This is a genomic window from Pseudarthrobacter raffinosi, from assembly GCF_023913735.1.
Taxonomy (GTDB): domain Bacteria; phylum Actinomycetota; class Actinomycetes; order Actinomycetales; family Micrococcaceae; genus Arthrobacter; species Arthrobacter raffinosi.
Genome location: NZ_JAMXBH010000018.1, coordinates 56575 through 98406, shown reverse-complemented (window position 1 = coordinate 98406; position 41832 = coordinate 56575). Strand labels below are relative to the sequence as shown.

Genomic DNA, 41832 nt, shown 5'->3' with positions numbered 1-41832 from the left:
ACCAGCGCAACGGCATCAGCCTTGAACTCATCGGAATAGGTTGGTCGAGCAGACATGGGCACAATCCTTTCAAACTGTGTCTCACATCAGTAGTACACCTCACAGAAGCCCTGAATAAGTTTGCGTGAAAACAAATTAAGTAGGTGGGCCCGCCATTCTAGAAGACCTGAACGGCGGAACAGGAGGGTGGTGATCGTCGGAACAACCCTGGCCGCGGACTCTAGGCCCGTCGGGCGCTCGTTCTCCGGCAGCCGTTCGCTGCGGGGCGGCCGAACGACAGGGGCCGGACAACTCAGTTCTGTGGCTAGCGCCCGAAGGGCCCTGGTCACGGGAAATGGCCGAAAAGTAAGGCGAGAAGGTGGCTTTTGCGCGCTACGAATGGGACCTGCCCACCGGAACTCCCTACTGACCGAAAAACACATACTTTTGCCGGAGCTCATTGCACCAAATGACGCCTCAGCCTACCCCTTTCTAGGTGCGTGGGTCAGTAGTCGATTTTTCCGATTTTTTGTGGTGAAAACCTACAAGATTTGAAACTGATTTGATGCATTCCGGCGATAAATTTGTAGGATTCATCAACGAGTTACCATTACTGCCCCACGCACCTAGACGTCCTCCACGCCCCCCTGCTAATTCCTGGCGCGCCGATAACGGCCTTTCGTTAACCTAAGAGCGCCGGGGTGCCAGTTCTATTCGCAAGGGTCACCGTCACTGCGAACCAGGTTCAGGGCTTGGGCTTCCATAGGTCCAAGTCTGACCAACGGGCGGGAAAGCCCATACTCACATCTGGTGAGATGAGTTCGGAACCGTCCGGTGCTTGAAGCTTGATGTCGAGTTTTCTGATTTGCGTCTTGAAGGTCAGGTGCCAGTTTGTGCCACTCGTGTGAGATCTGAGCATGAAGGCCAGGACGGCGGCGTAGATATAGAGCCTTTGATGCGCTTTGGGCGTGACCGTGAAGCCGGGTTCGAGCAAGTGCGCCAGGAGCTCGCTGGCAGTGTCGTGTTCGCGGAGTGAGAGTGGCCTTTTGAACGCGCGGTTGAAAAGACGCGAGCCGTGGGCGCACGTGTTTCGAAAATCCACCATCATACGCAACACCGCACCGAAGCGGCTGGGGTGGGCGAATCCGAACATGCGGGCGACCGAGCGCGCGTCCGGGGTCTGCATGAGGTCGTAGAGGAATGGCAAATTTCCGAAGCTCAACACTTCAGTGACGGCGCAGATGGGCACATCTTGTTCCGGGTATTTCAACAGGTGGTGCTTGATGAAGTCCTCGTCTTCTGCACCGGAAGTAACAGCTTCCCGCCAGGTCTTCGTCCATGCGTCAAACTTTGTGTGCTCGCCGGCTGCTTTATCGCAGCTTTGCGCATCCAAAAATTCTTTGGATGCGTGAGCTGCCACGTTCTTCGAGGCGAGCGTATGGGCGATGGCCGCCCTCAAGCGCACCTCGAATTCAAGCAGGCCTTCCTGGCAGATTCGGGCCAACTTGAAGTCGAATGCTTCCAGCTTCACGACGTGCTCGATGCTCGCACTAGGTGCGTGGGTCAGTAGTCGATTTTTCCGATTTTTTGTGGTGAAAACCTACAAGATTTGAAACTGATTTGATGCATTCCGGCGATAAATTTGTAGGATTCATCAACGAGTTACCATTACTGACCCACGCACCTAGGTATGTAGTCGTCTGACCGGTACTGGTGCAGGCGAGCATCGATCTTGTCCGGCGGGAGCAGCCTCCGGAAGACGTATCGGTACGCGCCGGAGCGGAAGTAGCCGACGCGTGTGAGGAAGTTGAGCGCCTCGGCGCGGTCAGGAATCGCGAGGCCACGGTCTTCGAGCTGTTGAAGCAGCTCCTCGCGCTCTTTGAATTCCTTCGTATACTCCACGCTGCATCGATTGTCGCACAATGAAAATCGCCCCCTTGAGCCGAGGCTCAGAGGGGGGCGATGTCTGATAAATAGAATCTAACACATTCATCGCGCTAGGCGGGTGGTATGAGCGTCGTTTGAAAGCAGAGAACATACGCACGGAGTGCTGCCGAAGCAGGAGCGCCAGCACATGTGAATACGTGAGACTTGGGCAGTCAAGCTACAGAATGGCGGGCGACACTGCAGGAGGAGGGCTCCCCGCTTGCTTGGCTTGGCGCAGGTACTGGTAAACGGTCTCCCTGCTAATCCCGTAATCATGAGCAAGAACGACTTTCGGAACCCCGCTGCGTAGCAGTTCGGTGAGTTGTGGCCTGGCTGTGTCCCTGCCGGATGCCTTGTCGGTGAAGACGCGGTCCAGAACCTGGCCTTCGAGCTGGCGTTTCTCGTTTTGGTCCAGAGTGCTTACTCGTACGTACCCGATTCGCTGTCCAGCCACCTATGCCTCCACCCATCGTTCTGTCAGGTTGAGTTCTAGGCTCGCTCGAGAAGAAAGTCAAGGCTTCGGAACCTCGTTCGTCAGGTTGGGGTGTACTTGAGTTGACGTACCAAGGCGCCCGGGGGCGTCGGATTAGAAACTCATCTTTCGTTCTGATCGGTACCGGCCGGTACTGCGAGATGTACTTGGCGCAGATTTGCGAGAATCTGATCGGTGAGTGCTTCGATGCCGCCTTCGGATGTCACGGTCATTCCGGCTTCGGCTGTTTCAAGGGTCTCGAGTGTCTCCAGTTGTGAGGTGAGGAGGGATGGAGGCATGAAGTGTCCTGGGCGCTGGACCAGCCGCTCCTTCAGTATCGAAGGGTCGACCTTTAAGAGGATGAACCTGGTGGAGGGAGCGGCTTCGCGGATGGCGTCGCGGTAGGCGCGTTTGAGGGCCGAGCAGGCAACGACGATCCCGTGCGGGTGCTGGGCGGCGAGTTCTGCGCCGACCAGGCGTAGCCAGGGCCATCTGTCTTCATCTGTGAGCGGTATGCCAGCTGTCATCCTTTCGACGTTCGGCAAGGGGTGCAGGTCGTCAGCGTCCTTGAAGGTTGCCCCGAGCCGGGCTGCCAGTGCGGCGCCGACGGCAGTCTTGCCTGCGCCCGAGACGCCCATGACGACGATGGGGCTATGCACTACAGCGTTCCTTGTTGTGCTGTTCCTGCGGGGATCGGCGCCAGCCGGGTCACTACGACGGGTTTTTCCAGCAGGCCTTCGAGGGAGACGTTCAGGCGTTTGACCGGTTCACCTTGGCCGTGGGCGTCGAGCAGCGCAGCTGATTCCCATTTTTCGATCATGAGGATCTGGTTGTTTGGGGCTTCGTGTATCGCGTAGAGCAGGCAGCCGGGTTCCTGGTGCACTTCGCTGATTGCGGGGGAGAGGGCGGCGACGACCTGGTCGAAGGCGCCTTCCTTGGGGCTGAAAGCAGCGGTGACGACGATGGTCATGGTGAGGTTCTCCTTGCTTTGAGGGTGCCTTTGAGGGCGTGGGAGGGTCCTTGGGGGACGCGGCGCGGACCGGCGGTCGAAGTCCGTCGGTCCGCGACGAACATCCGCAGGGTGTCCTTCAGACTTAGCTGAGTGTGGCCGGGTTTCCCGGGGTCCACGTCTCAAGGGCAAGGGCCTCGGTTTCGCGTCGCAGTTCGAGGGCCTGGGCGAGCGAGTCGTCCATGATGACGTCTTCCCAGCGGACGATCCCGCCCTTGGATACGTCATTGCGCAGTTCCACGTGGTGGGCCAGCGCGACCGGCAGCGCACCGGTAGTGACGGAGTGCTTCGCGGAAACGAGTTGGCCCCACACGGTGTATCCGCCTTCGCCGTCAAGGAATTCACCGGCTTTAAGGTCTTTCTTGGCGGTGGCTACAACGTCGCCGAAGAACCCGATGGGCGATCCCGTGGGGATTCCGCGGAGGACGGCGTTGGCTATGGATACGTTCAGTTCCAGGCCGACGTAGTGGTAGGGGCGGTACGAGGCGGCGTACTGGCCGGTGGGGTCCGGGTGCCAGGGGTATTCGTTGAAGCAGCCGGAGACGTAGGCGTTGGTGGCTTTCACGACGACGAAAACGCCTTCCTGGGTGTTATGGGGGATCCAGGTGCCGTCGCGGTTAACACTGGACATGACGTCGACAGTGCCTTCGTGTGCGAGGGCTCCTCCGACGTCGGCGGGGCGGCAGATTGAGGCGATTTCCTCCACGTCTCCCGGCGTGAACGTCAGCCCGGTGTCAGAGGGGACCAGTCCTGCCCCGTTGGCGACGGCGGCCATCTCGATGGCGGCCTTGGTGCCGTCCCGGAAGGAGGTGTGCATGTTGGGGTTCAGCTGCCCGGAATCAGTGAGCTCCTTGGAGAATTCCCAGTTCTCCCACACGTTATCCGGGTTCATCTCGTGATAGTGCTCAAGGAATTTGGCGCCCTTGCCGGCGCAAACGACGTCGAATCCGCTGGTGCGGGCCCAGTCGACAAGTTCCATAATGAGGGCCGGCTGGTCGCCGTACGCCATCGAGTAGACAACACCGGCTGCTTCTGCCCGCTTGGCAAGAGCGGGCCCTGCCAACGCGTCGGCTTCAACCGTGACCATGATGACGTGCTTTTTCGTTTCAATGGCACGCAGCGCATGCTTGACACCAACGATGGGGTTGCCGGTGGCTTCCACGATGATGTCAATGTCGACGTCGAAAAGCTCGTCAGCGTTGGCCACGATCGCAGTGGACCGATCCCTTAGAGCGGTTGCTATGTCGGACGCGATCTGGTCTTTGGGCCATCCAACGAGATCGAAAGCACCTTCAGCGCGCTTGACGTTGATATCTGCGATGGCGACGACGTGGATGCCCGGAATGTTGTTTGCCTGGGCCAGGTACATCGTCCCGTAGCGCCCGGCGCCGATCAGGCCGACCCGGATGGGCTTTCCGTCGGCCTCACGCTGGGACAGAAGTTTATGCAGATTCATGGGTTGCCTTTCAAGGGATACGGCACTGTTCCGGAAGGGATGCGGGCTGGTCTGGGATTGACCGCAGCTTTTGGGGCTCTACTTTTAACCTTGCGGCTTGCTGCCCTAGGTAATGAGGCTGCAGAACAAGCGGGACTGAACTAAGGTAAAATAAGTGGAACCGGTACACTTTTATTTCACAGGGATAGGCCCAAGGTCAAGCCCTAGGGTAAAAAGGTTCCCAGATGTCCAGGAAGTGCCAGGCAAGGAGTAGGCGTGCAGAAACAACCGACCATCCGCGATGTTGCCCAGGCGGCCGGGGTGTCCGTTGCAGTCGTCTCCCGGGTGCTGAACCCGGGGTCAGGTCCCGTCGCCGCAGCTACCCGCAGCAGAGTTAACGACGTGATGAAGAACCTGGGCTATCACCCCCGCACGGCAGCCAGGGAGCTCAAGTACGGTCCGCCTACTACCCTGGGGCTGCTGCTCGCGGATGTCTCCAACCCCTTTTTCGCCCGCCTTGCCGACCAGGTGGTGCAGGAGGCGCACTCGCGCGGAATCCAGGTGCTGCTGATGACCACGCAGGAGGATGACCAGTTGGAGTCAGAGCGTCTGGGGACCCTGATCGAGCGCAGGGTCAGTGGGATTATCGCGACGCCGACCGGCAACAACGTGGCGATCTGGAAGCAGCTTCAGGACCTGGGGACTGATGTGGTTTTTGTCGACCGTTCAATACCGTCGCTTCCTGAGGTTGACGTTGTGAGCATCGACAACTTTGAATCTGCCCGGTCCGCTACAGCGCTGCTGGCGGCGCATGGCCACCGCCGCATCGGAATCATTTCCGGACCGGCGTCCTCCACCACCGGACGGGACCGAATTGCCGGCTACCGGCAAGCCATGGAAGCAGCCGGCCTCGAACAGGACGAACTCCTCATCCGGCACGCCGCGTTCCGCGGCCCGGCCGGAGGAGATGCGGCATCGGCGCTGCTCAGCATCGAGGACCCGCCCACGGCTCTGGTGGTAGCAAACACCGCACAGGTAACCGAGGTTCTGCGGCGCCTCTCCCACGCCGGAATCGACATCCCCGGGACGCTGTCCGTCATCGTTTTCGACGATTCTCCCTGGACCGAACTCATGACCCCGGCCCTGACAATTGTCAGGCAACCCATAGATCTGCTCGCCCGGCACTCCGTGCAACTGGCCCTGGCCAACACCCAGGGAAAATCGTCGGGAAAACCCACCGTCATACGGGTCGCCGCCGAACTGGTCGAGCGGTCCAGCGTTGCCCGGCTGCAGTTCTCGAAGTAACTTCAGACTTAGATCCGACTCAAAAGGTTTACAGCCGCGCCCGGCCCGTGGTACAAAAGTGTACCGGTTCCACTGGGCACCGCGATCTTCCATCCTGGCGCGGCGAAGTCGAGGACAACGGGCCTACGGGCCAGCAGCTCTAGAAGTCCAATTCGGATCGTATGAGGAGAATGCCATGACCACAGCACGTGAAATTATGACCGGCGGCGTTGAATGCATCGGTGAAAACGAATCGCTGGAAGCGGCCGCTCGGAAGATGAAGGAGCTGAACGTCGGCGCCCTGCCGATTTGCGGGGAGGACAACCGGCTTAAGGGCATGATCACGGACCGCGACATTGTCATCAAATGCTTCGCGGAAGGTGGTGACCCGCGAACGGCAAAGGCCGGGGATTTTGGCCAGGGCAAGCCGGTGACCATCGGTGCGGACGCTTCCATCGAGGAAGCGATCAGGACCATGGGGGAGCACCAGGTGCGTAGGTTGCCGGTCATCGACGGCCACGACCTGGTTGGCATTCTCAGCCAGGCAGACATTGCCCGGAACTACCCCGAGGACAGGGTCGGGGAGCTTGTCGAGCTCATCTCTTTCTACTGAATCGACGCCTGACAAACAGAAAGGGGACGACGGCGGGCGCCTCCCGCCGTCGTCCGACTAGCATGCAGGTACCTTTAGACCGATGGATCTGATTTCCGTTCAGGGACGACCCAGGACAGACGTTCTGCATCTTGGACGCTGTCCTTGGCAGTTCGATCTTCTTCGATGTCCCCCGCACGTTCGGGCGGTTGCCAAACCGGCGCCGGAGCTCCAGCATTGAGTGCATGGGCATCGATCCGGAGGCAGTGGCGCAACGGTGGGTTAGGGCCTTGTCGTTACATGACTTGGAAGCCGCGGTGGATTGCTTCGATAGGGCCTACATTGACCAAGCTCCCGCGCGACGCGGGGAATCCGTCCAAGGCCAAGACGCTGTGCGGCGAAATCTCGAGAAACTGCTCAGGGACCTGCCTGACCTCACGGCGAAGATTGTCCGGACGGTGTCGGACGGCGACGAGGTGTGGATGGAGTGGGGCCTGCAGGGAACCCGCCGGGACGGGACGGTCATGGAGTTCGTGGGGGTCAACATCTTCCAAGTCTTGGACGGCAGGTTCCGCGCCGGCCGGATCTATACGGAAGTTGTGCGCGACGCTGGTGGCATTGAGGCGCAGATTGACCGTATGACCAAGGGGACGTCGTAAGCCCGTCCTCCCGGACGGATTTTCTGCTTCTGCGGACGTCAGCCGACCGCAGCTTGCATATGAGGGGCTATGCCGAGCGAAGCCGGTGCAGAGGTGGTCACCCAAGCCCGCCGCCACGGAGTAGATTTTCACTCCGGTGTCCGACACAGCGCGCGCCAACACGGTTACAGTGCTGACGGAGGCCGCACGAAGGAACAGCACCATACCGGCCCAATGAGGAGCATTTCCGCCGTGACCCTGAATATACCGATCCCGCAACAACCCACGCACGCGATTGTCGCCGAGCTCCGCGCGGTTCTCGAAGGGACCGCGGATGACTCCTCGCTGGCACGGGCGCAATACGCCACCGATGCCTCCAACTACCGGGTGGTTCCCGAAATCGTGGTGCTTCCCAGGACCCGCCGGGACGTCGAGGAGGCAGTGGCAATCGCACGGAAGCACCGCATGCCAGTGACCGTGCGCGGCGGTGGCACCTCCTGCGCCGGGAACGCGATCGGCCCGGGCATGGTCCTGGACGTTTCGCGTTACATGAACCGCATCCTTGCTATCGATCCCGAAGCGGCCACCGCGGTTGTGGAACCCGGGGTGGTGCTCAGTGACCTTCAGAATGCGGCCGCCCCGTTTGGGCTGCGGTTCGGTCCGGACCCTTCGACAGCTATGCGCTGCACTCTCGGGGGCATGATCGGAAACAACGCCTGTGGACCGCACGGACTCTCCTACGGGCGCACCGCGGACAACGTTGTGTCAATGACCTGGCTGACAGGTTCGGGTGACATTGTCACCGCAGGCTCCGGCCCGCACGCCTTGGAGGCCGTGCCGGGGCTGGCAGCCTTCGTGGCGGAAAACATGGCCGTCTTGAGGACCGAATTCGGGCGATTCGGTCGACAGATCTCGGGTTACTCCCTGGAGCACCTGCTCCCCGAGAAGGGCCAAAACCTCGCGGCTGCCCTGACCGGCACAGAAGGAAGCTGCGGGGTGATCCTCGAGGCAGAACTCAGGCTGGTTCCGCAGGCGGTGGCCCCTGCCTTGGCTGTGCTTGGCTACGCGGATATGGCCACCGCGGCCGACGATGTTCCGGCGCTGCTCCCTTTTCGCCCACTGGCACTGGAAGGGCTGGACGCGAAGCTCGTCGACGTCGTGCGGCGGGCTCACGGCCCGGCCAGTGTCCCGGCGCTTCCCGCAGGAGGCGGCTGGCTGATGGCCGAGATTGGCGGCGCCACGGCTGAAGAAGCCATCGCGTCAGCCGAACATCTGGTCTCCGCCTCCAGTGCTGATGCTGCCATCGTGCTGCCGGCCGGCCCTCAAGCCACCCGCCTCTGGCAGATCCGGGCGGACGGGGCCGGACTGGCCGGCCGCACCGCTTCAGGTCAGCAGGCGTGGCCGGGATGGGAAGACTCTGCCGTGCCTCCGGAGAGGCTGGGCAGCTACCTGCGCGGCCTGGAACAACTGATGGATGAGGAAGGGCTTTCCGGCCTGGCTTACGGTCACTTCGGTGACGGGTGCGTGCACGTCCGCCTCGACTTCCCGCTGGACAGCGACGGGGTGCTCATGCGCCGCTTCCTCGAGCGCGCCGCGGCCCTGGCAGTCGCGCACGGGGGATCGCTCTCGGGTGAGCACGGCGACGGCAGGGCGCGTTCCGAACTGCTCCCCACCATGTACAGCCCCGCAGCGCTTCGGGCCATGAGCGATTTCAAGGCTCTTTTTGACCCGGAGGACATGTTCAACCCCGGCGTCGTAGTCCGGCCGTCGCCCCTCGACGCTGACCTGCGCCGACCCCAGGCACTGTCCCTGCGCGCCAGTGACGGATTCGCCTTCGCCCACGACGACGGCGACATCACCAAAGCCGTGCACCGCTGCGTAGGGGTCGGAAAATGCCGCGCGGACCTGGGCCCACAGGGCGGTTTCATGTGTCCGTCCTACACCGCAACCCGCGAGGAGAAAGACTCCACCCGCGGCCGGGCCCGGGTACTCCAAGAGATGCTGAACGGCGGTGTGGTGACTCTAGGCTGGTCCTCACCGGAAGTGCATGACGCGCTCGACCTCTGCCTCAGCTGCAAAGCCTGCGCCAGCGACTGCCCCACCGGCATCGACATGGCCATGTTCAAGTCCGAAACCCTGCACCAGTCCTACAAGGGACGAATACGCCCGCTGAGCCACTACACGCTGGGGCGCCTTCCCCAGTGGCTGCGCCTCTCCGCCCCGGCGGCACCCCTGGTCAACCTCGCCGGACGCCTTCCGGTGCTGCGCAAGACCATCATGGCGCTCATGGGGGCCGACCTCCGCCGGTCCCTTCCGCCGCTGCCCCGTGCTCCGTTCAGACGAACGCAAGAAGGCCGGAACCGCAGCCATGGCCGGAAAGGGGGACACAAAGTCCTGCTTTGGGTCGATTCGTTCTCCGACGCACTGGCGCCCGAGGTGGCGCGCGACGCCGTCGAAGTTCTCGTGGCCGCAGGCTGCGATGTCGAGCTTGCCGGCCCCGGTGCATGCTGCGGACTGACTCTCATCTCCACAGGCCAGCTGACGGCCGCGAAAGCGAAGCTCCGCGCAACGGTAGACCTCCTTCTGCCGCACGTCCGGGACGGCCGGACGGTGGTTGGTCTCGAGCCCAGCTGCACCGCGACGCTGCGCTCGGACCTGGTGGAACTCCTGGCCGACGATCCCCGCGCCGCGGAAGTGTCAGCTGCCGTGAGAACTGTCGCTGAACTCCTGGCCGGGATCGGGTGGACTCCACCGCTCGCCGTGGAAAAGCTCCTCGTTCAGCCGCACTGCCACCACTATTCCGTCATGGGTTACGCGGCCGATGAAGCCCTGCTGACAGCCATGGGATGTGACGTCGAAACGTCAGCCGGCTGCTGCGGACTGGCTGGCAACTTCGGCATGGAAAAAGGGCACTACGACGTGTCCGAGAACATCGCCCGCAGGGGGATTCTCGCCAAGGCGGAGGCCCTTCCCGATCACGGCATCATGGCCGACGGCTTCTCCTGCCGCACCCAGGTCCGCGACCTGGCCGGGCTGGAGAGCCGGCACCTGGTCCAAGTCATCGCCGACGCCCTGCGCGCCGGGCGGCGACAGGCTTCGGACCACAGCGGGGGTGCGACCGGCGGGAACGAGGACGGCGGCGGAAGCCCGCCAGCTAGGATTCAGGTGTGAAAGCAGATGCGTTTGCGGTGACGGGATGAGCGAGGACGCCGCGAAAGAGTTTAGGCGCCCTCCCACCGCTCAAGCTTTCGTCCTTGCCGAGCTGCGGCGCGCAATCATCGCGGGGGACTTCCTGCCCGGTGAGCCGCTCCGTCAAAACACGCTCGCCGAGCGGTTCGGCGTCAGCAGGGTTCCCGTCCGCGAAGCATTCAAGGTCCTCGAAAGCGAGGGCCAGGTGGTCTACGAGCCGCACCGCGGGCACAAAGTCGCCAGCCTGTCGCTCACGGACCTCCTGGAGGTCTACCGGCTCAGGCAGTTGTTGGAAGCGGAGGCCGCGCAGGCTGCTGTCAGAAACCGGAGTGACGGTGTACTCGCAGCGATGAGGGCGTCCGCCCGTGACGTTGAAGCGGCCAGCGCGGCCGGTGATCTGCTGAAGATGACCGAGGCGAACCGGCGGTTTCACTTCGAACTGCTGGCAGCGGCCCAGATGCCGCGCCTGGAGCGGATCGTTCAGGTCCTGTGGGATGCGACCGAGGCCTACCGGTTCGTCTACTACGGGGCGGAACACAATCGGGCCACAGTGGAACGCGAACACGCCGGCATCGTCCAGGCCTATGCGGACGGGGACGTCGGGCTGCTCGTCGCCCTGATGGACGAACACCGCGAGCATGCCGTGGACGCCCTCCGCACGTTCTTGGAAGCCCCGAGCCGCCCATAACGTAACGATTGTGTGACGCCGGTTACAGTTCGGGGTGATATTGGATACATTATCCAAATGGTCTTTCAATTAACCGCAATGGTGCGGATTTCTACCCATGAGTGACGCGACCCTCCACACGGATGTGGCCTCCGTGAACGACTGGCTCGGGTTGAACGGCGCCCGCGTCCTGGTGGCCGGCGCCGGCGGAATCGGGAGTGCCTGCATTGGGGAGTTCGTGGCAGCCGGGGCGAGCGTACTCGCGGTTGACCGCGACGAGTCCCGGCTGGCTGCCCTTGGTCCGGGCGTGGCCACCAAACGGGTTGACCTCACGTCCACGGAGGGCTGTGAGGATGCCGTTGCGTCGGCCCAGGAACGGCTCGGCGGACTGGACATCCTGGTGCACTCCATTGGCGTCAACCACCGGGTGCCGATTCTCGAAACCGCGGATGAGGACTGGAACCGCATCCTCGAGCTCAACCTCACCAGCGCCTTCCGACTCGGCCGCGCAGCCGGCCGCGTCATGGTCGAGGCCGGCTTCGGGCGCCAGATCTACTGCTCGTCGGTCTCCAGCCTCCTGGCGCACCCCGACCACGGCCCCTACGCGGCCAGCAAGGGCGGCATCAACCAGCTGGTCCGGGTCATGGCCCGCGAGTGGGCCGCCCACGGAGTAACGGTGAACGCCATCGCCCCCGGCTACGTGGACACTGAACTTACCAGGATGCATCTGGATCGCCCCGGGGTTCGCGAACACTACACCTCAATGGTCCCCGCCGGCCGGCTCGGGACGGTGGATGACCTCACCGGTCCTGTGCTCTACCTGTCTTCCCGGCAGGCGGCGTTTGTCACCGGTCATGTCCTGTACGTGGACGGGGGCAGGACCCTTGTGTGAATCGAACCACCTTGGAGCCGGATCCAACGCTTCCGGGCTGGGCGGCCGCTTCCCGCTCCTCATGCCGCATGAACTCTCGAACCAGCAGCGCGATCTGTACGGGGTCATCGCCGGCCCACCGAGGGGAAACGGGCCGTTTTCCATTGTCGACGAAAACGGACGCCTCAGCGGCCCCTTCAACGCGCTGCTGTACTCGCCCGCGATCGGAAACGCGGTACAGGCCCTGGGCGCCGTCCTGCGCTTTGACGGGTCGCTGCCGGCCCGCACCCGGGAGCTGGTGATCTGCGCCGTCGCCGCCGAGCTGGAGTCCGCCTACGAGTGGTACGCGCACAGCCTGGTCGCCACGACCGTTGGCATCAACGGCACCGAGCTGAAGCAGCTGCACGACGGCGATGTCCCGGACACCTTGTCTGCGGACGAAAGCGCGGCGCTGAGTTTGACGCGTTCCCTGTTGCGAGGCACCGCCGTTGACGAGGACGTGCATGCTGCCGCCCTTGAACACTTCGGACACGGTGGCATTACGGAGCTTTCGGTGCTGGTGGGCTATTACCGCCTGCTGGCAGGCATCCTCGCCGCCGGAGATGTTCCCGTTCCACCAGCCGCCGCCGGAGAACCCCTGCACCAGGCCACTTGACCGCCAAGCCAATTGACGCCCACCCAGCCAACAGCATGATCAAAAACAGGGAGATACAACCATGATTGCTATGAACATCACTGCCCGGAGGCGCATGCGCCGCCTGTGCGCAGCAGCTGTCCTTGTACCGGCAGTTTTCCTTTCCGCGTGCGGCAGCCCCGCCCCCAGCAGCGGCGGCGTTGGCGGCGGCGGGGGCACAGCCGGCCAGGGAGGCATGTTGTCCATCGCGACGGGCGGCACCGGCGGGGTCTACTATCCGTTGGGCGGCGGCTTTGCAACTGTGATCCGGGACAACATCAAGGGCTATGACGCCACGGTGCAGGAAACCAACGCTTCCGTGGACAACATGTTGCTGCTCGAGAACGGGTCCGCACAGCTCGCCTTCTCAGTGGGCGACGTGGTGTCCGATGCCGTCAAGGGCGAGGGCAAATTCGCGGGAAAGCCCCAGGAGGTCTGCTCCCTTGGCAACATCTACAACAACTTTATGCAGGCCGTCACCGTAAACGACAAGGGAATCCAGAACGTCAAGGACATGGCGGGCAAAGTCATCTCGGTCGGCGCGCCCAGCTCCGCCACCGAGGTAGCGGCGCTGCGCATCCTTGAGGCCGCCGGAATTGACCCGAAGTCGGGCATCCAGCGCCGCCAGCTCGGCGCGGCGGAGACCGTCGCTGCGCTGCGCGACGGAACGATCGACGCCGGATTCTGGTCCGGAGGGCTGCCCACCGGCGCGCTGATCGACCTGGCCGGGGACGGCGACATGAAGCTGCTTTCAATCGGGGAGTACGCCAAACCCCTTGCGGAGAAATACGGCGCCTACTACGTGGAGCAGGACATCCCGGCCAACACCTACGAAGGACAGACCGAGGCGGTCCCGGCGATCGCTTCGCCGAACATCCTGGTCGCCAGCAAGAAAATGGACAAGCAGCTCCAGCAGGACATCACCACCGCACTCTTTGACAACAAAGAGGCCTTGATCAAGGTCCACCCCGCAGCCGGCGAGATGGATAAGGCCACCGCGGGGAAGGTTGAGTTCGTGGACGCCTGCCCAGGTTCGAAGGCGTACTTCGACAAGTCCGGAAGCTAGCACCCCATGCGTAAGCCAGCCGCCGCCGTCGTCGGTCTCGTTTGCCTCGGCATGCTGGGAGCAGGCGGGATTGCCGTGGCCGGCGCGCCGATGGAATCCCACCGTCCCCGCGCCGTCGTGATCAGCAACGACGGCGGCGTGCTGGCCAGCATTCCCCTTGCCGGGGACACGTTCGCAGTGAGCTACCGCAACTCCATCTACGGCACCGTCGCTGAAGAGCGGTACACCGTCCAGGAGGACGGCAGCTACCGCCTGGTGCAGCTGGCCGCCGATCAGCTGGCGGTGCTCGAAGAGTACTACGCCGTCCCCGGGCCGCCGTCCGCGGCCGGGGAAGGCGACCGCAGGGAGTGGGTGGCGGACCCAGATCCGGGGCACCCTGCGGAGTTTGGCCGGCTGTCGCTGGCAGCAACTGATCTGGGCCTCCGCACCGTGTACGTTCCGGGCGCTCCGCCGCTTGAACTATGGAAGTTAGTCGAAGACAGCGACCCGTTCGTTGTGCTATCCCTCAAGGAGACCCCATGACCGAGAAGCCCAACGGCAACGGCGCCGTTCAGGCACGCACGTCGCCTGAGCCCCCGGGGCGCACCGGACGGAGGAACGCGGATGACGGTGTCACCGCCGACCCCAGGGACAAGGAAGCGGTGATCGATGAAGAGGCGCTGATCGCGGAGTTTGAGGCTGAAAAGCCTGCCCGCCACCTGAACGGGAAACCCGGCATCGCGGTGAAGGCCATCGGCGTGGCATTGTCCTTGTTTGCGCTCTATTGGGTCTTCAATCCCATGCCCACCCAGTTCTACCTGCCCGCGTTCCTGATGGTCGGGCTGCCCATGACGTTCCTGGTCTACCGCGGGTGGGGCCGCTCGGCTGCCGCCAAGGCGTCCGGACGTTCTGACAACCCCCACATACTTGACTGGCTGCTTGCCGCAATCGCGGTCGTTCCGTTCGCGTACATCATCTCGGACTGGGACAGCTTCTTCCGCCGCGCGATCACGCCGACCTACCTTGATCTGATCATGGGCGTGATCGCCATCCTGGTCACCCTGGAGGCATCCCGCCGGACGGTGGGCATCCTCGTTCCGCTGGTCGTGGTCGGCTTTTTCGCGTATGCGGCGTTCGGTTCGTTCGTCCCTGCCCCCTTCAACACGTCCTCCTTCAACTGGATCCGACTTGTTGGCCACAACGTCATGGGGACGCAAGGCCTGTTCGGGGTTCCCACCGACGTTGCGGCGTCGTACATCATTCTTTTCACCATCTACGGCGCCGTCCTGGGCGCCTCGGGCGCCACCAAATTCTTCATCGACCTCTCTTTCTCTGCCTTCGGACAGTCAAAGTCGGGTCCCGGCCGGACCGTGACCCTCGCGGGTTTCCTGCTGGGCACCGTGTCGGGTTCCGGCGTCGCTACCACCGTAACCCTGGGCGGCATCTCCTGGCCGCTGCTGCGCAAGGCCGGCTACCCGAAGGAACACGGCGGCGCCATCCTGGCCGCTGCCGGTATCGGCGCCATCATGTCCCCGCCCACGCTCGGCGCCGCAGCCTTCATCATCGCCGCGTTGCTTGGAGTCTCGTACCTGCAGGTGCTCATCTGGGCCACCATTCCCACGGTCCTCTACTACTTCGGCATCATCCTCGCCATCGAAATGGACGCTCGGCGGTTCAAGACCAAGGCGGTGGAGCTGGACGTCAAGCCGGCCGGCAAACTGCTGCTGCGGTTCGGATACCACTTCAGCTCCCTCCTTGCGATCGTGGTGTTCATGGCCATGGGCATGACCCCGTTCCGGGCCGTGGTGTTCGCCACCGCGCTCGCATTCGTGCTCAGTTTCCTGGATCGCCAATCCTGGCTGACGCCCAAGCGGATCTGGGACGCGCTCGCCACGGGCGCCATGGGCGCCCTGTCCGTGATCCCGGTCATGGCGGCCGCCGGCCTCATCGTGGGAATCATGACCCTCACCGGCCTGGGCCTGAAGCTCGCGAACATCATCGTGGACTTTGCCGGCGGCAGCCTGCTCCTGACCGCCATCTTCTCTGCCATCTCCGTCACCCTCCTGGGACTTGCGGTGCCGGTAACGGCAAGCTTCATCATCTCGTGGGTGATTATCGGACCCGCCCTGCAGGATGTCGGCGTTCCCGCTTTCGCGGCTGCGATGTTTATCTTCTACTACTCGGTCCTCAGCGAGGTGTCACCGCCCACCGCGCTGTCCCCGTTCGCGGCGTCGGCCATCACCGGCGGCAGACCGATCAAGACGATGTGGCTGACCTGGCGGTACACACTGTCGGCGTTCCTGGTCCCGTTCATCTTTGTCCTGTCCGACGACGGCGTCGGGCTGCTGCTGCAGGGCAGTCCAGGATCGATTGCACTGGCATTCACCGTCTCACTGCTGGCGGTGGCCTCCCTTGCCGTGGCAACCGGGGCCTGGCTCTTCGGCCCGGCCCGCTGGCCCGAACGGGTCCTGCTGGGCGTCGGGTCACTGCCGATGCTGGTCATGGAGCCGCTCTACATCGGCATCGGGGCAGCCATCATTGCCGTGGGCGTCCTGGTACACATCATTGGGCTTCGCAGACACCGCACAGACATGGCCCTTGACCGAAAGGACGACGCATCACTATGACGACACCGATTCCGCACCTTGCCCCCGGCCTCTGGGGAGTTCTGGCCACACCGTTCAGCGGAACGGATTTTGCCGTGGACACCGACTCCCTGCGCCGCGAAGTGCAGCTTTACACCGCGCTGCCGGCTACCGGGATGGTGGTGCTTGGCGTCTTCGGCGAGGGAGCATCCCTCGATGCCCAGGAGCAAGCCCTGATTGTGCGCACCGTTGCCGAGGAGGGGAAGGGCGCGCCTCTGGTGGTGGGCCTCTCAGCCCGGTCAACGGCAGTGGCGCTGGGGCAAGCCCGTACCGCGGTTAAGGCGGCGGGCAGCAACCTTGCGGCACTTATGGTGCAGGCCAACAGCTCCGATCCAGAGGTGCTCGCGGCCCACCTGACCGCCGTGCACCGCGCCACGGGCGCGGGAATCGTGCTGCAGGACTACCCCGTGGCATCCGGGGTAAATATCAGCGCGGCGCAGATCCTCGAGGTCCTCGCGCAGTGCCCGTTCATCGTAGCCATCAAGTCGGAGGCGCCGCCGACGGCCTCCGCCATCGCGAGGCTGACGGGTGCCACGTCCGTGCCCGTATACGGCGGACTCGGGGGAGTGGGGCTGCTGGATGAGCTGGCCGCCGGCGCGGCCGGTGCCATGACCGGATTCTCGCATCCCGAAGGACTTCAGGCCGCCCTGAGCGCATGGGCCGACGGCGGATTCCGCGCCGCGCGCGAGGCTTTCGCTCCGTGGCTGCCCTTGGTGAACTTTGAGGCCCAGCCCGGCGTAGGGCTGGCCCTGCGCAAGGAGGTGCTGCGCCGCCGCGGCATCATCGCTGAATCCATCGTGAGGCCGCCCGCTCCGAAACTGCCGCCGGCGCTGGCGGACCTCATCGATGCCCACCTCGAAGCCGTTCGGGTGGTGATGGCCTGATGGAGACCGGTTTGAAGGGAAAGAACGTCCTGGTTCCGGGCGCAAGTTCGGGGATAGGCCTCGCCATTGCCCGGGCGTTGGCCGAGGAAGGCGCCAACGTGGTGCTGGCGGCGCGGCGCGAGGACCTGGTGCGGGCGGAAGCTGCGCGCCTGGGTTCCGCCGTCGGCGTCGGCATTGACCTCATGGACGACGGCGCCCCGCCGGCCTTGGTGGAAGCGGCGGAGGAGGCCTTTGGCGCGATCGATGTGCTCATTCTTAATAGCGGCGGACCGCCGCCCGGCGGCGCCGCGGACGTCTCCGTTGAACAGTCCCTTGGCGCCGTGCACCAGCTGCTGCTGCAGCACATCCGGCTCACTGCCCTCGTGCTTCCGGGCATGCGGGTCCGTGGGTGGGGGCGCGTGGTGGCAGTGGGCTCCAGCGGCGTGCAGCAGCCGCTGCCCAACCTCGCGTTGTCCAACATCGGGCGGGCGGGGCTCGCCGGCTACCTGAAGACCCTGGCGGCGGAGGTCGCCAGGGACGGCGTGACCGTCAACATGGTGCTTCCCGGCCGCATCGACACCGACCGCGTCGGCTCACTGGATGCAGCGGCGGCCAAACGCACCGGCCGCTCGCCGGAGGAGACGAGGGCGGACTCGGAAGCTTCGATCCCTGCCGGCCGGTACGGCAAGCCCGAAGAATTTGCCGCCGTCGTGGCCTTCCTCGCGAGCGGGCCTGCCTCCTACGTGACCGGGGAACAGATCCGCTGCGACGGCGGACTGGTCCGTTCCTACTAACCGAAAGAACCATTCCATGACTTCCCGCGTCCTTCATCTATGCGCCATCCGCGACGAACACACCCCCGATGCGGCCGCCCCCGGGCAGGCCCGCGAAGAGGCGGCCGTCGTCCACCCGCGGCGCGGAGCCGCGCTGGTCCGCGACCTGCTCCCGGGCTTTACCGGCGACATCCTCGATGTCCTGACCGGAGGCCTGCTCGGGGACCTGGAAACGGCCGCAGCCAACGCCGAGGACGCCGTCTTCCGCGATCCGGAGCACCTCACCTACGGCGCCCCGTACCGCCGCCCCCGCATGCTGTGGGGAATCGGCCTGAACTACGTCGAGCACGCCTCCGACCTCACCGAGGCCGTGCCCGACGAGCCTGCCTCGTTTATCAAGGGTGACCATACGGTCATCGGCCCGGACGAGAACATCCCGATCCCGGAGCAGAGCCAGCGCACCACCACCGAGGCGGAGATCGCCGTCGTGATCGGTCGATACTGCCGCAATGTCGAGCCGGAGGATGCCCTGTCCTATCTCGCCGGCGTCGTACCGGTCCTGGACCAGACCGCGGAGGACATCCTGCAACGCAATCCGCGGTTCCTCACCCGCTCCAAGAACTTTCCGGGATTCTTCTCCTTCGGCCCCCGGATCGTGCCCCTCGCCGAGGTGGAAGAGGCCGCCGGCTCCCTGGCCGAGGTCACGGTGTCCACCGTGGTCAACGGGGAGGTGCGCCGCAGCAATACGGTGTCGCACATGCGCTACGACCCGGCCTACCTGATCAGTTTCCACAGCAAGGTCATGCCGCTCTTCCCCGGTGACATCATCTCCACGGGAACACCCGGAGCAGTGCACATCGAGCCGGGGGACCTCGCTGAATGCCGCGTGACGGGCCTCGGAACCCTCAGCAATCCCGTGACCGCCTCCAACTGAGCTTGCCGAACCACAACCGAAGGAGGCTGACGCTCGTTGAGCAGCACCCCATCTTTCCCTCACGGCCCTCCCGCCGCCGCACCCTTGGACGGAATCAAGGTGGCGGATTTCTCCCGGGTCCTCGCCGGGCCCTTTGCAACCATGATGCTCGCTGATTTCGGCGCCGATGTGATCAAGGTGGAGAGCCCGGGCGGCGACGACACCAGGGCCTGGGTGCCCCCCGTGGACGAACACGGCGCGGGGACATACTTCTCCAGCGTCAACCGGAACAAGCGCTCGGTCGTGTGCGACCTGCGCACCGAGGAAGGGCTCGCGCAGGCGCGGGACATAGCGTTGGCCGCCGACGTCGTCGTTGAGAACTTCCGGCCGGGCGTCATGCGGCGCTTCGGACTGGACTATGAAACCCTGCGGGTGGAGCGCCCGGACCTGGTCTACTGCTCCATCACCGGATTCGGAAGCAAGGGCGGGGCGCACCTGCCTGGATATGACCTTCTGGTCCAGGCCGTGGGCGGACTCATGAGCGTCACCGGATCCCCGGAGTCGGAACCCAGCAAGGTGGGGGTGGCGCTGGTGGACGTGGTGACCGGCCAAAACGCGGTGGTAGGCATCCTTGCCGCTCTGCGGAGCCGTGACCAGACCGGCAGGGGACAGCTGATCAACGTCAACCTGTTGTCCTCGCTCCTTGCCGGGCTCGTCAACCAGGCCTCCAGCACCCTGGCTACGGGCGAATCCCCGCAGCGAATGGGCAACGCTCATCCCAGCATCGCGCCGTACGAGACGCTGCGCACCGCGGACGGGCCCCTCGCCTTGGCGGTGGGAACGAACAAGCAATTTGCCGCCCTGGCACGGGTGTTGGGCATTCCCGAACTGTCGGACGACAGCAGGTTCCGCGGGAACGTGGACAGGGTGGCCCACCGGGACGCGCTGAAGGCGCTGCTTGAGGAGCAGCTTCAAAAAAAGCCGGCAGTGGAGTGGTCGGGCCTGCTCAGTGAAGCGGGCGTACCCGCCGGCAAGGTCAACTCCATCGTCGAAGCGATCCAGCTGGCCGCCGATCTGGGGCTGGAGCCCGTAGTGGAGATTGCGGACGAGTCCAGCCCCCGAACCTCCCGACAGGTAGCCAACCCCATCCAGCTCTCGGAAACCCCCGCCACGTACCGGCGGCTGCCGCCGCTGCTCGGCGAACACAGCGGAGCGACGTTCCCGGCGCGGACCCACCGGGCAGCCCCCCAAACCCATCCCACCGGAAAGTAGAACCATGACTGACACTTCAGACCTCATCGGCATCGACACGCTGCTCACGCCGGAGGAAGTCACCGTGCGGGAGAAGGTCCGCGGATTCGTGGACTCGGTCATCAAACCGAATATTGCTGACTGGTACGAGCACGCGGAGTTCCCGCTGGAGATAGTCCCGCAGATGGCTGAACTCGGCCTGCTCGGCATGCACATCAAGGGCTACGGGTGCCCCGGCCGGACCTCGGTGGAGTATGGCCTGGCCGCCCTGGAGCTGGAGGCCGGCGACTCCGGGCTGCGGACCTTTGTCAGCGTCCAGGGTTCACTGGCCATGAGCGCCATAGCCAAGCACGGATCGGAAGAGCAGAAGCACGAGTGGCTTCCGCGCATGGCCGCTGGAACCGCCATCGGCTGCTTCGGCCTCACCGAGCCCTCCGCCGGGTCCGACCCCGGGAACATGCTGACCTTCGCAAAACGCGACGGCGACGACTGGATCCTCAACGGCACCAAACGCTGGATCGGGCTGGCCTCGGTGGCGCAGGTGGCCATCATCTGGGCCATGACGGACGACGGCGTCCGCGGTTTCGTCGTCCCCACCGACACCCCCGGGTTCAAGGCCACCCCCATCCAGCAGAAACTGTCCATGCGTGCGTCCATTCAGTGCGATATCGAACTGACGGACATCCGGTTGCCGGCGAGTGCCATGCTGCCCAAGGCCAAGGGCCTCCGCGGCCCGTTTGAGTGCCTCAATGAGGCCCGCTACGGCATCATCTGGGGCGCCATGGGGGCGGCACGTGACAGCTACCTCACGGCACGGGACTACTCGCAGCAGCGCATGCAGTTCGGCAAGCCGTTAGCCGGTTACCAGCTGACCCAGGAGAAACTCGTCAACATGGCATTGGAGATCAACAAGGGCACGCTCCTGGCTTTGCAGTTGGGCCGGCTGAAGGACGCCGGAGTCCTCCAGCCGCACCAAATCTCCGTGGGCAAGCTGAACAACTGCCGCGAAGCGATCAAGATCTGCCGCGATGCCCGGGCCATGCTTGGCGGCAACGGCATCACCCTGGACTATTCCCCGCTGCGCCACGCCAACAACCTCGAGAGCGTGCGCACCTATGAGGGAACGGACGAGGTGCACACGCTGATATTGGGCAACCACATCACCGGGATTCCGGCCTTCCGCTGAGGAGGCGCTTCCGGTTACTGGGCGCCGGCCCGCCCGGGGACGGCGCGCCCTTCGAGCGCTTGGTTGACGATGTATTCGGCGATGGCCAGGGAGGAGGTGGCGCCGGGTGAGGGGGCGTTGCGTACAAGGACTGTGTCCTGGCGGCGGGCAATCACAAAGTCATCCACGAGGGACCCGTCAGCGTTCATCGCCTGGGCACGTACACCCCGCGTGCCGGGAACGATGGACGCACCCTCGAGCGAAGGGACGAAACGCGTTGCCTCGGCGATGAATTTGCGCTTGCTGACGACGGTCTGGAACTCACGCGCAGCCGAGGGCAGGTTCTTGCGGGCGAAGTTCCAGAAAGCAGGGAACAGCGCATAGTCCAGGACGTCGCGCACATTGACGTCCTTCCAGGAGTAGGACTCCCGTCCGAACGAGATGAAGGCGTTGGGGCCCAGCATCATTTCGCCGTCGATGCGCTTGGTGAGGTGCACTCCAAGAAAGGGATGCTGTGGATCAGGAACCGGATAGATTAGGCCCTTTACCTGGCTGCGGGCCTCTGAACCGAGAAGAAAGTATTGTCCGAAGAACGGCACGATGCGCGGGGTGGAGGGTTCCCCCATCGACGCGGCCAGCCGGTCGGATTGGAGCCCGGTGCAGGCCACCACAAGGTCGTAGTGTTCACCTCCGTCCCTGGTGTGAACCACGACGCCCTGCCCCTGCTGTTCAAGAGAGCGGACTTCCTGACCCAGCCTGATCTGTCCGCCTGCCTCACGGACGTCGCCGGCAAAGGCGTTGGTGATGGCGGCATAGTCGACGATGGCCGTCTCAGGCGAGTGCAGTGCCGAGATCCCGACAGCATTAGGCTCCACGTCCCTGATCTCGGCGCCGCTGAGCATCCTGGCCCCCGGTACCAGGTTGGCTTGTGCCCGGACAAAGATAGCGTCAAGCCGCCGGCTTTCCTCGGCCGTCTGGGCGATGACGAGCTTGCCGCACTGATCGTAGGGCAGCTTCTTGGCGGCGCAGTATTCCTTCAGCAGATGGACTCCGCGGCGGCACAGCGTGGCCTTCAGGCCGCCGGGTTCATAGTAAAGGCCGGCGTGCACCACTCCGGAGTTGTGGCCCGTCTGGTGAGAGGCGAGTTTCTCCTCCTTCTCGTAGACAGTGACCGAGGCTCCTTCCAGTCGGTTTGTCAGCTCCCGTGCAACGGCGACACCGATAATGCCACCGCCGACGACGGCGCAGCGCAATGGTTCCGTGGGCATGTCGATCCTTATCATTGGGTGGAAAGTTGTCCGTGCGAGAATGTGCTCGTGGACAACCTTGAACGTGCAGTCAATCTGACAGATCAGGCCATCACAAGACTCCGAACTGCGATATTGGGCGGCGAGTTGAAGCCGGGGGAGCTTTACTCCGCGACCCAGCTGGGCGAATGGCTGGGTGTGTCGCGAACGCCGGTCCGGGAGGCAGTGCAGCAACTGGCGAAGGCCGGCCTTGTAGTAGTCGAGCGCAATAGAGGGATCCGTGTCCGGTCAACAACGTTGGAAGACCTGATCGAGGGATTCCAGGTCCGACTGATGCTCGAGGTGCCCGTGACCCGGCAAGCTACCGCAGTCCGCACGGACGCCGATGTCCAAAGGGTCACAGAGGCGTTCAACACCTTTCAGAAAATTGCCGAGAGCGGCGGTCCTGCTGCTACTTTGCGGGCCGACCGCGACTTCCACCTGGCGCTGCTAACTACCTCCGGCAATCACCGGGTGGTGAAAATACTGGAGGACTTGCGTAACGTCGTCCTGCTCACTGGGGTGGAAACCGTCCCCAAATCGCGTTCTTCCCGGGAAGCTTTTGAGGACCATCGGGACGTCTACGAGGCTTTCGTGGCCGGGAAGGCCGAGAAAGCCGGACAGGACATGCGGCGCCACATACTCAATACGGCCCGGCTGCTTATCCTGCGCGAAGCCCACGAACGCGGCATTCCCACGGGCGACGTTGACTCACTTCTCAGCTGGGCTTAACTCGCCTGGTAAACGAGCGGCGGAGATCTGGAATCGGCACCTCGAATAATCTGCATCCGTATAAATTACCCCTGTTGCATGCAACATGCAACACATATCGGGCGCTTGGTGACTCGGTTCCACGAGGACCCGCTCGGCCCTGTTGTCCTGTCCCAGTGACCTTAGGCCCTGGAGCAGGCGACGCACCTGTTCCGGCTGCTCGAAGTTGGCGAAGTGGCCGCACAGCTTGCGCGGATCAGTGCCGGCGCTGGCGGTCCGGTCCGGCCGCGTCGCGGCAATATGCAAAGCCAGGAAGCCCGGCGTACCGGACGTTGGAGACCCACGTCCGAAGCCCTGTTGGATATGCACAGTGCACGGGCCCAGCTCTTGGTATTGTGTGCCGCCGCAGCGTAGCCGCCCACGTTGCGGATTCCTGCCGAACGCGCATGCCCGCCGTCCGTTGCTGATCTCTATCAGGGATCGGAGCCGCGGCGTCACCGGGCCGGACGAGGGGACGCATGCTTCTCCCGGTTCATGGCTTGTTAGCCGGCGGGTTCCCTGGCGGTTCCCGGAGGCTGCCTTCCTGTTCACGGTCCGCGGCCATGCTGGCTCCATGCCTCTCCTACTGCCCGGTAACTCGCATCTGATCGACCGCCGCCTCTTCCTCGCGGGGGTGGCCGGTGTCTCCGCTGCCGCCGCGCTGGCGGCCGCCCCGGCTACCAGGGCGGACGCTGCGTCGGCGCCGGCGCGGGCCAAGGACGATCCCTTCACGCTGGGTATCGCATCCGGTGACCCCACGCCTTCCGGCGTGGTGCTGTGGACCCGCCTGGCCCCGAAACCGTTCGACCCGAACGGCGGCATGCCGCCGGGCCATGCGGTGGTGGAGTGGCGTTTGGCCAGTGACGCCGGGATGCGCGATGTTGTCCAGCGCGGGAGCGCGCACGCCCCGGCGCAGCTGGGGCATTCGGTCCACGTGGAGGTCGAGGGCCTGGCACCGGACAGCGAGTACTTCTACGAGTTCAAGTTCCGTAACCACTTGTCCCCCGTGGGCCGGACCAAAACCTTGCCGGCCCCCGGGGCGGATGTACGGCAGCTCGATTTTGCTTTCTCCTCCTGCCAGAAGTGGGAGGATGGCTTCTTTCCGTCTTACCGCCATATGGCCGCAGAGGACCTCGACTTTGTGGTGCATCTGGGCGATTACGTTTACGAGTACGAGATCGCCGCAGGCGGCGGGCTGCGTCGCACACCTGTCCCGGCGGCTGCCCAGCCGGCCCCGCAGACGCTTGAGCAGTGGCGGGCCCGCTACGCTCTCTACAAGTCCGATCCCGACCTGCAGGCGGCGCACGCCCGGTTCCCGTTCGTCGTTTCCTGGGACGATCACGAGGTTAAGAATGACTATGCCGGAGGCTGGGAGGGGCAGACCCAGGCCTTCACCGCAGTGCGGGCCGCGGCCTACATGGCGTACTACGAGCACCAGCCCTTGCGGGCACGGTCGCTGCCCCGCGGTACGGAAATGCAGCTTTACCGGCGGTTGCGCTATGGCCGCCTCGCGCTGCTGGACGTTCTGGATGGACGCCAGTACCGCGACGCCCCGCCGTGCGGCTGGGGAGAAGCCCAGGCATGCGAAGCGGCGTACGACCCGTCAATCAGCATGCTCGGCTCAGAGCAGGAGCAGTGGCTCTACGACGGACTGCGTGACTCAGAGGTGCGGTGGAACATCCTGGGGAACAACGTCATGGTCTCCCGCCTCGACCACGACGGTGCCGCGGGCGAGCTGCTGTGGCACGACGCCTGGGACGGTTTTCCGGCAGCCCGCAAGAGGCTGCTGGATGTGATCGCCGAGCCGGCGGTGCGCAACGCCGTGTTCATCACGGGCGACTGGCACTCCACCTTCGTCAACGACGTTCACCTCGACTTCGACAAGCCGGACTCCCCGGTGGTGGCCACCGAATTCGTCGGGACCTCCATCAGCACGAACGGCGACGTGCCGGTTTACGGGCCCTACTACGAGCCCATGATCGGGTTCAACCCGCACATCAAATTCTTCGATGGCGACCGGCGGGGCTACGTCCGTTGCCAGGTCACTCCCGAGCGCTGGCGCACGGAGCTTCGCATGGCCACCGGAGTGGGGACCCGGACCGCAGGGCAGTACACGCATGCGGTGTTCGAGGTCGAAGACGGCAAGCCGGGCGCAGTGCAGGTTTCATAGCGGCTAGTTCAACCTGCGCCCGCAGCTGACGTCCCGCCGTCGTCCGCTTGGCCACGCTGCCCGGTCACAGTGACCACATGTCCTCGAGAAGTCGTTGCACCTGTTCCGGCTGCTCGACGTGGGCGAAGTGCCCGCAATGCTGGATCGTCACAGTCTGGACTTGCGGCACTGTGGCGGCCAGCCGGTCCAGGTCGGAGGGAGACGTGAATACATCAGTTTCCCCGCGGGTTGCTAGCACGGGGCAGCGGATGCCGCGCCACTGGTTAAAGTCGTAGTGCGCCACTGCCCGGGCAGCCGCGGAGAAGCTGGCCGGACGGGCGTTATGGCCGAGCCCGCGGATCACCCCAGCTGACATGCCTGGGGGATCTGCGAAGAACGGTGACATCAACGGTCCCATCACGGGTGTGGCACCGACTGCGCGGACCATTGCCAGCCCTGCTGGACCTAGGGCCGCCAGTGAGCGCATGAGCAGCATCATGCCGACAAACGCCGGGAACCGGGACAGGCTGCGCAGTGGCTCGCGGGCGGCCTCAGACACGCCGAATGTTGTGGGCGAAATGGCAGCCACGCTGGCGGTCCGCTCCGGCCACGTCGCGGCAATATGCAAAGCCAGGAAGCCTCCCATGGAGTGGCCCACGAGGTTCCATCGCGGGTAGTTGAGCAAGTTCAGTACATCGGTGACTGCGCGTGTCATCGTCTCGATGCCGAAGTGTTCCAGCCGGGCTCCCTTAGTGGATTCGCCCCAGCCCGGCAGGTCAATCAGGACACGATCGTGGTGCGATGCTTCGGAAAGCAGCGGCCGGAAGGTGGCCCAGGATCCCGCGGCGCCGTGCAGGTACACCTCCGGTGTGCCGGACGCCGGAGCCCCGCTTCCGATGCCCTGTTGGACTCGCACAGTGCACGGGCCCAGCTCTGTTGGAATTGTGTGCCGCCGCAGCGTAGCCACCCACGTCGCGGATTCCTGCCGAACGCTCATGCCCGCCTTCCGTTGCTGATCTCTACTAGGGATTCGGAGCCGTGGCGTCACCGGACCGGACGTACAGGCTACAGCTGCTGGGTTTGGCATCAAACGGAACAGATCGAAACCACCATGTTCGGTCCCATGAACGTCACCCGCGCTGCCCTGCCGGTCCTGCGCGCCCAGCGCTCCGGCCTGGTGGTCACCATCTCCTCCACCGCCGGCCTCGCAGGCGGCGAGTTCCTGTCCGCCTACGCCGCGTCGAAGTTCGGCGTGGAAGGCTGGGCGGAATCCCTGGCACTCGAGGTCGCACCGTTCGGCATCCGCTCCATGATCGTGGAGCCGGGGTTCTTCCGCGCCGAGCTGCTCACCCCGGAATCCACCAGCTACGCGGAATCCACCATCGGGGACTACGCCGAACGCACCGCGCAGACGGTCACCGCGTGGAAGGGCATTAACGGCCTCCAGGGCGGGGACCCGGCCAAGCTCGCCGACGCGCTGATCCAGCTGGCCGAACTGGACGAACCCCCGCTGCGGTTCGCCGCCGGAGCCGACGCCGTGGGCGTCTTCGAGACCCGAGGAAAGGCCCTCCAGCTCCAGGCCGACGCGCACCGCGAACTCTCCAGCAACCTCGCGTTAAGCGACGCCTGACAAAACGGAAATGGACGACGGCGGGAGGTCCCGCCGTCGTCCATCACCCACCACCGCAAGGCCCCACCACAGTTCAGCCGGACGCCGGCCGCTCCGACCCGTCCGGTGCTGCATGGTGGCGGAGATGCGTGTTGTGGATCAGCTATTGACTGAAAATTCAGTCAGGCCTTATGGTTGATGCGATACATCAACGTGATGTAGCTCACGAAGGCTTGCCATGATCAGCACGCGCTTCCGCAAAGACGCGGATTCCGTCGGTGCCGCATCCGCGCACAAGGACCGCTTCGGCCGCATTGAGTCGGCCGGCATTGAGTTCATCCCCGACGAACAACGCACCTCCCGCCCCCGGAACCTGTTCACCGTGTTCTTCGGCGGCAACTTCGCCTTCTCGGTCATCGTTTTCGGCTGGCTTCCCATCACCTTCGGCCTGGACTTCGTCGGCGCCGCCACGGCCAGCCTCACCGGTCTCCTCGTTGGTACAGCCCTGATCGCCCCGATGGCCCTCCTGGGGCCACGGACCGGCACCAACAACACCGTTTCCAGCGCCGCACACTTCGGCACCCGCGGGAGGTTGATCGGTTCCGCCCTGACCCTGTTGTTCGCCCTTGCGTACGCCGCCATCGCGGTCTGGACTTCGGGCGACGCGCTGGTTGCCGCCGCCGAGCGGCTGCTGGGCGTGTCCGTTGACGGCACCACGCTGGCCATCGGCTACGCCGTGATCTCCGTGGAAATCGTATTGGTTGCGCTTTTTGGCCACGGCACCGTGGTGGCGATGCAGAAATTTGTCGCCCCAGTGGTCGGCATTCTGCTGCTCATCGGCGTCGTTGCTTTCGCTCCAACGTTCAGCCCCACCACCGTGCACGCCGACTACCTTCTGGGCGATTTCTGGCCCACCTGGATTTTGTCCGCCGTCATTTCCGTCGGAGGCCCACTGTCCTACGCGCCCACGCTGGGCGACTACAGCCGGCGCATCTCCGGGAAACTCCACTCGGACCGGTCCGTGGTCGGCGCCACCTGCCTTGGTGTGTTCCTGGGCCTGTTTGTCACTGCCCTCTTCGGCGCCTTCACAGCCTCGGCCATCCCGGAACTCGGCGGCTCCTATGTCGCAGACCTGGTGCGGTCCGCGCCGGCCTGGTACCTGCTCCCAATCCTCATCATCGCGTTGGCCGGCGGGCTAGGCCAGGGCGTGCTCAACCTCTACGCCAGCGGCCTGGACCTCGAAGCACTCTTCCCGCGCCTGCGCCGCATCCACACCACGCTCATCACGTCGGTGATCGCCGTCGGACTCCTCTACCTTGGTGTCTTCGTGTTCAACGCGGTGGACTCCATCACCGCCATGACCCTGGTGCTCAACGGATTCGCCGGCCCCTGGGTGGCCATCAACGTCCTGGGCTTCCTGGTCGCCCGCCGCGGCACATACCACGCCGCAGACCTCCAGCTCTTTCGCGCCAACGGACCTCGCGGACGGTACTGGTTCAGCAACGGCTGGAACCTCCGGGCCGTGATCCCCTGGGCCATCGGATCAGCATTCGGCCTGCTGGCCACGGACACATCCCTCTACGCCGGTCCGCTCTCGCAGCTCGCCGGAGGAATCGACCTCAGCTTCCTTGGCTCCACAGTCATCGGAGCCGTCGGCTATCTCGCGGCGCTCCGGCTCTGGCCCGAACCGCCTGCCTCCCTGGCCGAGGCCGGACCGGAGCGGGGTGAGCACGTATTACTGTCAAACCATGACTGACAAACTAGCCAAGATCCTCACCGCCGCCACCACCTGCATCGCCAGGAACGGCGTCCGGGGAATGCGGGTCAACGATGTGGCTGCAGAAGCCGGTGTTTCGCCGGGCCTCCTGTACTACCACTTCACCGACCGGGCCGGCCTGCTTGCCGCAACGCTTGAACACATCAACAAGCAGGTCAGCAAGGACGACGCCGCCCCCTCCTCCCCTGACGCGGAAGACCGCGCCCGGCACTTCAGGCACCTGCTCCTTGACGAAATCAAGGACGACGCTGATGTCCGCCGGAATTCGGTGGCCTGGAACGAGCTCCGGGCGTGCTCCATCTTCGAACAGGAGCTGGCGGAACCGCTTTCCCGGACAACGGCGGAATGGAACCGCGAGATCGCCCAGGCCATCGTGGCCGCCAGCGAAGGCACCAGCGAGGACGAGGCCGCAGTCACTGCGGAGATCCTCACCAGTTTGGTGGAAGGGATCTCCGGCCGCTGGCTCAACGGTTTCATCACCACAGACCACGCGCGTTCCCTGTTGACGACGGCCATCGACTCACTCACCACAGCACGCCCGACGACCCTGCAGGAACCTTCCGGACAGGGTCTGGGCAAATGAACCACCGACCCAACTCTCAACCACTTATCAAACGACGCGATTCCAGCGGAATCCCGCGATTATGCAAGGACCCCTAGGGTCCCGTTAGGAAACACCGCCTTGGACATCATCGCCAACACCGAACCGCCCGCCTCTTTCGCCCGGAGCCAGGAAAGCACCCGCCGGCCGCTCCGAGCGGCCCTGGTCCAGCACCGCTGGCGCGAAAACGCCGCCGAGCTCAGGTCGGTGCTGACCGGGGCCATCGGCAAAGCCGCCGACGCCGGAGCCAGGGCCGTGTTCCTGCCGGAACTTACGCTGTCCAAATATCCTGCCAACGTCCGGGCCGGCAGTAACCCCGCCCGGAATGCCGAGGACCTGCTCAGCGGCCCCACCTTCGAGTTCGCCGCCAACGCGGCCCGGAAGCACTGCGTCACCGTCCACGCCTCGCTCTACGAGCGCTCAGACGGAAACGACGGGCTGGGCTTCAACACCGCCATCCTCGTCTCGCCCCAGGGGGAGCTGCTGGCACGCACGCGCAAGACCCACATTCCCGTCAGCGCCGGCTACTACGAGGACACGTACTTCCGTGCCGGGCCGGCCGTCGACGCCTACCCCGTGCACCGCCCCGCGGAACTGGACGGGGCCGCCGTCGGACTCCCCACCTGCTGGGACGAATGGTTCCCGGAGGTCGCCCGGCTGTATTCGCTGGCCGGCGCGGAAATCCTGGTCTACCCCACGGCTATCGGCTCGGAGCCGACCTTCCCGGAGTTCGACCACCAGCCGCTGTGGCAGCACGTGATCACAGGCCACGGCATCACGAACGGCAGGTTCATGGTGGTCCCCAACCGGACGGGCGACGAAGGCGACATCAACTTCTACGGTTCCTCATTCATTTCCGATCCCTACGGCCGCGTCCTGGTCCAAGCGCCGCGGGACCGGGAAGCCGTCCTGGTGGCCGACCTTGACCTGGACCAGCGCAAGGACTGGCTGGACCTGTTCCCGTTCCTGACCACGCGCCGCCCCGACACCTATGCCGAGCTCACCCGGGACGTCGATTTCGACCGTCCGTACGGGGCGGTATCCGCACAGCAGACCGCGGCCCAGCCATGACCTGGATGATGCCGAGCGAAACGGCACCCCAGGAAAGGGTCTGGATGGCATTTCCGCCGGAGCGATCCTCGATAGGGCACACCGCGGAGGAAACCCATGAGGCCCGCACGGCGTGGGCAGCGGTGGCGCATGCTGTGGCGGATTTCGAGCCTGTCACCATGGTCGTGGACCCGCCGGACATGACTGCCGCGCGGACTTATCTTTCGGCTGGCATTGACCTGGTGGAAGCGCCCCTTGACGATGCCTGGATGCGGGACATCGGGCCCACATTCGTGACCGGCGACGACGGCCGGCTGGGCGGGGTGGACTGGGTCTTCAACGGCTGGGGGCAGCAGGAATGGGCCAGCTGGGGCAAGGATTCCGGGGTCGGTGCGGAAGTGGTGAGGGAGGCCGGTGCGGAGCTGCTGGACAGCCCGCTGGTCAATGAAGGCGGCGGGATCCAGGTGGACGGTCTGGGCACCGTGCTGGTCACCGAGACGGTGCAGCTGGATAAGTTCCGGAACCCGCACCTGACCAAGGCTGACGTCGAAGCCGAGCTGGCCCGCACCATCGGCGCCACGCATGTCATCTGGCTGCCACGTGGGCTGACCCGTGATTCGCAGGAACTCGGAACCCGCGGACACGTGGACATCGTGGCCGCTATCCCGTCGCCCGGTGTGCTGCTGGTCCACTCCCAGCGCAACCCATCACACCCGGACTTCCAGATCACCGCCGATATCATCGCGATGCTCGCCGGGACCCGGGACGCGCAGGGCCGTGTCTGGGACATCGTGGAGGTACCGGCCCCGGACACGCTGCGCGACGAGCTCGACTGGGTCGACTACAGCTACATCAACCATCTGGTGGTGAACGGAGGCGTCATCGCCTGCAGTTTCGACGACCCCGCGGACGCGGGAGCCAGCCGGATCCTGGAGCAGGCGTATCCGGGCCGGGAAGCGGTGACGGTCGATGCCCGCGCCATCTTCGCCCGGGGCGGCGGCATCCATTGCATCACCCAGCATCAGCCGGCCGTCTGACCGCGGCAGCCATGAAGACCCCTGCTGTGGGCGACGTGCCCGCCGCCCACAGCAGGGGCTTTCCACGGCAATACCACCGGTAGTCTCGCCTGAGCCGTTGGACGATCCTGCCCACTTTCAGCGACGACGGCACCAACGTCAACGGCACCATCCTCGCCTCCGACGGCGGCTGGTCGGCGCTGTAGGGGAGCCGTACCCAACGCAAACGGACGACGGCGGGGTGTCCCGCCGTCGTCCGTTTGAGGACTGGTGGTGTGTGCTGCTTAGCGTGAGCTCACCGCCGGGACGCCGAGGATGCTGTCCAGCAGCCCGTTGCGGAATTTTCCCTCCGGATCGTGCGCCGATGCCAGCGAGCGGAAATCCGTTAAGCGGGGGTAGAGGGAGTCCCAGTCGTGACCGTCGGGCGTGAAAAGCTTGCCCCAGTGCGGCCTGGCCACGAAGGGCCGAAGCAGGTCCTCGAGCTCCGGAAGTACGGCTTCCACCTGCGGCTGCAGCGGCTTCCAGGTGAAGTGCAGCGCAACGCTCTGCTGCCGGTAGAAGGGGCTGAGCCAGAATGCGTCCGCGGCGCCGGTCCGGATTTCGGAGACAAACAGCAGGGGCGCAAGTTTGTCCGCCAGGCTCCGGACGGCCTGGATCGCGGCAGGTGCCTGCTCCAGTGGCAGGATGAATTCGCTTTGCAGTTCCTCACCGTTGCTGGGCGTGAACTCGTGGCGGAAGTGCGGGAGCCGGTCCAGCCACTGCCCGGGCTCATCCATCTGGACCGTGCAGTTCTCGGCCGACATCCCGGGCAGCGGGTGCCGCGGGCCGATGGCTGCCGTGGCACCGAACAGTTCACCGATGGGAGGCTCCGAGTCCAGCGCCTTGAGCCAGACCTGGCTGATGCTATCGCCCGCGTAATCGGTGAAAAGACTCACGCTGTAGGCGCTGGACACCAGCTGCGTGAAATCCGCCAGCGCCCGTTCCCACGGCAGGTTTTCCAAAACACGCTGGCGCATGCTGAAGCTCGGCCGGACGGCAAGCTGGAGGCCGGTGACGATGCCCAGGGCGCCCAGGCCCACTACGCTGCCCAGGAACTCCTCGCCGTCCGCGCGGGACAGCGAGACCTGCTCGCCGGAGGGCCGGACCAGATCAATGGCCTCCACCGCTCCGGCCAGGGAGGGGTTGTTCAAACCGGATCCATGGGTGGCCGTCTGGACTGCCCCGGCCACCGAAATGTGGGGCAGCGACGCCAGATTGTGGATGGCCAGGCCGGCCTGCTGCAGCGTACGGCAAAGGGCGCCGTAGCTCACTCCGCCGCTGACGCGGACGCTCTGCTGTTCCGCGTCCAGTTCGATGTGCTGTGGCAGTGCATCCAGCAGCACGTGCACGCCGTCTGTGTCCCCGATGCGGTTGAAGGAGTGTCGCGACCCCAAGGCCTTGACCCGGCTGGAGCGCGCCACCACCTGGGCGAGCTCAGCCACCGACTCCGGGCGCAAGACGTCCGCTGATGAGTACTTGAGGTTTCCTGCCCAGTTCTTCATGTGCTCGGCTTTCGGGTGAAGGTAAGTTTCACTCCACCAACTGTGAGCGCTAACAAATTTCCTGTCAAGACGCTTCGCCGCCTCCCGTCGGGGAGAGCGGTAACATCGTCAGCAGGTCATCCTCAGCGGCATTCACTGGCCGCCGGCTTTGGCCCAGAAGGCTTTGAAAGGGGAGCAGTGCGCGCAACGGTCAAGGATGTCGCGCGTCGTGCCGGCGTTTCACCCAAGACTGTCTCGAACGTCATGAACGGCATCATTCCAGTCAGTGGCGCCACCAGGACCAAGGTGGAGCAGGCCATCGTCGAGCTGGATTATGTGCCCAACCTCTCCGCCCGCGGATTGCGCAACGGGAGGTCCGGCGTGATTGCGCTGGCCCTGCCTGATCTGGGCACGCCGTACTCCGCAGAAATTGCCCACCACATTGTGGAAGTGGCGCACGAGCAGGGCTGGATCGTGCAGATCGAGGAAACCGGCTCCGATCCCCAGCGCGAGCACGAACTCATGGTGCGCGCCCGCTCCAACCTGATCGACGGGCTGATCCTCAACCCTGTGGTGCTGGACGAGAGTGCCGTCCAGGTGGGCGTTGCCCTTCCGCCCGTCGTCCTGCTCGGCGAGGTCACACAAAAGCTCGCCGACCGCGTCTTCGTGGACAGCTTCGCTGCCGCCCGCGACATGACTCTCGCCCTGGCGCAGTCCGGGAGCCGGCGGATCGCCGTCCTGGGAACCACCCAAGGCAGGGGATCGGCTGCGGCGATCCAGCGAACCCAGGGCTATGAAGAGGCGTTGGAGATCCTTGGCATCGAACGGGACGAGTCGCTGCTGATTCCCTGTGAGAAGTGGACGCCGCAGACTGCTGCCGATGCGCTCACTGCCTATCTGGACTCCCACCCCCTTCCCGAGGCGCTGTTCTGCTTCACGGATTCCATGGCCATCGGCGCCCTGAGTGTGCTGTGGAAGAGGGGCCTGCGCATCCCGGAGGACATTGCGGTGGCGGGCTTTGATGACATCGCCGACGGCCGCTACGCGGTTCCGTCGTTGACCACGGTTTCCTTCGACAAGCGTGCAATTGCCAGCGAAGCCCTGCGCCTGCTGACGGAGCGGATGGCGGACAGGGGCCACGAGCAGCGTGTGGTTTCCGTGGACTACTCCATCGTGGAGCGGGACAGTACCCGCACCTGAAGCGAGAGCGGCCCACCCGATTGTGGGCGCTAACAATTTTCTCTTGCCCTGTCCATTACATCGATGTAATGTGAGGCGTGCGTCACCCCCTGAAGGCATCGGCCCGGGAACGGGGACGCACCGGAACCGGAGTTTTGAGCAACAAGAAGTGACCTTTCCGCGGACCCATCCAAAGGAGTGACGGGTGAAGCAGTTTGAATTTTTCGGGAAGCAAGTGTCCCGACGGCAGTTATTGACGGGAACGGCAGCCTTAGGCAGCGTCCTGGTAGCAGGCGGCCTGACCGGCTGCGGCGGAAACGCCCAAGCCTCTGGCCCGCGGGACATCGGGTTCTGGCACCTGCTGTCCGGCGGTGACGGCATCAAGATGCAGGCCATGATCAACAGAGCCAACCAGGCCAACCCCGGCTTCAAGGTCCAACCCACGGTCCTGGCCTGGGGCCCGCCGTATTACACCAAACTGGCCATGGCATCGGCCGGCGGGCGGCCACCGGAAGTGGCGATCATGCATGCCAGCCGGGTTCCCGGATACGCCCCCGGCGGGCTCATCGACCCCTGGGACCTGGACCTGCTGGACGAGCACGGCGTCACCGGTGACAACTTTGCCCCGCGCATCTGGGAGAAGAGCCAGCAGAACGGCAAGGTGTTCTCCATCGCCCTGGATTCGCACCCGTTCGTTATGTTCTACAACACGGACATCGCCGGCAAAGCCGGCGTCCTGGGCGGCAACGGACAACTGCAGGAGGCAACGTCTCCGCAGGAGTTCATGGCCATGGCCAGGGAAATGCAGAAGGTCACCCAGGCCCATGGTTTGTCCTTCGGATACCTCGGCAGCGGTTCCCAGATGTGGCGCTTGTTCTACACGCTCTACAAGCAGCATGGCGCGGATATGGAACTGATCCCGGGCCAGCCGATGAAAGTGGACCGCGACGCCGCGATTGAGTCCTTGGAATTCATGGCATCGCTCTTTGACGACACCATCGCTGCCAAGGCCGGCGACATCAGCACGGGCATCGCGGAGTTCGCCCGCGGCGACTCGGGAATGCTGTTCAGCGGAGTGTGGGAATTGCCCACGCTCAAGAAAGCCGGACTTCCGGTGGACGCTGCCACCATTCCCACGCTGTACGGAACGCCGGCAGCCTACGCAGACTCGCACTCGTTCGTCCTGCCGCGGCAGCTGAACGTGGATGACGCGAAACGGCGGGACGTCTACAAGTTCGTGAGCGACGTCCTCAAAGGATCACTCTCCTGGGCAGAAGCCGGGCACATTCCGGCCTACCAGCCCGTGGTCCAGTCGCAGGCATACCGCGACCTCACGCCGCAGATCCACTACGCGAACGCAGCGGACATCATCGCCTACGATCCCGAAGCCTGGTTCAGCGGCTCCGGCTCGGACTGGCAGACCTACTTTGCGGAGAACGTCCAGAACGTGCTCCTGGGCCGCGACAAGGCAGCCGCAGGTTGGGACGCCTTTGAGCGCCGCACCAACACCCTTCTTTCCAGGCCCAACCCGGTCTAACCGCACCGAGCGACAAAGGAGTCCTTCATGAGTTCTTCACTAGCGTCCCGGCGCAGTACCGGCCAGCCGGACATCGCCGCAGCGACCCAACCCCAACCAACGCGCCGCACTTCGCAGAGCCGTACCAGGAGCAACCTGAGCGGCTGGGCATTCGCCACCCCGTTCCTGGTCTTCTTCCTGGTCTTCCTGGTGTGGCCCATTCTCTATGGCATCTACATGAGCCTCACGGGCAAGTCCCTGACCGGCGCCAATGACAGCCTGATCGGCTTCGCGAACTACGCCGAGGCACTGGCCGACGCCGATATGTGGCGCTCCCTGGGAAACACGTTCTACTTCACCGTCATCAGCACCGTCCCGCTGGTCCTCGTGGCCCTGGTGATGGCTGCCCTGCTGAACGTCGGGCTGCCTGCCCAGTGGCTGTGGCGGCTTTCCTACTTCGCCCCGTACCTGCTGGCCTCCACCGTGGTCTCGCTGTTCTTCACCTGGATGTACAACCCGCAGCTTGGCCTGATCAATGACTTCCTCTCCAAGATGGGCCTCCCCAAAGTCGCCTGGCTCAACGATCCCAACGTGGCCATGTGGGCGATCGTCATCGCCACGCTGTGGTGGACCGTGGGGTTCAATTTCCTGCTGTACCTGGCCGCGATGCAGAACATCCCCGCACAGCACTACGAAGCAGCGTCCCTGGACGGCGCCGGAGCATGGCGGCAGTTCTTCTCGATCACCCTGCCGCAGCTGACCCCCACCACGGTGATGATCGTGCTCCTCCAGATCCTCGCGTCCATGAAGATCTTCGATCAGGTGTACCAGATGACCGCCGGCGGGCCCGGAGGATCAACCCGCCCGGTGGTGCAGTACATCTTTGAAACCGGCTTCACCGGCTACCGGCTGGGGTACTCCGCAGCCATCTCCTACATTTTCTTCGGACTGATCGTGCTCGTTTCGGTCATGCAGTTCGTCATCACCCGCCGCAGGAGTGCATAACCATGGCAATCCCTACCCTCACGCGTCCCACTCCCCGCACCAACACCAGCCAAGAGGCCCGAAAACCCCGCAAGAAGATGACCGCAGGCAAGATTGCCGCGCTCGTTGTGGCGGCGTTCATCGCCGTGCTGTGGATGATTCCGTTCGCCTGGGCCACGGCCACCGCCTTCAAGACCGAGACGGATGCCGCAGCTCCGAAGGTCAGCTGGATGCCGCCGTCGGGCTTTACCGCTGAAGCGTTCGTCAAGGTGTTCCAGGATGGCAACATCCCGCTCTGGACCTGGAACTCGTTCTACACCTCGGCGGCCATCACGGCGATCACGCTGGTGATCTCGGCGCTGGTGGCGTACGCCCTGTCCCGGATCGACTTCAAAGGCAAGAAGGTGCTGATGACGGTGATCATTGCCTCCATCATCATCCCGCCGCCGGTCCTCATCATCCCGCTCTTCTACCAAATGCTGGCGCTGCACCTGATCGATACCTCGTGGGCCATCATCCTGCCGCAGGTCATCCACCCGGCCATGGTGTTCGTGCTCAAGAAGTTCTTCGACCAGATTCCCCGCGAACTTGAAGAAGCCGCTGTGATGGACGGTGCCAGCCGATTGCGGATCTTCACCCAGATCATCCTGCCGTTGTCCCAGCCCATCCTGGCCGCCGTCGCGATCTTCGTGTTCATCGGCGCCTGGAACAACTTCCTGTGGCCGTTCATTGCCACGAACGACGGCGGGCTCCTCACCCTTCCGGTGGGGCTGCAAACCATCAAGAGCGCGTACGGCATCCAGTACGCGCAGAACATGGCCTCCGCGCTCCTCGCGGCGCTGCCCCTGATCCTCGTCTTCCTGTTCTTCCAGCGCCAGATCATCAAGGGCGTCGCGACGACGGGACTCGCCGGAACCTGATCCGGCACCTTACTTACCACTCACCAAAGACCTGAACCACAACCAAGGAGATACCGCACATGTCCCGCGCACGGATCACCCTCGACCGCGACTTCACCATCGGCGAAGTCCCCCGCCGCCTGTTCGGCTCCTTCGTGGAGCACATGGGCCGCTGCGTCTACACCGGCATCTACGAGCCGGGCCACCCGGAGGCCGATGAGAACGGCTTCCGCCAGGACGTGCTCAAGCTCGTCAAGGAGCTCGGCGCCACCGTCATCCGGTACCCCGGCGGCAACTTCGTCTCCGGCTACAACTGGGAAGACGGCATCGGCCCGCGGGAGAACCGTCCCCGCCGGCTGGACGGCGCCTGGCACACCGTGGAGACCAACGCGTTCGGCCTGCACGAATTCGTGGACTGGTCCCGCCAGGCCGGCACGGAAATCATGGAAGCCATCAACCTGGGCACCAGGGGAGTGGATGCAGCCCGCGAGATCGTGGAATACGCCAACCACCCCGGCGGCACCTACTGGTCAGACCTCCGCGCCAAGAATGGCCACAAGGATCCTTTCGACATCAAGCTCTGGTGCCTGGGCAACGAGATGGACGGGCCGTGGCAGATCGGCCACAAGACCGCTGAGGAATACGGCCGCCTGGCTCAGGAAGCCGCCAAGGCCATGCGCTTCGTGGACCCTGACATCGAACTGGTGGCCTGCGGAAGTTCCAGCTCCGGCATGCCGACGTTCGGCGATTGGGAGCAGACTGTCCTGACGCACACTTATGACGAGGTGGACTACGTCTCCCTCCACGCCTACTACCAGGAGAACGACGGCGACGTCGGCAGCTTCCTCGCCAGCGCAGTGGACACCGACTACTTCATCGAGTCCGTGATCGCCACCGCTGACGCCGTGCGTGCGAAGGGCAAACACAAAAAGCACATCAACCTGTCCTTCGATGAGTGGAACGTTTGGTACCAGCGCGGCCTGGACACGGAGGACCAGCCGCACAACGTCGCCAAGGCGGGCTGGCGCGAGCACCCCCGGGTCATCGAGGACAAGTACAACGTGACAGACGCCGTGGTGGTGGGAACCCTGCTGAACTCGCTGCTCCGCCATGGCGACCGCGTCAAGATCGCCAACCAGGCTCAGCTGGTCAACGTCATTGCACCGATCTTCAGCGAGGAAAACGGACCGGCATGGAAGCAGACCATCTTCCACCCGTTCGCCCGCATGGCGGAGCTGGCCAAGGGCCAGATCCTGCGGCTGTCTGTTGACTCGGACAAGTACGAGAATGCCCGCTTCGGCGGCACCGACCTGGTGGACGTCAGTGCAACGTGGAACGAGGAAACGGGTCGCGTGGCACTGTTCTTCGCGAACCGCGGCCTTGAGGAAGCTGCCGACGTCGAGGTCGCCCTGCGCGGGTTCGACGCCCGCCGGGTGGTCCGTGCCGAGGTCCTGGAAATCCCGGAAGGCGGGGACCGTTTCACGGCCAACACCCAAAGCCGTCAGGACCAGGTGGGGCTCAAGCCGCTGGAAGGCGCGAAGGCGAGCGGCTCCGAGCTCCGGTTGACGCTGCCGGCGCTGTCCTGGGCCGTGATCGAGCTGGACGTCGTCAAGAACTGACTCTTGCCGCACCAGTTATGAGCGGACGACGGCGGGACCTCCCGCCGTCGTCCGCTCTGCCAGTTTCTGGGCTAGGTGCTTAGGTCCCAGTGCACCCGGATTGCCTCGGCAATTGGGCCGGCGGCGACGTCGACCCGGAAAGCAACGGGCGCGGTCCCGGTCTCTTCGATGACCGAGTCACGGTACACACGGCCGCATGAGGGACACAGCGTGTAGAGATCCTCATCCGCAGGCCATTCCGCCAGCTCCGCGGGGACCGGAGTGTTCTCTCCGTTGTGGACGGGGACGCCTTGTGAGTTGGCCTGAATCAACCCGTCCTTGCTGACGGTGTTGCCGCACACGCAGACGATGGTGGTGACATCATGGCCGATAACATCGGCGGTTTCAGTGTCCATGATGACCTCCCGGCGCTGGAAGAGACGTGCTGATATCAGCTTATGCCTGCTGATCCGTGCGGGCGCCCGGGAATTGGATAACGTCACCCAGGCGGCGGGCATCCTGGTGTTTCCAGCCCGGAGAATGCAGGGTGGGTGGTCAGTCAGCGAACCGTAGCCCTTGAGCCTGGAGCGCGGCTTCCAGAATCCGGACAGCCTTGGGCCCCACGCCGTGCATGGCGAGCAATTGGCTGCGGCTGCAGGCAGCAACTTGAGCCAAAGTGCTAATGCCTGCCTCGAGCAGGGCGCTGTTCGCCGGGCGTCCGATCGGCGGAAGGTCGCCGATCTGCGCAGGAGTATCACGTGTGCTCATGCTGGCATGGTATCGAAATCACGCCATAACGCTGTGGCCTGATCCTCTCCTCCCTCAAAACCCGCGGACGTAGGCGAGCGGCCGTAGCCATATGGTCCAAACGACGCCTCCTGTTCACCGTCCCGAAACCGTTGGCGCAACGCCCGTTCTCCGGCAGCAGGAAGTCTTTTCACGCACCGCCGCCCAGCGCCTCCATCGCCTGGGAAATGAACCGACCCTGCTGTACCAAGGAGAACCCCGTGTTCCTGAAAAGCGCCGTCACAGCCCTCGTAGCCCTCACCTCCCTGACCGGAATCGCCGCCCCGCCGGCCGCAAATCCCGCCAATGCGCCGTCGTCCGTGGTCCTCGGACAGCCGCTGGCCGCAGCCCATGCCCACAACGACTATGAGCACGACCGACCCCTGTTCGACGCCCTGGAGCACGGCTTCACCAGCGTCGAAGCCGACGTGTGGCTGGTGGACGGCGAACTGCTGGTGGCCCACGACCTCGAGGACGCCAAGCCCGGAGTAACGCTCGAGAGCCTCTACCTCGATCCCCTGGACGAGCTGGTGCGGAACCAGGGCCACAGCGTTTACCCGCACTGGGACGGCAGCCTGCAGCTCCTGATCGACATCAAGAGTGAGGGCGAGGCCACCTACGCCGCCATCGAGCAGGAACTGGCCGAGCACCGGGACATCATGAGCCGCTACAGCAACGGCACCACCAAAACCGGGCCCGTCACCGCCGTCATCAGCGGAAACCGCCCCTTGGCCACCATGCAGGCGCAGGAAAAGCGGTTCGGCTTCTATGACGGACGCTCCGCCGACCTCACCTCCGGCATGCCTGCCGGGCTGATGCCGCTGATCAGCGACAACTGGACCAAGCTCTTCACCTGGCAGGGCGTGGGCCCCATGCCCGAGGCAGAACGCACCAAGCTCCACGCATACGTGACAGAGGCACACGCCCAGGGCTACCGGGTCCGCTTCTGGGCCACCCCTGACCAGCCCGGCGCCGCACGCGAAGCTGTCTGGAACGAACTCTTCGACGCCGGCGTGGACCACATCAACACCGACGACCTTGAGGCGCTGGAACAGTTCCTCGCCGCCCGCACGCTCTAAAGCCGCCCCCACTCAGCAGACACAGGAACACCACCATGCCTTCAAAGACCGTGAAAACGACGACGGCGGCGGCCGTCCTGGCGCTCGGCCTCCTTGCGTCCCAGCCCGCCATCGCAGCCAATAACACCTCTGACAGCCAGGCTTTCACCTTTGGCGTCATCGGCGACATTCCCTACGGCGCCGCCGAAATCGCCAAGTTCCCGTCCCGCATCCAGGACATCAACGGCGACAGGGCGCTGAAGTTCGTCACCCATGTGGGCGACATCAAGAACGGCTCCTCGGTGTGCTCAGACGAGTACTTCGCCGACATCCGCTCACAGTTCGACACTTTCGAGCACCCGCTGGTCTTCACCCCGGGCGACAACGAGTGGGTGGACTGCCACCGCACTAACAACGGCGCCTACAACCCGCTGGAACGGCTGGACAAGCTGCGGGACGTCTTCTTCGACGAGCCCGGCAAGACCCTGGGCGCAACCATGCCGGTCAAGACGCAAGAGAAGCTTGGGCTTCCGGAAAATGTCCGCTTCACCCAGAACCGCGTGGCCTTCTCCGTGGTGAACGTCCAGGGCAGCAACAACTCGCTGCTTCCATGGAGCGGCCTGGGCGAAACCACACCCACGCCCGAGCAGCTGGCCGAAGTTGA

Annotated in this window: 40 protein-coding genes (1 of these 40 only partly in view); 29 read left to right on the top strand and 11 right to left on the bottom strand. The window is 64.5% G+C overall.

The window, feature by feature from the left end; all coding sequences use genetic code 11:
• Positions 1 to 724 precede the first annotated feature (724 nt).
• The 6 genes from NG698_RS16540 to NG698_RS16515 form a co-directional block, all read right to left on the bottom strand.
• Positions 725 to 1546 (bottom strand): Abi family protein, encoded by an 822-nt coding sequence (locus NG698_RS16540; RefSeq protein WP_256471180.1) that lies wholly within the window; start codon positions 1544 to 1546, stop codon positions 725 to 727.
• A gap of 101 nt (positions 1547 to 1647) precedes the next feature.
• Complete coding sequence (locus NG698_RS16535) at positions 1648 to 1881, bottom strand: Abi family protein (protein WP_252611069.1); 234 nt, start codon at positions 1879 to 1881, stop codon at positions 1648 to 1650.
• A gap of 202 nt (positions 1882 to 2083) precedes the next feature.
• Positions 2084 to 2359 (bottom strand): recombinase family protein, encoded by a 276-nt coding sequence (locus NG698_RS16530; protein WP_252611067.1) that lies wholly within the window; start codon positions 2357 to 2359, stop codon positions 2084 to 2086.
• Positions 2360 to 2499: 140 nt separating this feature from the next.
• Entirely contained in the window at positions 2500 to 3036 is a 537-nt protein-coding gene (locus NG698_RS16525; protein WP_252611065.1) for a gluconokinase, read from the bottom strand.
• Positions 3036 to 3347: a putative quinol monooxygenase gene (locus NG698_RS16520; RefSeq protein ID WP_252611063.1), complete on the bottom strand. Its 312-nt coding sequence runs from the start codon at positions 3345 to 3347 to the stop codon at positions 3036 to 3038. Before NG698_RS16520 ends, NG698_RS16525 begins: the two co-directional genes overlap by 1 nt.
• 124 nt (positions 3348 to 3471) lie before the next feature.
• Positions 3472 to 4842, bottom strand: coding sequence for an NAD(P)H-dependent oxidoreductase (locus tag NG698_RS16515; RefSeq protein ID WP_252611061.1), 1371 nt, complete (start codon positions 4840 to 4842; stop codon positions 3472 to 3474).
• A 255-nt stretch (positions 4843 to 5097) separates the two neighbouring features.
• On the opposite strand from NG698_RS16515, the gene NG698_RS16510 reads away from it, so the two are divergent.
• The 15 genes from NG698_RS16510 to NG698_RS16440 all read left to right on the top strand — a co-directional run bounded on the left by NG698_RS16510 (position 5098) and on the right by NG698_RS16440 (position 21411).
• The gene (locus tag NG698_RS16510; RefSeq protein WP_252611060.1) at positions 5098 to 6126 is read left to right on the top strand and encodes a LacI family DNA-binding transcriptional regulator; all 1029 of its coding nucleotides are present in this window, start codon (positions 5098 to 5100) and stop codon (positions 6124 to 6126) included.
• Positions 6127 to 6301: 175 nt separating this feature from the next.
• Complete coding sequence (locus NG698_RS16505; protein ID WP_252603565.1) at positions 6302 to 6718, top strand: CBS domain-containing protein; 417 nt, start codon at positions 6302 to 6304, stop codon at positions 6716 to 6718.
• 224 nt (positions 6719 to 6942) lie between these two features.
• Positions 6943 to 7356 carry a nuclear transport factor 2 family protein gene (locus tag NG698_RS16500; protein WP_252600357.1) on the top strand — a complete coding sequence of 138 codons (414 nt, stop codon included), beginning with the start codon at positions 6943 to 6945 and terminating at the stop codon, positions 7354 to 7356.
• Positions 7357 to 7587: 231 nt separating this feature from the next.
• Entirely contained in the window at positions 7588 to 10506 is a 2919-nt protein-coding gene (locus NG698_RS16495; RefSeq protein ID WP_252600359.1) for an FAD-binding and (Fe-S)-binding domain-containing protein, read from the top strand.
• Positions 10507 to 10531: 25 nt separating this feature from the next.
• A complete protein-coding gene (locus NG698_RS16490; protein ID WP_252600361.1) occupies positions 10532 to 11212 on the top strand; it encodes a GntR family transcriptional regulator in 681 nt (226 codons plus the stop codon).
• A 97-nt stretch (positions 11213 to 11309) separates the two neighbouring features.
• Complete coding sequence (locus tag NG698_RS16485; protein ID WP_252600363.1) at positions 11310 to 12083, top strand: SDR family NAD(P)-dependent oxidoreductase; 774 nt, start codon at positions 11310 to 11312, stop codon at positions 12081 to 12083.
• The gene (locus NG698_RS16480) at positions 12076 to 12717 is read left to right on the top strand and encodes a carboxymuconolactone decarboxylase family protein (protein ID WP_252600365.1); all 642 of its coding nucleotides are present in this window, start codon (positions 12076 to 12078) and stop codon (positions 12715 to 12717) included. Before NG698_RS16485 ends, NG698_RS16480 begins: the two co-directional genes overlap by 8 nt.
• Before the next feature lie 61 nt (positions 12718 to 12778).
• The gene (locus NG698_RS16475; protein WP_252611058.1) at positions 12779 to 13801 is read left to right on the top strand and encodes a TAXI family TRAP transporter solute-binding subunit; all 1023 of its coding nucleotides are present in this window, start codon (positions 12779 to 12781) and stop codon (positions 13799 to 13801) included.
• 6 nt (positions 13802 to 13807) lie between these two features.
• Positions 13808 to 14323 (top strand): hypothetical protein, encoded by a 516-nt coding sequence (locus tag NG698_RS16470; protein ID WP_252611056.1) that lies wholly within the window; start codon positions 13808 to 13810, stop codon positions 14321 to 14323.
• Positions 14320 to 16407, top strand: a complete 2088-nt coding sequence (locus tag NG698_RS16465; RefSeq protein WP_252611054.1) for a TRAP transporter permease — start codon at positions 14320 to 14322, stop codon at positions 16405 to 16407. The genes NG698_RS16470 and NG698_RS16465 overlap by 4 nt, the downstream gene beginning before the upstream one ends.
• Complete coding sequence (locus NG698_RS16460) at positions 16404 to 17309, top strand: dihydrodipicolinate synthase family protein (protein ID WP_252611053.1); 906 nt, start codon at positions 16404 to 16406, stop codon at positions 17307 to 17309. Before NG698_RS16465 ends, NG698_RS16460 begins: the two co-directional genes overlap by 4 nt.
• Positions 17310 to 17320: 11 nt before the next feature.
• Positions 17321 to 18082: an SDR family oxidoreductase gene (locus NG698_RS16455; protein WP_308216185.1), complete on the top strand. Its 762-nt coding sequence runs from the start codon at positions 17321 to 17323 to the stop codon at positions 18080 to 18082.
• Positions 18083 to 18098: 16 nt separating this feature from the next.
• Positions 18099 to 18995 (top strand): fumarylacetoacetate hydrolase family protein, encoded by an 897-nt coding sequence (locus NG698_RS16450; protein ID WP_252600376.1) that lies wholly within the window; start codon positions 18099 to 18101, stop codon positions 18993 to 18995.
• Between the two features lie 36 nt (positions 18996 to 19031).
• Entirely contained in the window at positions 19032 to 20246 is a 1215-nt protein-coding gene (locus tag NG698_RS16445) for a CaiB/BaiF CoA transferase family protein (protein WP_256471163.1), read from the top strand.
• Positions 20247 to 20250: 4 nt separating this feature from the next.
• Entirely contained in the window at positions 20251 to 21411 is a 1161-nt protein-coding gene (locus NG698_RS16440; RefSeq protein WP_252600378.1) for an acyl-CoA dehydrogenase family protein, read from the top strand.
• A 14-nt stretch (positions 21412 to 21425) separates the two neighbouring features.
• On the opposite strand, the gene lhgD is transcribed toward NG698_RS16440, so the two are convergent.
• Positions 21426 to 22658 carry an L-2-hydroxyglutarate dehydrogenase gene (gene lhgD / locus NG698_RS16435; RefSeq protein ID WP_252600380.1) on the bottom strand — a complete coding sequence of 411 codons (1233 nt, stop codon included), beginning with the start codon at positions 22656 to 22658 and terminating at the stop codon, positions 21426 to 21428.
• A gap of 48 nt (positions 22659 to 22706) precedes the next feature.
• On the opposite strand from lhgD, the gene NG698_RS16430 reads away from it, so the two are divergent.
• Positions 22707 to 23408: a GntR family transcriptional regulator gene (locus NG698_RS16430; RefSeq protein WP_252600382.1), complete on the top strand. Its 702-nt coding sequence runs from the start codon at positions 22707 to 22709 to the stop codon at positions 23406 to 23408.
• 592 nt (positions 23409 to 24000) lie between these two features.
• Positions 24001 to 25596, top strand: coding sequence for an alkaline phosphatase D family protein (locus NG698_RS16425; protein WP_252611051.1), 1596 nt, complete (start codon positions 24001 to 24003; stop codon positions 25594 to 25596).
• A gap of 64 nt (positions 25597 to 25660) precedes the next feature.
• Here NG698_RS16425 and NG698_RS16420 read toward each other — a convergent pair whose 3' ends face one another.
• Positions 25661 to 26572: an alpha/beta fold hydrolase gene (locus NG698_RS16420; protein ID WP_252611049.1), complete on the bottom strand. Its 912-nt coding sequence runs from the start codon at positions 26570 to 26572 to the stop codon at positions 25661 to 25663.
• Here NG698_RS16420 and NG698_RS16415 point away from each other — a divergent pair.
• The 5 genes from NG698_RS16415 to NG698_RS16395 all read left to right on the top strand — a co-directional run bounded on the left by NG698_RS16415 (position 26522) and on the right by NG698_RS16395 (position 31649).
• Positions 26522 to 27205: an SDR family NAD(P)-dependent oxidoreductase gene (locus NG698_RS16415; RefSeq protein ID WP_308293046.1), complete on the top strand. Its 684-nt coding sequence runs from the start codon at positions 26522 to 26524 to the stop codon at positions 27203 to 27205. The genes NG698_RS16420 and NG698_RS16415 overlap by 51 nt on opposite strands.
• 217 nt (positions 27206 to 27422) lie before the next feature.
• A complete protein-coding gene (locus NG698_RS16410) occupies positions 27423 to 28940 on the top strand; it encodes a purine-cytosine permease family protein (protein WP_252611045.1) in 1518 nt (505 codons plus the stop codon).
• Positions 28933 to 29544 (top strand): TetR/AcrR family transcriptional regulator, encoded by a 612-nt coding sequence (locus NG698_RS16405; RefSeq protein WP_252600391.1) that lies wholly within the window; start codon positions 28933 to 28935, stop codon positions 29542 to 29544. Before NG698_RS16410 ends, NG698_RS16405 begins: the two co-directional genes overlap by 8 nt.
• Before the next feature lie 99 nt (positions 29545 to 29643).
• On the top strand, positions 29644 to 30633 hold the full coding sequence (locus NG698_RS16400) for a nitrilase-related carbon-nitrogen hydrolase (protein WP_256471161.1): 990 nt from the start codon (positions 29644 to 29646) through the stop codon (positions 30631 to 30633).
• Positions 30630 to 31649 carry an agmatine deiminase family protein gene (locus tag NG698_RS16395; RefSeq protein WP_256471160.1) on the top strand — a complete coding sequence of 340 codons (1020 nt, stop codon included), beginning with the start codon at positions 30630 to 30632 and terminating at the stop codon, positions 31647 to 31649. The genes NG698_RS16400 and NG698_RS16395 overlap by 4 nt, the downstream gene beginning before the upstream one ends.
• A gap of 263 nt (positions 31650 to 31912) precedes the next feature.
• On the opposite strand, the gene NG698_RS16390 is transcribed toward NG698_RS16395, so the two are convergent.
• Complete coding sequence (locus tag NG698_RS16390) at positions 31913 to 33169, bottom strand: D-arabinono-1,4-lactone oxidase (protein ID WP_252611035.1); 1257 nt, start codon at positions 33167 to 33169, stop codon at positions 31913 to 31915.
• A gap of 177 nt (positions 33170 to 33346) precedes the next feature.
• Here NG698_RS16390 and NG698_RS16385 point away from each other — a divergent pair, with 177 nt between their 5' ends.
• The 5 genes from NG698_RS16385 (at position 33347) to arfA (ending at position 39345) form a co-directional block, all read left to right on the top strand.
• Positions 33347 to 34348: a LacI family DNA-binding transcriptional regulator gene (locus NG698_RS16385; RefSeq protein WP_252611033.1), complete on the top strand. Its 1002-nt coding sequence runs from the start codon at positions 33347 to 33349 to the stop codon at positions 34346 to 34348.
• Between the two features lie 184 nt (positions 34349 to 34532).
• Entirely contained in the window at positions 34533 to 35864 is a 1332-nt protein-coding gene (locus NG698_RS16380; RefSeq protein WP_252611031.1) for an extracellular solute-binding protein, read from the top strand.
• Positions 35865 to 35891: 27 nt separating this feature from the next.
• Positions 35892 to 36848, top strand: a complete 957-nt coding sequence (locus NG698_RS16375; protein ID WP_252611029.1) for a carbohydrate ABC transporter permease — start codon at positions 35892 to 35894, stop codon at positions 36846 to 36848.
• Positions 36849 to 36850: 2 nt separating this feature from the next.
• On the top strand, positions 36851 to 37747 hold the full coding sequence (locus tag NG698_RS16370) for a carbohydrate ABC transporter permease (protein ID WP_252611027.1): 897 nt from the start codon (positions 36851 to 36853) through the stop codon (positions 37745 to 37747).
• 59 nt (positions 37748 to 37806) lie between these two features.
• On the top strand, positions 37807 to 39345 hold the full coding sequence (gene arfA / locus NG698_RS16365) for an arabinosylfuranosidase ArfA (protein ID WP_252600404.1): 1539 nt from the start codon (positions 37807 to 37809) through the stop codon (positions 39343 to 39345).
• 71 nt (positions 39346 to 39416) lie between these two features.
• On the opposite strand, the gene NG698_RS16360 is transcribed toward arfA, so the two are convergent.
• A complete protein-coding gene (locus NG698_RS16360; RefSeq protein WP_252600406.1) occupies positions 39417 to 39740 on the bottom strand; it encodes a hypothetical protein in 324 nt (107 codons plus the stop codon).
• Positions 39741 to 39879: 139 nt separating this feature from the next.
• Positions 39880 to 40092 (bottom strand): helix-hairpin-helix domain-containing protein, encoded by a 213-nt coding sequence (locus NG698_RS16355; RefSeq protein WP_252600407.1) that lies wholly within the window; start codon positions 40090 to 40092, stop codon positions 39880 to 39882.
• A 239-nt stretch (positions 40093 to 40331) separates the two neighbouring features.
• On the opposite strand from NG698_RS16355, the gene NG698_RS16350 reads away from it, so the two are divergent.
• Both NG698_RS16350 and NG698_RS16345 read left to right on the top strand, forming a co-directional pair.
• The gene (locus tag NG698_RS16350) at positions 40332 to 41189 is read left to right on the top strand and encodes a phosphatidylinositol-specific phospholipase C/glycerophosphodiester phosphodiesterase family protein (protein ID WP_252611025.1); all 858 of its coding nucleotides are present in this window, start codon (positions 40332 to 40334) and stop codon (positions 41187 to 41189) included.
• Between the two features lie 35 nt (positions 41190 to 41224).
• Positions 41225 to 41832, top strand: the 5' portion of a protein-coding gene (locus NG698_RS16345) for a metallophosphoesterase family protein (RefSeq protein WP_252611023.1). The gene runs 403 nt beyond the window's last position; 608 of the gene's 1011 nt are visible here — the first part of the coding sequence; the start codon lies at positions 41225 to 41227; the stop codon falls past the right edge of the window.

Coding starts and splice junctions, on each gene's coding strand:
- NG698_RS16410 (WP_252611045.1), top strand. CDS start 27,423: ATGATCAGCACGCGCTTCCGCAAAGACGCGGATTCCGTCGGTGCCGCA.
- NG698_RS16420 (WP_252611049.1), bottom strand. CDS start 26,572: ATGAGCGTTCGGCAGGAATCCGCGACGTGGGTGGCTACGCTGCGGCGG.
- NG698_RS16485 (WP_252600363.1), top strand. CDS start 11,310: ATGAGTGACGCGACCCTCCACACGGATGTGGCCTCCGTGAACGACTGG.
- NG698_RS16515 (WP_252611061.1), bottom strand. CDS start 4,842: ATGAATCTGCATAAACTTCTGTCCCAGCGTGAGGCCGACGGAAAGCCC.
- NG698_RS16405 (WP_252600391.1), top strand. CDS start 28,933: ATGACTGACAAACTAGCCAAGATCCTCACCGCCGCCACCACCTGCATC.
- NG698_RS16355 (WP_252600407.1), bottom strand. CDS start 40,092: ATGAGCACACGTGATACTCCTGCGCAGATCGGCGACCTTCCGCCGATC.
- NG698_RS16360 (WP_252600406.1), bottom strand. CDS start 39,740: ATGGACACTGAAACCGCCGATGTTATCGGCCATGATGTCACCACCATC.
- arfA (WP_252600404.1), top strand. CDS start 37,807: ATGTCCCGCGCACGGATCACCCTCGACCGCGACTTCACCATCGGCGAA.
- NG698_RS16500 (WP_252600357.1), top strand. CDS start 6,943: ATGGGCATCGATCCGGAGGCAGTGGCGCAACGGTGGGTTAGGGCCTTG.
- NG698_RS16475 (WP_252611058.1), top strand. CDS start 12,779: ATGATTGCTATGAACATCACTGCCCGGAGGCGCATGCGCCGCCTGTGC.
- NG698_RS16470 (WP_252611056.1), top strand. CDS start 13,808: ATGCGTAAGCCAGCCGCCGCCGTCGTCGGTCTCGTTTGCCTCGGCATG.
- NG698_RS16370 (WP_252611027.1), top strand. CDS start 36,851: ATGGCAATCCCTACCCTCACGCGTCCCACTCCCCGCACCAACACCAGC.
- NG698_RS16395 (WP_256471160.1), top strand. CDS start 30,630: ATGACCTGGATGATGCCGAGCGAAACGGCACCCCAGGAAAGGGTCTGG.
- NG698_RS16505 (WP_252603565.1), top strand. CDS start 6,302: ATGACCACAGCACGTGAAATTATGACCGGCGGCGTTGAATGCATCGGT.
- lhgD (WP_252600380.1), bottom strand. CDS start 22,658: ATGCCCACGGAACCATTGCGCTGCGCCGTCGTCGGCGGTGGCATTATC.
- NG698_RS16460 (WP_252611053.1), top strand. CDS start 16,404: ATGACGACACCGATTCCGCACCTTGCCCCCGGCCTCTGGGGAGTTCTG.
- NG698_RS16520 (WP_252611063.1), bottom strand. CDS start 3,347: ATGACCATCGTCGTCACCGCTGCTTTCAGCCCCAAGGAAGGCGCCTTC.
- NG698_RS16425 (WP_252611051.1), top strand. CDS start 24,001: ATGCCTCTCCTACTGCCCGGTAACTCGCATCTGATCGACCGCCGCCTC.
- NG698_RS16450 (WP_252600376.1), top strand. CDS start 18,099: ATGACTTCCCGCGTCCTTCATCTATGCGCCATCCGCGACGAACACACC.
- NG698_RS16465 (WP_252611054.1), top strand. CDS start 14,320: ATGACCGAGAAGCCCAACGGCAACGGCGCCGTTCAGGCACGCACGTCG.
- NG698_RS16490 (WP_252600361.1), top strand. CDS start 10,532: ATGAGCGAGGACGCCGCGAAAGAGTTTAGGCGCCCTCCCACCGCTCAA.
- NG698_RS16440 (WP_252600378.1), top strand. CDS start 20,251: ATGACTGACACTTCAGACCTCATCGGCATCGACACGCTGCTCACGCCG.
- NG698_RS16375 (WP_252611029.1), top strand. CDS start 35,892: ATGAGTTCTTCACTAGCGTCCCGGCGCAGTACCGGCCAGCCGGACATC.
- NG698_RS16390 (WP_252611035.1), bottom strand. CDS start 33,169: ATGAAGAACTGGGCAGGAAACCTCAAGTACTCATCAGCGGACGTCTTG.